Annotated in this window: 54 protein-coding genes and 1 riboswitch (2 of these 55 cut by a window edge); of the genes, 30 read left to right on the forward strand and 24 right to left on the reverse strand. The window is 38.7% G+C overall.

Features of this window, described 5'->3' with window-relative positions; translation table 11 throughout:
• Together aspS and AC1M9B_RS10535 are read right to left on the reverse strand one after the other, a co-directional pair.
• Positions 1-1,020, reverse strand: the 5' portion of a protein-coding gene (aspS, locus tag AC1M9B_RS10530) for an aspartate--tRNA ligase (protein WP_035265578.1). The gene continues 765 nt to the left of window position 1, outside the view; only the first 1,020 of its 1,785 coding nucleotides appear in the window; the start codon lies at positions 1,018-1,020; its stop codon lies beyond the left edge, outside the window.
• Positions 1,021-1,167: 147 nt separating this feature from the next.
• Positions 1,168-1,938 carry a DUF4184 family protein gene (locus tag AC1M9B_RS10535; RefSeq protein ID WP_481609067.1) on the reverse strand — a complete coding sequence of 257 codons (771 nt, stop codon included), beginning with the start codon at positions 1,936-1,938 and terminating at the stop codon, positions 1,168-1,170.
• A 180-nt stretch (positions 1,939-2,118) separates the two neighbouring features.
• Here AC1M9B_RS10535 and znuD point away from each other — a divergent pair, with 180 nt between their 5' ends.
• Together znuD and AC1M9B_RS10545 are read left to right on the forward strand one after the other, a co-directional pair.
• On the forward strand, positions 2,119-4,266 hold the full coding sequence (gene znuD, locus AC1M9B_RS10540; protein ID WP_481609068.1) for a zinc piracy TonB-dependent receptor ZnuD: 2,148 nt from the start codon (positions 2,119-2,121) through the stop codon (positions 4,264-4,266).
• Between the two features lie 87 nt (positions 4,267-4,353).
• The gene (locus tag AC1M9B_RS10545) at positions 4,354-5,817 is read left to right on the forward strand and encodes a phospholipase D family protein (protein ID WP_481609069.1); all 1,464 of its coding nucleotides are present in this window, start codon (positions 4,354-4,356) and stop codon (positions 5,815-5,817) included.
• A 31-nt stretch (positions 5,818-5,848) separates the two neighbouring features.
• On the opposite strand, the gene AC1M9B_RS10550 is transcribed toward AC1M9B_RS10545, so the two are convergent.
• On the reverse strand, positions 5,849-6,295 hold the full coding sequence (locus AC1M9B_RS10550; protein ID WP_092767573.1) for a hypothetical protein: 447 nt from the start codon (positions 6,293-6,295) through the stop codon (positions 5,849-5,851).
• Between the two features lie 199 nt (positions 6,296-6,494).
• Between AC1M9B_RS10550 and AC1M9B_RS10555 the strand changes: the two genes are divergently transcribed.
• Entirely contained in the window at positions 6,495-6,962 is a 468-nt protein-coding gene (locus tag AC1M9B_RS10555) for an RcnB family protein (RefSeq protein WP_481593538.1), read from the forward strand.
• 33 nt (positions 6,963-6,995) lie between these two features.
• On the opposite strand, the gene AC1M9B_RS10560 is transcribed toward AC1M9B_RS10555, so the two are convergent.
• The 4 genes from AC1M9B_RS10560 to AC1M9B_RS10575 all read right to left on the reverse strand — a co-directional run bounded on the left by AC1M9B_RS10560 (position 6,996) and on the right by AC1M9B_RS10575 (position 12,346).
• Positions 6,996-7,493, reverse strand: coding sequence for a phosphate-starvation-inducible protein PsiE (locus AC1M9B_RS10560; RefSeq protein ID WP_035265636.1), 498 nt, complete (start codon positions 7,491-7,493; stop codon positions 6,996-6,998).
• A gap of 161 nt (positions 7,494-7,654) precedes the next feature.
• On the reverse strand, positions 7,655-9,436 hold the full coding sequence (locus AC1M9B_RS10565) for an acyl-CoA dehydrogenase C-terminal domain-containing protein (protein ID WP_092767569.1): 1,782 nt from the start codon (positions 9,434-9,436) through the stop codon (positions 7,655-7,657).
• 170 nt (positions 9,437-9,606) lie between these two features.
• Positions 9,607-11,409, reverse strand: coding sequence for an acyl-CoA dehydrogenase C-terminal domain-containing protein (locus AC1M9B_RS10570; RefSeq protein WP_180028280.1), 1,803 nt, complete (start codon positions 11,407-11,409; stop codon positions 9,607-9,609).
• 310 nt (positions 11,410-11,719) lie between these two features.
• Positions 11,720-12,346 carry a hypothetical protein gene (locus tag AC1M9B_RS10575; protein WP_481609070.1) on the reverse strand — a complete coding sequence of 209 codons (627 nt, stop codon included), beginning with the start codon at positions 12,344-12,346 and terminating at the stop codon, positions 11,720-11,722.
• A gap of 133 nt (positions 12,347-12,479) precedes the next feature.
• Between AC1M9B_RS10575 and baeS the strand changes: the two genes are divergently transcribed.
• Complete coding sequence (gene baeS, locus AC1M9B_RS10580) at positions 12,480-14,141, forward strand: sensor histidine kinase efflux regulator BaeS (RefSeq protein WP_035265564.1); 1,662 nt, start codon at positions 12,480-12,482, stop codon at positions 14,139-14,141.
• A gap of 18 nt (positions 14,142-14,159) precedes the next feature.
• A complete protein-coding gene (locus tag AC1M9B_RS10585) occupies positions 14,160-14,846 on the forward strand; it encodes a response regulator (RefSeq protein ID WP_092767563.1) in 687 nt (228 codons plus the stop codon).
• A gap of 148 nt (positions 14,847-14,994) precedes the next feature.
• Here the strand turns inward: AC1M9B_RS10585 and AC1M9B_RS10590 are convergent, their stop codons facing one another.
• The 8 genes from AC1M9B_RS10590 to AC1M9B_RS10625 form a co-directional block, all read right to left on the reverse strand.
• The gene (locus AC1M9B_RS10590) at positions 14,995-15,258 is read right to left on the reverse strand and encodes a hypothetical protein (RefSeq protein WP_481587175.1); all 264 of its coding nucleotides are present in this window, start codon (positions 15,256-15,258) and stop codon (positions 14,995-14,997) included.
• Between the two features lie 16 nt (positions 15,259-15,274).
• Positions 15,275-15,643, reverse strand: a complete 369-nt coding sequence (locus AC1M9B_RS10595) for a DUF6988 family protein (protein WP_481609071.1) — start codon at positions 15,641-15,643, stop codon at positions 15,275-15,277.
• A gap of 157 nt (positions 15,644-15,800) precedes the next feature.
• Positions 15,801-16,169 carry an MmcQ/YjbR family DNA-binding protein gene (locus AC1M9B_RS10600; protein WP_481587177.1) on the reverse strand — a complete coding sequence of 123 codons (369 nt, stop codon included), beginning with the start codon at positions 16,167-16,169 and terminating at the stop codon, positions 15,801-15,803.
• A gap of 69 nt (positions 16,170-16,238) precedes the next feature.
• Complete coding sequence (locus tag AC1M9B_RS10605) at positions 16,239-17,684, reverse strand: protein adenylyltransferase SelO (protein ID WP_481609072.1); 1,446 nt, start codon at positions 17,682-17,684, stop codon at positions 16,239-16,241.
• Between the two features lie 148 nt (positions 17,685-17,832).
• Complete coding sequence (locus tag AC1M9B_RS10610; RefSeq protein WP_035265557.1) at positions 17,833-18,999, reverse strand: acyl-CoA desaturase; 1,167 nt, start codon at positions 18,997-18,999, stop codon at positions 17,833-17,835.
• A 230-nt stretch (positions 19,000-19,229) separates the two neighbouring features.
• Complete coding sequence (locus tag AC1M9B_RS10615; RefSeq protein ID WP_035265555.1) at positions 19,230-19,943, reverse strand: glycerophosphodiester phosphodiesterase; 714 nt, start codon at positions 19,941-19,943, stop codon at positions 19,230-19,232.
• A 138-nt stretch (positions 19,944-20,081) separates the two neighbouring features.
• Positions 20,082-20,666, reverse strand: a complete 585-nt coding sequence (locus AC1M9B_RS10620; protein WP_481609073.1) for a cob(I)yrinic acid a,c-diamide adenosyltransferase — start codon at positions 20,664-20,666, stop codon at positions 20,082-20,084.
• Positions 20,667-20,762: 96 nt separating this feature from the next.
• Entirely contained in the window at positions 20,763-22,601 is a 1,839-nt protein-coding gene (locus tag AC1M9B_RS10625) for a TonB-dependent receptor plug domain-containing protein (RefSeq protein ID WP_481609074.1), read from the reverse strand.
• 37 nt (positions 22,602-22,638) lie between these two features.
• Positions 22,639-22,854: riboswitch (cobalamin riboswitch) on the reverse strand.
• 142 nt (positions 22,855-22,996) lie between these two features.
• Here AC1M9B_RS10625 and AC1M9B_RS10630 point away from each other — a divergent pair.
• The 6 genes from AC1M9B_RS10630 (at position 22,997) to AC1M9B_RS10655 (ending at position 29,671) form a co-directional block, all read left to right on the forward strand.
• On the forward strand, positions 22,997-23,641 hold the full coding sequence (locus tag AC1M9B_RS10630; RefSeq protein WP_035265546.1) for a phosphoribosylanthranilate isomerase: 645 nt from the start codon (positions 22,997-22,999) through the stop codon (positions 23,639-23,641).
• Positions 23,622-24,866, forward strand: coding sequence for a tryptophan synthase subunit beta (gene trpB, locus AC1M9B_RS10635; RefSeq protein ID WP_035265544.1), 1,245 nt, complete (start codon positions 23,622-23,624; stop codon positions 24,864-24,866). Before AC1M9B_RS10630 ends, trpB begins: the two co-directional genes overlap by 20 nt.
• Before the next feature lie 552 nt (positions 24,867-25,418).
• Positions 25,419-25,931 (forward strand): DUF1543 domain-containing protein, encoded by a 513-nt coding sequence (locus AC1M9B_RS10640; RefSeq protein ID WP_035265543.1) that lies wholly within the window; start codon positions 25,419-25,421, stop codon positions 25,929-25,931.
• Between the two features lie 230 nt (positions 25,932-26,161).
• Entirely contained in the window at positions 26,162-27,805 is a 1,644-nt protein-coding gene (locus tag AC1M9B_RS10645; RefSeq protein WP_035265542.1) for a nitrite/sulfite reductase, read from the forward strand.
• Positions 27,798-28,283, forward strand: coding sequence for a DUF934 domain-containing protein (locus AC1M9B_RS10650; RefSeq protein ID WP_481587188.1), 486 nt, complete (start codon positions 27,798-27,800; stop codon positions 28,281-28,283). Before AC1M9B_RS10645 ends, AC1M9B_RS10650 begins: the two co-directional genes overlap by 8 nt.
• A 401-nt stretch (positions 28,284-28,684) precedes the next feature.
• Positions 28,685-29,671 (forward strand): diaminopimelate dehydrogenase, encoded by a 987-nt coding sequence (locus tag AC1M9B_RS10655; RefSeq protein ID WP_481596047.1) that lies wholly within the window; start codon positions 28,685-28,687, stop codon positions 29,669-29,671.
• A 164-nt stretch (positions 29,672-29,835) separates the two neighbouring features.
• Here AC1M9B_RS10655 and AC1M9B_RS10660 read toward each other — a convergent pair whose 3' ends face one another.
• Together AC1M9B_RS10660 and AC1M9B_RS10665 are read right to left on the reverse strand one after the other, a co-directional pair.
• Positions 29,836-31,011, reverse strand: a complete 1,176-nt coding sequence (locus AC1M9B_RS10660; RefSeq protein WP_481596048.1) for a thiolase family protein — start codon at positions 31,009-31,011, stop codon at positions 29,836-29,838.
• Positions 31,012-31,112: 101 nt separating this feature from the next.
• Complete coding sequence (locus tag AC1M9B_RS10665) at positions 31,113-31,643, reverse strand: GspH/FimT family pseudopilin (protein ID WP_481609075.1); 531 nt, start codon at positions 31,641-31,643, stop codon at positions 31,113-31,115.
• A gap of 372 nt (positions 31,644-32,015) precedes the next feature.
• Here AC1M9B_RS10665 and omp38 point away from each other — a divergent pair, with 372 nt between their 5' ends.
• Positions 32,016-33,065: an outer membrane protein Omp38 gene (gene omp38, locus AC1M9B_RS10670; protein WP_481596050.1), complete on the forward strand. Its 1,050-nt coding sequence runs from the start codon at positions 32,016-32,018 to the stop codon at positions 33,063-33,065.
• A 109-nt stretch (positions 33,066-33,174) separates the two neighbouring features.
• The gene (locus tag AC1M9B_RS10675; RefSeq protein WP_481593554.1) at positions 33,175-33,633 is read left to right on the forward strand and encodes an OmpA family protein; all 459 of its coding nucleotides are present in this window, start codon (positions 33,175-33,177) and stop codon (positions 33,631-33,633) included.
• A 54-nt stretch (positions 33,634-33,687) separates the two neighbouring features.
• Here AC1M9B_RS10675 and AC1M9B_RS10680 read toward each other — a convergent pair whose 3' ends face one another.
• The 3 genes from AC1M9B_RS10680 to AC1M9B_RS10690 all read right to left on the reverse strand — a co-directional run bounded on the left by AC1M9B_RS10680 (position 33,688) and on the right by AC1M9B_RS10690 (position 37,604).
• Entirely contained in the window at positions 33,688-35,142 is a 1,455-nt protein-coding gene (locus AC1M9B_RS10680; RefSeq protein ID WP_092767523.1) for an amino acid permease, read from the reverse strand.
• Between the two features lie 10 nt (positions 35,143-35,152).
• The gene (locus tag AC1M9B_RS10685) at positions 35,153-36,178 is read right to left on the reverse strand and encodes a methyltransferase (protein WP_481591721.1); all 1,026 of its coding nucleotides are present in this window, start codon (positions 36,176-36,178) and stop codon (positions 35,153-35,155) included.
• A 61-nt stretch (positions 36,179-36,239) separates the two neighbouring features.
• A complete protein-coding gene (locus tag AC1M9B_RS10690; RefSeq protein WP_035270592.1) occupies positions 36,240-37,604 on the reverse strand; it encodes a uracil-xanthine permease family protein in 1,365 nt (454 codons plus the stop codon).
• A 178-nt stretch (positions 37,605-37,782) separates the two neighbouring features.
• Here AC1M9B_RS10690 and typA point away from each other — a divergent pair, with 178 nt between their 5' ends.
• Complete coding sequence (gene typA, locus AC1M9B_RS10695; protein ID WP_035270590.1) at positions 37,783-39,615, forward strand: translational GTPase TypA; 1,833 nt, start codon at positions 37,783-37,785, stop codon at positions 39,613-39,615.
• A 233-nt stretch (positions 39,616-39,848) separates the two neighbouring features.
• A complete protein-coding gene (mscL, locus tag AC1M9B_RS10700; RefSeq protein WP_035270698.1) occupies positions 39,849-40,283 on the forward strand; it encodes a large conductance mechanosensitive channel protein MscL in 435 nt (144 codons plus the stop codon).
• Positions 40,284-40,455: 172 nt separating this feature from the next.
• Here the strand turns inward: mscL and AC1M9B_RS10705 are convergent, their stop codons facing one another.
• Positions 40,456-40,740, reverse strand: a complete 285-nt coding sequence (locus AC1M9B_RS10705; RefSeq protein ID WP_180028291.1) for a peptidylprolyl isomerase — start codon at positions 40,738-40,740, stop codon at positions 40,456-40,458.
• Complete coding sequence (gene mutM / locus AC1M9B_RS10710; protein WP_481609076.1) at positions 40,737-41,591, reverse strand: bifunctional DNA-formamidopyrimidine glycosylase/DNA-(apurinic or apyrimidinic site) lyase; 855 nt, start codon at positions 41,589-41,591, stop codon at positions 40,737-40,739. Before mutM ends, AC1M9B_RS10705 begins: the two co-directional genes overlap by 4 nt.
• 247 nt (positions 41,592-41,838) lie before the next feature.
• On the opposite strand from mutM, the gene AC1M9B_RS10715 reads away from it, so the two are divergent.
• Together AC1M9B_RS10715 and AC1M9B_RS10720 are read left to right on the forward strand one after the other, a co-directional pair.
• Positions 41,839-42,957, forward strand: coding sequence for an NADH:flavin oxidoreductase/NADH oxidase (locus AC1M9B_RS10715; protein WP_481609077.1), 1,119 nt, complete (start codon positions 41,839-41,841; stop codon positions 42,955-42,957).
• Between the two features lie 97 nt (positions 42,958-43,054).
• Positions 43,055-43,978: an AEC family transporter gene (locus tag AC1M9B_RS10720; RefSeq protein WP_481609078.1), complete on the forward strand. Its 924-nt coding sequence runs from the start codon at positions 43,055-43,057 to the stop codon at positions 43,976-43,978.
• Positions 43,979-44,086: 108 nt separating this feature from the next.
• Here AC1M9B_RS10720 and AC1M9B_RS10725 read toward each other — a convergent pair whose 3' ends face one another.
• The gene (locus AC1M9B_RS10725) at positions 44,087-44,887 is read right to left on the reverse strand and encodes a tetratricopeptide repeat protein (RefSeq protein WP_092767509.1); all 801 of its coding nucleotides are present in this window, start codon (positions 44,885-44,887) and stop codon (positions 44,087-44,089) included.
• A 290-nt stretch (positions 44,888-45,177) separates the two neighbouring features.
• Between AC1M9B_RS10725 and AC1M9B_RS10730 the strand changes: the two genes are divergently transcribed.
• The 3 genes from AC1M9B_RS10730 (at position 45,178) to AC1M9B_RS10740 (ending at position 47,366) form a co-directional block, all read left to right on the forward strand.
• Positions 45,178-45,423 carry a hypothetical protein gene (locus AC1M9B_RS10730; protein WP_092767507.1) on the forward strand — a complete coding sequence of 82 codons (246 nt, stop codon included), beginning with the start codon at positions 45,178-45,180 and terminating at the stop codon, positions 45,421-45,423.
• A gap of 170 nt (positions 45,424-45,593) precedes the next feature.
• Complete coding sequence (locus AC1M9B_RS10735) at positions 45,594-46,157, forward strand: TetR/AcrR family transcriptional regulator (RefSeq protein ID WP_481609079.1); 564 nt, start codon at positions 45,594-45,596, stop codon at positions 46,155-46,157.
• A 27-nt stretch (positions 46,158-46,184) separates the two neighbouring features.
• Entirely contained in the window at positions 46,185-47,366 is a 1,182-nt protein-coding gene (locus AC1M9B_RS10740; protein WP_481594975.1) for an MFS transporter, read from the forward strand.
• 39 nt (positions 47,367-47,405) lie between these two features.
• On the opposite strand, the gene ygfZ is transcribed toward AC1M9B_RS10740, so the two are convergent.
• Positions 47,406-48,128, reverse strand: coding sequence for a CAF17-like 4Fe-4S cluster assembly/insertion protein YgfZ (ygfZ, locus tag AC1M9B_RS10745; RefSeq protein WP_481609080.1), 723 nt, complete (start codon positions 48,126-48,128; stop codon positions 47,406-47,408).
• 272 nt (positions 48,129-48,400) lie between these two features.
• Here ygfZ and acnD point away from each other — a divergent pair, with 272 nt between their 5' ends.
• The 10 genes from acnD to AC1M9B_RS10795 form a co-directional block, all read left to right on the forward strand.
• Positions 48,401-51,019: a Fe/S-dependent 2-methylisocitrate dehydratase AcnD gene (gene acnD, locus AC1M9B_RS10750; RefSeq protein ID WP_481609081.1), complete on the forward strand. Its 2,619-nt coding sequence runs from the start codon at positions 48,401-48,403 to the stop codon at positions 51,017-51,019.
• 82 nt (positions 51,020-51,101) lie between these two features.
• Positions 51,102-52,649 carry a DUF4365 domain-containing protein gene (locus AC1M9B_RS10755; RefSeq protein ID WP_481609082.1) on the forward strand — a complete coding sequence of 516 codons (1,548 nt, stop codon included), beginning with the start codon at positions 51,102-51,104 and terminating at the stop codon, positions 52,647-52,649.
• An 84-nt stretch (positions 52,650-52,733) separates the two neighbouring features.
• Positions 52,734-52,940, forward strand: a complete 207-nt coding sequence (locus AC1M9B_RS10760) for a zinc ribbon-containing protein (protein ID WP_481609083.1) — start codon at positions 52,734-52,736, stop codon at positions 52,938-52,940.
• A 118-nt stretch (positions 52,941-53,058) separates the two neighbouring features.
• On the forward strand, positions 53,059-53,640 hold the full coding sequence (locus AC1M9B_RS10765; RefSeq protein ID WP_481609084.1) for a DUF4126 domain-containing protein: 582 nt from the start codon (positions 53,059-53,061) through the stop codon (positions 53,638-53,640).
• A 109-nt stretch (positions 53,641-53,749) separates the two neighbouring features.
• Positions 53,750-54,481, forward strand: coding sequence for a hypothetical protein (locus tag AC1M9B_RS10770; protein ID WP_481609085.1), 732 nt, complete (start codon positions 53,750-53,752; stop codon positions 54,479-54,481).
• A gap of 72 nt (positions 54,482-54,553) precedes the next feature.
• Positions 54,554-54,814, forward strand: coding sequence for a hypothetical protein (locus AC1M9B_RS10775; protein WP_481609086.1), 261 nt, complete (start codon positions 54,554-54,556; stop codon positions 54,812-54,814).
• Positions 54,815-55,368: 554 nt separating this feature from the next.
• A complete protein-coding gene (locus tag AC1M9B_RS10780) occupies positions 55,369-56,034 on the forward strand; it encodes an RluA family pseudouridine synthase (protein ID WP_481609087.1) in 666 nt (221 codons plus the stop codon).
• A gap of 166 nt (positions 56,035-56,200) precedes the next feature.
• Positions 56,201-56,581, forward strand: coding sequence for a ribonuclease E inhibitor RraB (locus AC1M9B_RS10785; RefSeq protein ID WP_481609088.1), 381 nt, complete (start codon positions 56,201-56,203; stop codon positions 56,579-56,581).
• Positions 56,582-56,722: 141 nt separating this feature from the next.
• Positions 56,723-57,061, forward strand: coding sequence for a zinc ribbon domain-containing protein YjdM (locus AC1M9B_RS10790; protein ID WP_035269853.1), 339 nt, complete (start codon positions 56,723-56,725; stop codon positions 57,059-57,061).
• A 233-nt stretch (positions 57,062-57,294) separates the two neighbouring features.
• Positions 57,295-57,671, forward strand: partial view of a YybH family protein gene (locus AC1M9B_RS10795; RefSeq protein WP_179998993.1) — the 5' portion only. The gene runs 88 nt beyond the window's last position; 377 of the gene's 465 nt are visible here — the first part of the coding sequence; the start codon lies at positions 57,295-57,297; the stop codon falls past the right edge of the window.

The following is a 57,671-nucleotide window of genomic DNA, read 5'->3' on the forward strand; positions in this document are numbered from 1 at the left end:
CTCGTCGATTTGGCTACGTGGAAGAGAGCCTGCACCTGGAACACGTAATGCAACAATACGACCTTTAGGATCTTTAGCAGGGCCAGCGAATACTTTGAACTCTACGTCTTGCATTAAATCTGCAACGTCAACGAGTTTAAGTGGAATACGTAAGTCAGGCTTGTCAGACGCATAGTCGCGCATTGCATCTGCATAGGTCATACGTGGGAACTTATCAAATTGAACATTAAGAAGTTCTTTAAACATCTTAACTGTTAAACGTTCCATTAAATCCATGATGTCATCGTCACTCATGAACGATGTTTCAACGTCGATTTGTGTAAATTCAGGCTGACGGTCAGCACGTAAGTCTTCGTCACGGAAACATTTAGCAATTTGGTAATAACGATCAATACCACCCACCATTAACAATTGTTTAAACAACTGTGGTGATTGCGGAAGAGCGTAGAAACTACCATTTGATACACGGCTTGGAACTAAATAGTCACGCGCACCCTCAGGAGTCGCACGTGTCAAAATAGGTGTTTCAACGTCTAAGAATCCATTTTCTTCGAAATAGTTACGAATAAGGTTTGTTAATTTAGAACGGAAACGTAAACGCTCTAACATTTCTGGACGACGAATGTCCAAGAAACGATATTTCAAACGAATTTCTTCTGAAATATTAGTATTATCATCATTTAATGGAAATGGTGGAGTTTCAGACGCTGCTAGAACTTCAATTTCTTTACCTAATACTTCGATTTGACCACTCACCATGTTGGCATTTTCAGTACCAGCATAACGACGGCGAACACGACCAGTAATTTTTAATACAAATTCAGAACGAGCTTTATCAGCTGTTTCGAAAGCTTCTGGTGTATCAGGATCAATAACCACTTGAACTAGACCATCACGGTCACGCATATCAAGGAAAATTACACCACCATGGTCACGGCGACGGTGTACCCATCCGCAAAGTGTAACGGTTTGATCAATTTGAGCTTCGGTTAATGAACCGCAGTAATGAGTTCGCATCATAGCGTTAAAAATCCAACTATATGGGTTAATGAAAGCGTATACGTAAACAGCGTAACGCCTTTATACAAAGGGTGAATTATGCCTCTTTGAGACTACAGTCACAAGGAGAAGATTATGAAAGCACTATTATTTAATGCAAATTTAAAATTAAGACGATCCTTCGAATAATTCCAATTGATCTAAGATTTGAAAAACAAGCGTACAAATCGCAAACGTCAATAGAAAGCCTCTAAAGAAATAATTAATTGAGAAGCCAATGTAACCATATAGGTCATTTAAAATGGCTGTATTGTAATTAGAGTAGAAATGAATAAATCCAAATAATCCACCTAATATTGAAATTAGCACGGATACCACAGCAAAAATAGTGATAGAACGGGTTACTCTGAATGATTGACGGTAAGTACAAAAATACTGTTTTGCAAACCATAAAATAAAGGGCAAAACAATAATAGAGGTACCGACCTGTAAAATTCGATGGAGGGGGTAGTGTTGTCCGAAAAGATTGATTTGTTTAGCTAATAGGTCATGAAAAGCAAAGGTTCTGTAATCAACATGAGTTAAACCATCCCAAAGGATATGACTGCTGATACCCAAGATTAATGAAATATTGATCAGCACCAAGAATTGAAAGACAGATCTAAAGTTCGAGAGTTTTAAGGGATTGTAAATACCAACCCATCTAAAAAAAGTAGGTCGTAATAGTGCATACCATAATAGACAGAATGCCATTCCCACCAATAAATTGGGATATAGCAATGCGCTCCATTGATGTGAGATTTGGATATGTTCGTCTGTAAAAAGACGAAATAAGTCAGGGACCATGCAACCAATTGCTAGAGCAGAAATAGGAAGTGTTCCTTTCGATGCTTTATGCAAAATTGGTGCGAGTACAGCATGTGAAATTGTAAAGGGCATTGCTGAAATATATCAAAAAAATGCTATCCGAATTTTATAGATTAACATTGATATGTAACCCATTGGTTTAATTATATGAAGGTAATTAATTTGGAGTAAATGAATGAAATATGATTGAAGTTTGGTTGAAATGTTATATTATAACAATAATTGTAAATTCTCGAATTTTGAGCTTGTCGTATGAACTTTCATAAAAATATCATTACTGCCTCCGTCTTGGCAGTGATAGCATCCGCAGCACATGCTGATCAAAAACAAAAAAATGTTCAATTAGATACAATTTCTTCTACCGCACATCCATTGGTTCAAACAGCTGCTGACTTCGCTGTAGCGGATCATGTAATTGATCAAAAAAAATTATCTGAAAGACCAACAACCATAGGTGATGCGTTAGCCGATGAGTTGGGTGTTTATTCTAATCAGTATGGAACAGGTGCAAGTCGTCCTGTGATTCGTGGCCAAGATGGACCGCGTGTAAAAGTTTTACAGCATGCTTCTGAAACTGCAGATGTATCAACACTTTCTCCTGACCATGCCGTAACGGTTGATCCTATTTTGGCGAAGCAAGTGGAAGTTATCCGAGGACCTTCAACATTACTGTACGCAGCTGGAACTGTGGGTGGTTTAGTCAACGTGACTGATCAAAAAATACCGACACAAATGCCAGCTAATGGTCTAGAGGGGCAAGTAGGCGTCCGCTATAACTCTGGGAGTGATGAAAAACTTGCAAGTGCAGGTGTAACGGCCGCTATAGGTGAAAATTTTGCACTTCGTGTTGAAGGCACGAAGCATAAAGCCAATGATTATATCCCTTTCAAAGGTTACTTCACTGAACATCATCATGAGGGTGAGACAGAGTCTCATCGTGAAAGTGCAAAACGTGTAGAAAATACCTTCTCAGAAGGTCAAACAGTTAATGTCGGCGGCTCATGGATCCATGATCGAGGTTTTGTGGGGCTGTCATATAGTAATCGACAAGATAAATATGGATTACCAGGTCATAGTCATGAATATCATGGATGTGAATTGCATGGAGATCATTTCCATTGTCCACCACCTAATTCAGCGCACGACCATGAACACGAAAATGCTGCAGGTCCATGGGTTGACTTAAAATCTGAGCGTTATGATCTACGAACTGAATTAAATGATCCATTAAAAGGGTTTGAAAAGCTGCGAGCTCATTTAAGTTTTACAGATTACGAGCATGATGAACTAGAAGAAAATGAAGTTATTAGTAACTTTAAAAGTAAGGGCTATGATGGTCGTTTAGAGTTGGTTCATATCCCGTTGTTAGGTTGGGAGGGTGTTGTAGGTGTACAAGCATCTCAGCAAAAAATAAAACTTAATGCACCTGAGGGACATGACCATGATGAAGTTGATCATGGTGACCATGATCATAGTGATCACGATCATGAACATCATGGTCATAGTCATGATGTTCTGATGGCGGATACAAAAACCAATAAGTACAGTTTATTTGCACTAGAACATAAACAGCTTGGTCCTGTGCATGTCGAATTGGGCGCTCGTGTAGACCATCAAAAAATTGATGTCGATTCCAATCAAAAGAACTACTCAGGGACTGCTGTTTCAGGATCAGCTGCAGCTAATTGGGAGTTCGCGCCAAATTATAAGTTGTCTCTAGTGGGGTCTCATCAACAACGTTTACCGCTAGCTCAAGAGTTATATGCAGATGGTCTTCATTTTGCAACAAACACATATGAGCTAGGTAATCCAGATATTGATAAGGAAACATCAAATAATCTAGAGTTAGGTGTCCATTATGAAGGTGATCAGCTCGATTATCATGTTCATGTTTATCACAATTGGTTTGATGACTATATTTATGGTGCAACTGTAGCTCAACAAGGCAATTTACGTGGACTTAAATATACGCAGGATAAGGCACGTTTTTATGGAACTGAGGCTCAGCTAGGCTATCAAATTAATGATACTTACAAGGTGAGTGTGTTTGGTGATTATGTAAGAGGCAAGATAGAGGGGGAAAATGCTCCACGTGTTCCTGCTGGACGACTTGGTACAAAGGTGGAAACCAATTTTGCTGATGGTTGGTCTGGTTTAGCTGAGTATTATCATGTATTCACGCAAGATAAATTTGCTGACTTTGAAAAAGAAACCCAAGGTTATAACATGGTCAATGTTGGTGTGTCTTATGCTGGGCAGTTAAACAATCGCAACGATTATCGGGTTTATTTAAAAGCAAATAACTTGTTGGATGATCAGGTTTATTCGCACAATTCATTTTTATCGAATATTCCACAAATTGGACGTAATTTTACCGTCGGCGTTGAATACGGGTTCTAATTTAATTCAACGTGTTAAAAACAGTTTAATGCTTGAAAAAACGTAAATTAAAACCTAGTCTGAAAGTATCGGACTAGGTTTTTTGTTATGCGTCTATTTAAACGAATTCACCAAAAATTAAATTGGTCAAACCGACGTTATGTTGGTCTGATTCTCGGTATGCTGACCATCGGCTATTTAGCCTCAGCGCTATATCATATTTATAAACCATTACCAGAAGGGCTTAATTATTCCGGTAAATTACGGCATGCAAATGTGAAATTCCTAGCAGACCAAACTTATATAGATACGGCGGGTCAGCGACAGCAGCATCAGATTTTTGATGAAATTCTCAATCTTATTGAGCAAGCGCAAACCACAATTGTGTTAGATATGTTTCTGTTCAATCCTGAAACTGGTCAGTCTCAAAATCAACATCGCGCCTTAACACAAGAACTGACCCAAGCACTCATTCAAAAAAAGCGTCTAACACCGAATATTGAAATTAAATTAATCACTGATCCTATAAATTCAGTTTATGGTGGAATAATCCCAGAGCACTATCGACAACTCAGACAAGCAGGAATTGATGTCATAGAAACAGATTTATCACCATTACGCGCATCGAATCCACTGTGGTCGGGCATTTGGTATTTTTGTTGTCAGAGTTTAGGTAATAATGCTGAGAAAGGTTGGTTAAATAATCCTTTCGGGGAAGAAAAAATTACCATTCGAAGCTATTTAAATCTTTTTAATTTTAAAGCGAACCATCGTAAAACCATCGTAGTAGATACATCCGAGGGATGGAAAACACTAGTGACTTCGATGAACCCACATGATGGAAGCTCACGCCATTCCAATGTAGCACTTGTGGTCGAAGGGCATACAGCTGTCGATATTTTAAAAACTGAACAATCAGTGGCTTTATTTTCTAAAGCAAATATTCCAATGGTTATTGTGGGAGATGTACCAGAAGATAAACTGTTGCCGAAAGTGCAAGTACTGACAGAAAAGGCAATATATGATGAACTGCTGAAACTGATTGAATCTGCTCAAGGTGCTGATGCAAAAATAGATTTGGCAATGTTCTATTTATCAGAGCGAAAAATTATTGAAGCCTTAATTGAAGCTCATCAACGCGGTGTTGAAATTCGTGTTTTACTAGACCCGAACAAAGATGCATTTGGACGTACTAAAAATGGTATTCCAAATCGTCCTGTCGCGACAGAGCTCTATAAAGCTGGAATAGACGTACGCTGGTGTAATACACAAGGTGAGCAGTGCCATTCAAAAATGATTATTAAGCGTAGTTCAGATCAGGTTGAACTGATTTTGGGGTCGGCTAATTTTACTGCTCGTAATTTGAAAAATTATAATTTAGAAACTGATTTACGTGTTATTGGCTCTTCAAATCAGCAAGTTTTTAAAGATGCAGTACAGTATTTTGATACTGCTTGGATGAATTTAGAGGGTAAGCAAATGAGTGTTGATTACTCAGAATATGCAGAAGATTCAAAAATGAAATATGCCATTTATCTATTCATGGAATGGAGTGGTCTCTCAACCTTCTAAAAAAAATCCCTCTAAAGAGGGATTTTTTCATTTATGGATTCGGTGGAACTAATTTATCGAGTTCCTTATCATCAATCTGATCGAGCTCTTTAATGTCGGTTTTAATTTTCCACTTAGACTCATCCTCAACAGGTTGAGGTAAACGTGCTTCTAACCAATCACAAACCACATCTGGCGTAAAATCAGGATGATTACACTGAATCACCCAAGATAAGAATTGTTTCGCCTCACCATTCATATAGGGTGGAGGAGACACTGGTAAAAACTGAGTGGGTAGGCGTTCATTTTTAGAAATGTAATTCAATACATGACCAAGTTCTTGAACCGTTTGCCAAGCTAAGGCATGGTCGATATTGATTTGAAATTTAAACCACCATGCATGTTCACCATCAGTGCCATAAGAATCGATATAGTTTTCTTGGACACTCGGAACTTTACAAAAAAATTGGTGCAGGCGATCAAAACTCATTTCAGGCACGGTGGATAATCTCGCAAAGTTAAAAATGGTTAGTCTAGCAGATTTACAAACAGACTCATGCAGATAAATAAAAGGTCTAAAGTATTAAATTTAAAATTTTAAATAATGTTCAAGATTTCTACATGATTGATCTATATTTAAGCTTTAGAATGAGTGTTGAAAACAAAAGTAATCTTACATTTGGAATGAGGTAATAGAGATGAACAATACATTATTGGTTAAGACTCTATTGGGTTCAGTGATTCTTTTAATAACGAGTCATACTTTTGCAGATAGTTGGGCTAATTACCAAGGTTCTAAGGTTCGACCTGTAAAACCAACACAGACTCCAATATATACTGGTAATGCAGATCGTCTAAGTAAGCCAGTCCCATTGCAACAACCACGTTTTGCTCAGAATAGACCTCAATTACAGCGACCATATCCTCCTTATCCAGCGTATCCGCAGCAGAATGGGATTACAGTGATCTATCAACAGTCTTTACCGACCACGACGACATATTCTAGCAAGCAGTCAAGTTTCGTAAATGGGCAGGGTGGTACTATTGAAATGAGTCAGTATATGCTGATTTCAGATTGGCGTCGTTATGGTCTTCCTGCACCACAAGTTGGAATGCATTGGATATACCAAAATGGTCGATATATCCAGATGCCAAATGATCGTTAGATGCTTAATCCAATTTGTCTAAGCCATCTTTATCTAAGCCAACTCATCATCTTCAGGGCGTGGTGTTTTTCCAAGTGGTAAAGGTTTATCTTGGTGTTTATCTCGGATCACTGATGGAAAATTCCAAGAAGCAAAACGCACGACCAATATAGCGAATGCTAGGATTAAAATTGATCCTGTAATAATGACTAAATCAATATCAGCTTTATGGTCATGTTGAATATCTGAAATTAACAGACGTGTCAGGGCAGTGATGGCGATATAGATCAGAAATCTGACGGGCATATGATTGGTCTTAAAATAAATACCTACCATCGCACCTAGCTCTAAATAGATAAATAACAACAGAATGTCATCAATCGTTGCATATTGTTTTACCGTAAGAATATCAATCACGGTATGTCCTGCAGACCAAATTACCATGCAGCCAATAATAAAGAGCGCAATATAGTGGAAGCTCTCAACTGCTAGATTTCCAAAACGATCTAATAAGGATTCGATTTTTTCTACGCTAATATCTTTTTTACTCATGACATCTCCTCCTTTGAAAAAACCTGATGGTTTCATTGGAGTGATGCAAAATTCATGCTCATCTTATGCCTAAGCAGGGAAGACTATTATGAGTTGCTTTGAAAATAAGCAAATTTCAGATAAAAAAAAGCCTGAAGAATCAGGCTTTTTTAAGATAAAACTTATGATTGATTTGTGAAGTAATCTTCGCTAAATCCCATCACGATTTCAGAGCTAGCTTTGATGCGAGCTAAACGTGTATTTAATTCAGGTAAAACGCGTTGGATGTAGTAGTTCACCAAAGATAATTTGTTCTCATAGAACTCACCTGATTTTTCACTCGCAGCTTTAGCAATTTTAGCAAACATATAGGTAAAGCTGAGTAAGCCTACCGCATGTAAATAATCCACCGCAGCAGCATTCGCATAATCAGGATTTTCCGCAGCACGTTCAAGAACAACTTGAGTAATCGATTCAAGTTCAGTTGCAGCATCAAGAGTGGCATCTTTGATGTAATTTAAGTCCGCATCTAATGCATTTGCAAAGTCACGAATTTCTTCGATATATTCTGCGATGAATTGTCCATTACATTTAATCGTTTTACGACCAATTAAATCTTGTGATTGAACGCCGTTCGTTCCTTCATAAATTTGTGAGATACGAAGATCACGGATACATTGTTCCATACCCCATTCACGAATATAGCCGTGACCACCAAAGACCATTTGGGCATCTAGTGTCGCATTGAAAGCAGTGTCTGTTAAATATGCTTTTGCGATTGGTGTGAGCAAAGCAACACGATTATTTGCTTTTGCAACTGCTTCTGGATCCGTCGAGAACTTTGTAATATCCAGTTGTTGACCTACATATACTGCAAATGCACGTGATGCTTCATTGTTCGCACGAGCATTTAAGAGCATACGACGTACATCACCGTGTACAAGAATACTATCAGCAGGTTTATTCGGAGATTTCACACCTGTTGCACTACGACCTTGTAAGCGATCAGTGGCGTATTGAGCAGCATTTTGATAAGCAAATTCTGAAGCGCCTAAACCTTGGATACCCATGGACAAACGTTCATAGTTCATCATCACGAACATTGCAGCAAGACCTTCGTTTTCTTTACCGACTAAATAGCCTTTTGCACCGTCAAAGTTCATCACACATGTTGCAGAGGCTTTGATCCCCATTTTGTGTTCAATAGAACCAGGGCCTACAGGGTTACGATCACCCAAGGTACCATCTTCATTCACTAAGAATTTAGGTACAATGAACAGAGAAATACCGCGTGAACCAGCAGGAGCATCAGGCGTTTTTGCTAATACAAGGTGAATAATATTTTCAGCTAAATCATGGTCACCACCGGTAATAAAAATTTTAGTACCTGTGATGTTGTAAGTACCATCTTCATTACGTTCAGCCTTAGTTTTAATAATGCCTAAATCAGTACCTGCGTGAGGCTCTGTGAGACACATCGTACCTGACCATTCACCTGAATAGATTTTAGGAAGATAGGTTTCTTTTTGTTCTTGAGAAGCATAGCTATTTAATGCCATACCCGCACCCACAGAAAGAAGTGGGTAAAGCATAAATGATGGGTTGGTTGCAAAAAGCATTTCATCTGCAAGCACAGTCAGCATTTTTGGCATGCCTTGACCGCCCCATTCTTCGTCAGCACCTAAGCCAATCCAACCACCTTCTGCATATTGTTGGAACGCTTCTTTAAAGCCCGCTGGTGTGGTAACAGATCCATTATTATAAGTTGCGCCTTCTTCATCACCTGTGCGATTTAGGGGAAGGGTTACGTTTTGAGCGAATTTAGCCATCTCTTCTAAAATAGCTTCAGCTGTCGCAGCATCAATATGAGCTAAATTCTCATTTGATTGCCAAAATTGTTCAGCTTGAAATACATCATTCAAAATGAACTTCATATCTGTAAGAGGCGCATTATAGATTGGCATTTTCGTTCACCTTTTTTTTGTTTAAATATCTTTAGTTCTTAGCAGTCTATCGAAGCATATTAGGACTTGTTAGACGACTAAAGGTTAATATCTCGAATTTATTTATAAAGAAAAAGGACGGCCAAATCTATGACTGTCCTTTTTCTTTTACACATATTTAATATGGATCATTAGAATGCAAAATGTTCAGCATCCAAAGTCATTAATGGTTCTAATCCACCTGCAATTACGTCAACATGTGAGCGAACGCGTGGAAGGATCTTCTTGAAGTAGAAGCGAGCTGTTGTGATTTTCGCATTGTAGAAGTCAACTTCAGTTGAACCTGCTGCAAGTTGTTGTTGAGCAACTTGAGCCATGCGAGCCCATAAGAATGCTAGCGTTACATAACCAGAGAAGTATAGGTAATCTACTGCAGCAGCACCTACTTCATCAGGGTTTTGCATCGCGCGCATACCAATCTGCATAGTTAAATCGCCCCATTCTTTGTTGAGTGCAGCCAAAGGTTCAACAAACTCTTTCAAGTCTGCATTATCTTTGTTTGCTTCAGCGAATTTGTGAATGATTTTGGTGAAATCTTTCAACATCGCACCTTGAGTTTGCAGTACTTTACGACCTAACAAATCAAGTGCCTGAATTTCAGTGGTACCTTCATATAAGCAAGCAATACGTGTATCACGAACAATTTGCTCCATACCATGCTCTGAAATGAAGCCGTGACCACCAAATACTTGTACGCCTTTGTTTGCAGCTTCATAACCAACTTCAGTTAAGAATGCTTTAGCAATTGGCGTTAATAATGACAGAATATTATCTGCAAATTTACGTTCTTCTTCAGTCGCGCCTTTCTCAACGATATCAGCATAGTGAGCGAGGTAATACACTAGAGCTCGACCACCTTCAGCAAATGCTTTTTGCGTTAAGATTAAGTTACGAACTGCTGGATGCACAATAATAGGATCTGCTTCTTTTTCAGGTGCTTTAGGACCAGAAAGTGAACGCATTGCTAAACGATCTTTCGCATATGCCAAAGCGCCTTGGAAAGATGATTCAGCAGCAGACAAACCTTGTACAGCTGTACCAATACGTGCAGTGTTCATGAAGGTGAACATAGCATTCAGACCACGGTTTTCAGGGCCAATCAAGTAACCTGTTGCACGATCAAAATTGATCACACATGTGGCGTTACCGTGGATACCCATTTTGTGTTCAATCGAACCACAACGAACAGCGTTGCGCTCGCCAACTTCACCATCAGCAGTTAAGTTAAACTTAGGTACGATGAATAATGAGATCCCTTTAGTTCCCTTCGGAGCACCTGGTAAACGCGCAAGAACGATGTGAACAATGTTGTCCGCCATGTCATGCTCACCAGCGGAAATAAAGATTTTCTCACCTGAAATCGCAAAACTACCATCTGCATTAGGTTCAGCTTTTGTGCGGATAATACCAAGGTCAGAACCCGCATGAGATTCTGTTAAACACATGGTACCTGTCCACTCACCTGAAATTAGTTTTGGTAAGTAAGTATTTTTTTGCTCTTCCGTACCATGGTGTTCAATTGTACGAACTGCACCATGAGATAGACCTGGGTACATACCCCATGCCCAGTTCGAAGAACCGATCATTTCAGAAATGATAATGCCTAAAGAGTTTGGTAAACCTTGACCACCATATTGTTCTTCAGCAGCTAAAGATGGGAATCCTAATTCTACATATTTTTTATATGCTTCTTTGAAGCCTGTTGGAGTAGTAACTACACCATCATTCCAAGTACAACCTTCACGGTCACCTACTTGGTTAAGTGGAGATAATTCGTTTTCACAGAAATCTGCAGCAGCTTCTAAATATTGATCAACCAACTCACGGCTTACGTTTTCTTGGAATGCAGGGAGTTTTGAAAAGTGTTCTTCAGCATTTAATAATTCATGCAAAACGAATTGCATATCACGTAAGGGCGCTTTGTATTGTGGCATATCGGGTTCCTCAATACTGGTTAAACCAGATTTATAATCCTAATAAAAAATGTCGTGTCATCTACGACACCTATTTTGTTCTATTACATCGTGCAATAAGTTATTGCTTGGTACAAGTTTTATAGCCATATTCTGTGTGACTGTAAAGTCAAAGAAAAAATATTAATTTTGGCTAAGTGTTTAGAGTATAAAGTTTTTTCGTGAATTATATGTGAACAGAATAGTCAAAAACGTAATAAGTTATGACATAAAAAAAGGCGCAACATGCGCCTTTTTAATATTCAATCACTTAGTAGTGAGTTGAATTGAATTATGCGGATTTTTTTAAGTCTGGTTTAACGAGTGGTTGATTTGGTTTGAAATAAACTTTACATACACCGTTGATAGTCTGTTCACCCACTTTGATTTGAACTTTTTTACCGTCAGTTTGTCCATTGCATGCTTGAAGTTTTGCATTTTGACTAACTTGCTGTTGCATCAAACGTTGATCAAATTTTTGAACAAGCTCAGCACGTTTGGCATCTGTGAGCGGTTCACCTTTTTGTGAACGGTTAGCTTGGGCCGAAGTTGGCTTTTCAGCTTTAAATTGGGCACGTGCTTGCTCATGCATTTTTTTCATATCAGCACGATCCGCTATGAAACGGATATGACAAGTACCATCAATATTTTGTTTATCAGTTTTGATTTGAACAGTTTGACCTACAACTTTGCCGTCGCATGCTTGACGAATTTGCTGCATCATCGCTTTACGGTCAGCACGCGCTTGTTTGAATTGCTCGCGTTGTTCAGGTGTTAAACGTTCTTTATGATGATGTTTTTTATCATAGTGACCCTTTTTAACTTCTTGAGGTGCTTGAGTTGTTGTTTGACATGCAGTAAGTGCGCCCATACTGATTAAACCAGTGGTCACCAATACAATTTTGTTCATCGCTTTCATTATGTTTATCCCCAAAGTTGTTTGGATTCGGTATAGGTAAAGATTAAATAATAAAGATGAAGAAACAATGGAGAGTTTTTTGAATCAGTGTTAGATACAATACTGAAAAACGAAGAAATAATGTGAGTTCAATTTGAATATACGTCGCGTACCAATCGCACTACGCTTATTTTTTACAGTACTGTTAACGACATTGCTCATTACGACGGTTAGCTTAAGTGTGCTGCATTGGACGATGCAAAAAAACTTCACCAAATATGTAGCTGATGTAGAAATGCAAAAGCTTGATCATCTAATCGATAATTTAGCGGGCGTATTCTCTGTTTATCAAGATTGGGGCAATGCCGTTCAAGCTCAGATTTTACAAATTGAAGGTGAAGCTGCACCCGATGATTATGATCGACTATCACGTTGGTGGTTACGTCGCCAATATGATATTGCATTGCAACAGCGTTATTTCAAAGAGCATACATTAATTAGCGAAATTGAGTCACAAAGAACGCAAACTATTAGTCCAGAAGAGCTGAAAGTCTTAGAAGAAAATTTACCTTCTGCATTTCAGCCATTTGAAGGATTGCGTTTCCCATTAAGTTCAAATCAGAATCAGACAAGAACCACGAACAGTTCTGATAAATCACATGAAAATAAGCTTTCTAGTTTGAGAACTTCTGAATACCAGCAGGGCAAGAAACTATTTATATCTATGTCTGATCACTTGGGTTTAAGTTCTAGACTTTCCTTATATGATGCAAAACAACAGTTTATCTTGGGTGAACCATCAGAGAATATGGTGTCGTATCGACCGATCACAGTTGATGGAAATATTGTGGGGTATCTCGGGCTAAGACCTGTTTTAGATCAAGATGATGCTTTAAGTATTAATTTCTTTAGCAATCAAAAGCGTTATTTATTTTTAATATATATTCTGACATTTATTTCGAGTTTGGTTGCTGCCTTATTATTAGCAACTTATTTTAGAAAGCCAATTCAACGCTTATTAAATGCAACACGAGAATTAACCAAAGGGAATTTTCAGCATCAGGTGAAAGTAAATCGTAACGATGAGCTTGGCGATCTTTCGACTGAAATTAATCAGTTAGCTGTGATTCTAGATCAGCATGAAAATTCTAGAAAGCAGTGGGTTGCAGACACTTCGCATGAGTTAAAAACGCCGCTGGCTGTTTTGCAAGCACAAATTGAAGCAATGCAAGATGGAATACGTAAACCAACGCCTGAACATTTTGCTTCAATGTTGGCACAAGTTTCGAGTCTGAAAAAATTAACACAAGATTTGGCTGCGTTAGCACAAGCTGAAGCACAACAACTCAATTTTGATTTCAATGAAATTGACCCTTGGAGTGTCGTGTTAAATGAGATTGAAAATTTCAAACCTAAATTTGAACAAGCCGATCTCACGATTAGCGCAGAGGGGCATGGAACGAAATTACAATTAGATGTAGATCGTTTTAAACAAATTATGGTCAACTTACTCGGTAATACTATTCGCTATACGGAAGCCGGTGGAAGAATTCATGTGCATACGATCGAAAACGATAAGACTTGGTCGGTGATTGTTGACGATAGCCCATTAGGTCTTACTGATGAGCAATTGGCTCATTTAGGTGAGCGTTTCTATCGAGCGGATGATTCTAGAACACGTAGTACTGGCGGAACTGGATTAGGTCTAGCATTATCGTGCAAAATTGCACAAGGCATGAAGGGCTCCTTGAAGTTTGACCACTCACCATTGGGTGGATTGCGCTGCATCCTCACATTTCCAAAGAAATCGTTTTAAATTGAAGAAGGGTGACATATGAAACATGTGATGCTGGTTGAAGATGAAGTAGAACTTGCTCAATTGGTGCGAGATTATCTTGAAGCAGCTGGCTTTGAAGTCAGTATGTTTCACGATGGTCAAGAGGCTTATGATAGCTTTTTACAACGTAAACCAAGTCTAATGGTTTTAGATTTGATGGTACCTCGTATGGATGGTCTCACGATCACCCGTAAAGTCCGTGAGCAGTCTGATTTGCCTATTATCATGGTGACAGCACGAACGGAAGAGATTGATCGTGTACTTGGTTTGAATATGGGGGCGGATGATTATGTTTGTAAACCATTTAGCCCTAAAGAGTTAGTTGCTCGTGTTCAAGCAGTGTTGCGACGTTTAGATCGTAAAGCAGAACCTGAAGAAAATAATTTATTCCGTATGGACAAAGGTCAACAACGAATTTGGTATCAAAACAAATCTTTAAATTTGACACCTACAGAATTTCGACTTCTTGAATTATTCTTAGAACACGTAGGTCAGGTGTACTCTCGTGCGCAATTATTGGATCATATCAACCCAGACAGTTTTGAAGTGGCAGATCGTGTGATTGATAGCCATATCAAAAACTTGCGCCGTAAAATCTCGGATGCCGCGGAAACAGGTAATCGTCATGAATGGGTTCAAGCTGTTTATGGGGTGGGATATCGTTTCGAATATCCTGAAGATTGATTCTTTGTGATAAAAAAAAGCGAATCTAGAAGTTCGCTTTTTTTTGGTGCGTTGGTTTTGGTTAGGGTCTCTACAATTGGCCATTTCATATGCAACTTTCATGTAACTTTGTTAGGATATGAGCTTATTAAAGGTGGCTATCGTATTTTTATTTAAAGTAAGCTTCGACTCTAGCTTTTACTATAGGATCAACATCATCAACCATATAAAAACAATATCTATATTTTTCGATCAAAACACTAATATATTTTTGTTTATCAGGAACTGTGTGCTTTAAGATTATCTGTGCAGCTACGGTTATTAAGTTATTTGATTGGCGCATCAAGGTGATCAGCATCTCATCTTTATATCCCATAACATCTCTAGTAAATGACTGTTTTACAGTATGTACTATGGAGTTAAGTTGCTTCAAATGATATTTTTTGAAATCACAAAGGGTGAATAGCCACCAAAATTATTGGCTGAGCAGTTAAGTTTGCAGCACCAAGCTTATCAAGCATTTCAGAAATCATTGGACATGTGTCGGATTCAAATTGCTCTTCAAATGTGTAACTAAATTGCAATTTTGATATTTGATGATTACTTGCAAGAAATAATAACCAATATGCTCTGACTACAGCTTCAAATTGTGATCTAAGTAAAATCATAGCTTGTGTTGGTAGATTTGAAGATAATAAACCACTTACTCCAAGCCCATGCTCAAATGAGATGTAAATACATTGTTCAACTAAGTCCAAACGCGGCCCACAATCGATAATGTCACTATTAATAATTTCTTGTTTTAGCTCTAAGATCATCTGAGTTGATAATCCAAAAAGTTGTTCTATATCTATAATGAATATCGTACTCATAGAGTTGTAATGATATAACCCAAATATAGAATGAGTTTTTCGTATTACTACTATTTATTAATTTAGCGTAATTATTGTTATAGAAAGCAATTTTTAACTTTATTCAAATGACTCTGAGTAAAGCGATATGCTTTTGTTCGGCTTTTTTAAGCTTCGATACCACAAGATTATAGGAATTGGAGATCAAATCTTTGATAAGCTCTTCATCCAATTCAGATTCATCATAGATGGAAACCCAGTGTCGTTTATTCATGTGCCATCCAGATCGAATATAAGGATAAATATCTTTTAACATATGTCCATGATCTGGTTCGACTTTTAAATTAATCGCAGCTTTGCCTTTTAAATGAAATGCGAGCAAAAAGACTTTATCCATAATTTTATAAACATCACATCCCTCACCAAACGGTTGACTGACAGTGACTTCAGGAAATTTTAAAGCTTGTGATGCTGCCAATTGATGTAAATGCATAGTCAAAACGAATGGTTATTGTGGATAATGATTAAATTATCCACAGAATGAGAGAGGTTTGTGAATAACTTATGATGAACAGCTGACTTGAATTTCAGGGACGTCGCTAGCTAAAGGGCCTAAGTCTTCTGGTTGTTCAAGATGTTCTTGTTTGGTGTATGGTGTTTGAAGAAGTTTGAACAAGCGATCAACTTCAGAGAAATCATCACGTTCAGCAAGTTCAATTGCTTTCTGTGCCATATGGTTTCGTAGAACGTAGTGTGGATTGGCTGTTAACATCGCTTGATCGAGATCGTCAGTGTCTTGATTTTCCCGTATTGAGAGATATTGGTGAAGAAACCGCTCAAATGCGATACGATCAAGGCAATCATCTTTGATTTGTTCATACGCTTTATTCTGTAAACGAATAAAACTTTGGGTGTAATCAAGTTGTTCTGTTTGTAAAATATGTAGAAAAGCCATACCACAATCAAAGCTATCTTTATGAAAACTTGGTAATCCCATTTTTTGACTTAAACCAAGTTTATAGTGTTCCAGGAACGTTGGTTCATAGTGTTCTAAACAGTAAGACAAGTCTTGTTTCCATTGCTCTCGATCATAATTTTCTGGACAGAGAAGAATGAGGCTATTTAACCAAGTCCATAAATTCCAGTGCCCGATACTCGGCTGGTTCTGATACGTATAGCGTCCTTGGTAATCAGAATGATTGTTGATCCAATTAGGACGGAAACGCTCCATAAAACCATAAGGTCCGAAATCTAAAGTTGTACCGGTAATATTCAGGTTATCAGTGTTCATAACCCCATGGGCAAAACCTATCAGTTGCCACCTCGCGATCATGATCGCAGTACGTTGAATGACTTGAGTTGCAAAAGAAAGAACAGGTTGTTCTGTCTCCAAACATTCAGGGTAGTGCCATTCAATGCACTTTTGTGTAAATTCTTGCAGTAGATCTGGCTGAAATTGATTAATCCACTCAAAGTGACCTAAGCGAATATGTGTATCACACGTACGCAACATCATCGCGCCACGTTCAAGTTTTTCTCGTTGTACACCTTGATCTGATGATACAAAACCAATCGCATTACTGGATTGAACACCTAGGGCATTGAGGGCGTGTCCAGCCAAATATTCACGAATAACGGAACGTAACACTGCACGACCATCGCCTCTCCGAGAATAGGGGGTAGAGCCAGCACCTTTAAGATGTAAATCGACCGTGTTGTTATTTTGATCCAGGATTTGAGCAATGAGTAAACCGCGACCGTCACCAAGCTGTCCAGCCCATTGTCCAAATTGGTGACCCGCGTATACCATCGCCAAAGGTTCAAACTCAGCAAAAGTTTTTTGCCCGCTACAGATTTCTACCCAGTTCATCTTATCTTCTTGAGTCCACAGTAACTCATCTGCAAGTGCTACATTAAAATGACCAGGTTTAGCCCCTTTTAGAGGAAGAGGTTGTTGATGATGATACAGTCGAGCAGGTAGTGTGTTATAGCGAGAATTGAACTGCATATAATTTTTCAAAATGTGATGAACAACTTTGACTATAGCAAAATTCGATACATAAAACTGTGACTGCTACATTGGAAATGGTATCGAAAAAATAAAAAAAGCCCCGATCAACGGAGCTTTGGAGTAACTGAAGAGTCTCTTGAATGAGTTATTCAGATACTGGTGATTTCTTTAAATTACGAACCAATAAGTTCAATGTCTCTCTATGATGAGATAAACGTTGTTCAACCAATTGGAATTCAACTTTCAGTTTGCTATCCATTAAGTGAATTTTTTCAGCAACAGCTGCTTTTTTGGCATTAATTTCTTGCTCTTTAAGCTTCGCCCAATCATTTAAAGTTTGCGTAAATGCTTCATATTCTTGAGCAATTTTTGTTTTAACTGTCACGATATCATCATTCACGTTATGGCCGTAAACAGCGAGATCTTGTTGCGCATATTTAAACTTCATTGCAAGCTCAGCTTTTTTAATATTAAAGCTTGGAATACGTCGTAAGTTTTTTGCTAGCCCTAGTTTTGAACACGTCCAGATCAACCATTTAGTTGGGTCGTATTGCCACCATTTTACGCCATTGCGATAGTCGTATTGGAAGATATGATGGTAGTTATGATAACCCTCACCCCAAGTCGCAATAGCAAGAACAAAGTTGTCACGTGCAGTATTTTCATCTGTGTACGGACGTTTGCCCCACATATGGCATAGCGAGTTGATAAAGAAAGTCACATGATGGCTTAAAATTAAGCGCATTAAACCACCCAACAATAACACTCCCCAGACATCACCAACTGCCCATCCAATAGGAAGAAGAATAGCGGCATGAACGACAATCACGAGAGGGATGTAATATTTATCTTGGAACATGACAATTTTGTCAGCCAATAAATCAGGGGCGTTTTTGTAATTTGCTTCAGCTGCTGGATAGTTGCGTAGCATCCAACCGATGTGCGCGTACCAGAAGCCATTGTTAATTGAGTAGGGATCTTTTTCTACATCATCAACATGACGATGATGGGTACGGTGACCTGAGGCCCAATATAAAATGCTGTTTTGTACAGCAAAGGTTCCCATAATCATTAAAATGATTTTGAGTGGTACAGTCGCTTCATAAGCACGATGTGCCCATAAGCGGTGATAACCTGCGGTAATGCCAAGACTGCTCAGACCCAATAGCGCAAACATGCTGATCCACGCAGCAAGCGAGAAATCATGATGATAAGCATAAAGTGGAATCGCAATAACGGCGACAATAGGTAAAAACACCAATGCAAATACTGCAATCCAGTTGATTGGGGCTTTGGGTAGGGGAGCATTCATCTCCAACAGCACTCCTAGAACCTTTAATAGGTTAAAACTAAATCCACTCACAAATTTGTGAGGATAGACTCGTTAATACTAACATGGGCGAACATGTGTTCACTAGCATTATTGTACAGTTGTATTGTTTAAACCGTAACAGAATACATCATTGTATAAATTCGACTTTGGACGAATTCCAAAAAATAAATTAGAAAAAATAATCAAATAAGTTTTTGAATTTGAAAATATTATAGGTGAGACATCATTAACTTGGGATAATCAGTAATTAAGCCTTGAACTCCTAAATCCTTAAGCTGTTTAGCACGATCTATATGATTGACTGTCCAAATACTAATATTTAAATTTGCGGAAAGTGTGGAGGCAATGATCTCATTTGTAGCAAGTTCGTTCATCCAACCAATTTGACAACATTCAAATTTCAAAGCTTGATCAATGGCTGCATGCTTTATATCGGTTTCAACCAGTAATCCACGCTTAAACCTTGATTTTTGCTGTTGAAGGGCTTGATGAATTTTAGGATCGAAACTGGTGATAATGGCGGAATCTTCAAAGCCTATTAATTGTTGATCTAAGGCTTCGACAATCTTTTCTGCGGCCTTCATCGATTCAACAGCTTTGACCTCAACTTCAATATGATTAAAATTATGAATAATTTTGAGGGTTTGATCGAGTAGCGGTGTAGCTTCGACTTTATTCCATTCAGACCACGTTACGGCATGATTATACTGCGCTAAATCTTGCTCATCACATTCGTATAAATGTTTAGCTTGGCCCGTAGTACGAACAAAGTCATCATCATGCATCACGATCAGCGCATTATCTTTGAGTTGACGGACGTCAAATTCTACAGCGCGTATACCAATATCTTGAATATATTGAAATCCACCGAGGGTGTTTTCAGGTGCTTCCCCACGCGCACCACGATGACCAATTATTTTCATAAAACACCCTGAAATTTCAGGGTGATTTTAGTGCTAAATCATGAATGAAATATGACGATTTTAAATCAAAATTTTGATCAAAAAAGCATTTTAAGTGGATGGGGCAATCAACATGAAGACCTTTTTACACTTTTAAGGTCAGGGCTCAATCGTCTCATTGATATTCTTTTGCCAAAGCACTTCTGAGCCACCTTCAGCACGTTGTAAGGTACGAGATGCGACGAATAACCAATCAGATAAGCGGTTCAAAAGTTGTAATGATGTGGCTTGGATATTTTGATCACGTGCGTGAACTGACATCACACTACGTTCTGCACGACGGCAAATTGCGCGCGCTTGATGAGCAAAACTGCAGACTAATGTACCAGCTGGCAAAATAAAGTCTTTTAGCATGGGTAATGCTTCGTTCATACGATCAATATCATTTTCTAAAAATTCAATACATACTGGTTGAACCAAGTTAAATCCAGGAATGCAGACTTCGCCGCCTAAATCAAATAACCAATGTTGAATCAGACTGAGTGATTTATCCCATTGAGCTTTGTCTTCAATGCTACTTAAAGCAATGTGCGAACGTAATACACCAATGGTCGCATTGAGTTCATCGACATCACCTAACGCATCGATACGTAAATCATCTTTAGGTACACGTGAACCATCGCCTAGTCCGGTAGTGCCCGTATCTCCCGTGCGGGTATAAATTTTACTTAAACGGTGACCCATGAGGTTTCCTTTAAATTTTTTTAAGTGCTAGATATGAAAAGAATCATGCCATAGGCATGACATGATTCTCAAAAGTATTTATGAGTCAAAGAATGCTTAGTATCTGAATGTCACACCAGCAGAAGCTAAACGTCCACCATTGACATAATATTGCTCACCAGCACTGTGAACAGTTTTATAGTTCACATCACCAACGTTTTCAATATTGGTAAACAGTTTTACATGCGGGTTAAGGTTCCAGAATGCATTTAAGTCTACTCGAGCATATCCTGGAATATCTTGGCTAAAATCCTTTGCTTTTGATTTGGCAACGAGCGAAGCACTTAAACCATAATTTGCATTTTGTAAACCTGCTGAAACAGTAACTGATTGACGAGGACGACGTAATAACTCAGTATTTTTTTCAGTATCTTCTGTTTTGATATATGTATAGCCTGCATTGATAAAGTACTGATCATTTGTCCACTGTGCTGTCAATTCACCGCCTGTCATTTGTGCTTTATCAACGTTTTGGTTTTGGTAAGTTGGGAACGTATTCACCCAATCGCCATCACAAGTACTGACGCAGATTGAATTAATTAGATTATCAACTTTGGTATAGAAAGCAGAAGCACCCAATGAAATATTAAGTGGGAGTTTTTGATCAATACCAATTTCATAAGAAATGCTTTCTTCTGGCTTAAGTTGTTCATTACCACCATAGGCATATAGATCATTTAATGTAGGTGCTTTAAATGCAGTGCCAACATTGGTGTAAATACTTGTTGTAGGAAGCAATTGGTATCTGAGTGCACCCTGCATGACTGTGTGTGAACCAAACTTTTCATTGTCTTCTAAGCGGATGCCAGCTTGCGTACTCAAGCCATCGGCTTGATATTGATGCTGAATATAGTAACCTGTTGAATTAATATCTTCGTTTAATGCATCGGTTTTAGCTTCAGTATTACGTTGGGTCACACCAACTAGAATATTTTGGGCTGGTACAAAATTCCATTTGCTATAAAGCTCAGCCTCTTGAGTTGTACTGTGTACAAAACTATTAGAAGTTACTTGCTCCAAATCATCTTTAAATTGGGATAAACGTGCATGAACTTCAAGCTGATCAGTTGGGTTAATGCGTCCCTTTGCATTTATGATTTCATTTTCAAAATCTTGACTTGAGAATGTACCCCAGTTGTTGTATTCCCCATTTCCTGAGTTCTGACTGAAATCTAAAGATGCAGCATAACGTTTTTGATCTATACCAAACTTGGCACTATAACCTTTTTGATCAAAGCTATAGTTACGTTTATCATTCATATTAAATACTGGCGTACCGTCAGTTTCTAATATTTGACCTCGAACTTGTGCATAGATGCCATTTTCAGCTAAATCTGCGCCAACAATCGATTTATAGGTGTTATTTTCACCAATTTCACCTGTAATAAAAGCTGTAGTTTTTTCTGGTGTGCGCGTGACAAATTGAACCACCCCTCCAATTGCATCAGTTCCATAAAGTACAGATGCTGGACCTTTTAGAACTTCAATTTGTTTAAGATCAGTGGTGTCTAAAAATGGAATAGAGGCAGCACCAGTTGTCGCTGTATTTAAGCGGACGCCGTCACGTAGCACTAGAGTTTGATTTGAATTCGTGCCTCGTAAAAAAATTGAAGTTTGTTGACCGTAACCGCCAGATTGAACCACGTTAATGCTAGGATCTGTTTTAAGTAGGTCTGGCAGAGCTTTAATTGGTGACTGTTCGAGAATCTGTGGCTGGATAATTGAAATACGTGCAGGTACGTTTTCAAGCTTTTCTTCTGAGCGAGTAGCTGTGATTACAATAGTTTCTAAAGTTGCATTAGAAGTTGTTTGTTCTTGAGCAAAAACTGATGTAGTAAAACCCATCGCAATAGCGATTGCACCAACCAAAGCTGTTGGTTGACATTGAATAGACATAACGTGCTCCATACATTCACTTCCCCGTGAATGATTGAGTGGAAGAACACAACAAGCAGGTATCCGGACTCAAATGTAGTAACTGGATTACTTACATTTCCACCTTCCCACATATGACATGCAGTGGTGTAAATCTCTAAAAATCAGAAATCTATTGAGAAATGTTTTTCATTTTTTACCGTTGCGGGGGCAGTGTTGGATTTTCACCAACTTCCCTAAAGCGATTGCTTTGACTTGTTGCAATTTGAGCGCAGTATAAAGAGCGCTTCTCATTTAAACAATCTTCACACCGAATATTCTGAGTGAACTTTACGCAAGATGAAAAAATTGCTTTACAATGAAGCGCCCAAAAATGATAGATCGGCTATGATGAGGGTGGATTAGAGCTAGAATAGATGCGAACTCGTGCAAAAATATGCGGAATTACCCGATTAGAAGATGTCCAAGCTGTTGTGCAAGCTGGTGCGGATGCTATAGGATTTGTGTTTTTTCCACCAAGTCCAAGACACGTAGATGTTGAGCAAGCATCACTGTTGGTTCAAGCGATTCCTGCTTATGTGCAATCAGTTGGATTATTTGTTAATAGTTCAGCCGAAGAGATCCAAAACATACTTAAAAAAGTCCCTTTAGATATTTTGCAGTTTCATGGCGATGAAAGTCCAGAACAGTGCAAACAAATTGCTCAGGCAGTGGGTCGCCGCTGGTATAAAGCAATTCAAGTAAAACCAGAACTAGATATCGTTGAAGAAATCAATAAATATCAAAAGTTTGGTGCGAGTGCTGTGTTGTTGGATGCATGGCATCCAGATTTAAAGGGCGGAACAGGCCACAGCTTTGATTGGACAACATTTCCAAAATTAAATATTCCATTGATCTTGGCAGGAGGACTAAACCCTGACAATATCGAGCAAGCAATTCTTACAACACAAGCATATGCTGTGGATGTGAGCGGCGGTGTAGAGTCCGCAAAAGGTATAAAAGACCAACAACTCGTAGAACGCTTTATGCAAGGAGTCCATCGTGGATCAGCAAACCGTTAATCAACAAGATCAAGTGATTGACTATACCCAATACCCTGATGCAAAAGGGCATTTCGGTATCCATGGCGGACGTTTTGTGTCAGAAACTCTAATGGCTGCACTAGAAGATCTAGAGCAACTGTATTTCCGAATGAAAAATGACGAACAGTTTTTGGCAGAATTCGACCGTGACCTCGCTTTTTATGTAGGTCGTCCAAGTCCGCTTTATTATGCTGAGCGATGGTCAAAGGAGTTGGGTGGTGCACAAATCTATCTAAAACGAGAAGACTTGAACCATACTGGCTCCCATAAAGTAAATAACACGATTGGTCAGGCTTTGCTGGCAAAGTTATCAGGCAAAAAACGTATTATTGCTGAGACTGGTGCAGGTCAACATGGTGTGGCAACAGCGACCATCGCAGCGCGTTTAGGGCTTGAATGTGTTGTATACATGGGTGCAGATGATGTGAAACGCCAAGCGATGAATGTATATCGTATGCGTTTATTGGGCGCGACTGTTGTTCCTGTCGAAAGTGGTTCTAAAACATTAAAAGATGCCATGAATGAAGCCATGCGTGATTGGGTAACAAATGTCGATTCTACCTATTACGTGATTGGTACAGTTGCAGGTCCACATCCATATCCTCAATTGGTACGTGATTTCCAATCGATCATTGGTCGTGAAGCACGCCGTCAAATTCAAGAGCAAGCAGGTCGTCTACCAGATGCACTGGTTGCTTGTGTCGGCGGTGGTTCAAATGCGATGGGCTTGTTCTATCCATTCCTGAATGATCAAGATGTGAAAATGTACGGTGTCGAAGCTGCTGGTTACGGTATTGAAACTGGTAAACACTCTGCTCCATTAAATGCTGGTCATGTTGGTGTGCTGCATGGTAACCGCACTTATCTTATGTCGGATGCACAAGGTCAGATTATTGAAACACACTCAATTTCAGCAGGTTTGGATTATCCTGGTGTAGGCCCAGAGCATAGCTTCTTAAAAGATATGAAGCGTGTTGAGTATGTTCCAATTAATGACAATGAAGCATTACAAGGCTTCCGCGACTTAACTAAGATTGAAGGTATTATTCCTGCACTTGAAAGTTCGCATGCGATGGCATATGTGACTAAGTTGGCTCCAACGATGTCTAAAGATCAAATTATTATTGCAACGGTTTCAGGTCGTGGTGATAAAGACTTAATGACAGTTGCACGCATTGATGGCGTGGAAATGGTAGAAATGTAATTCATCCTTTAAGCCTCTCCCTTTGGAATGAGAAGCACTGCTTCGTAAGGGGAGAGGTGCTATTTAGAAAATCGCATTTAAGCCATTGGATGCGATTTTTTTATGCGCTCTAGAAAAGCTAAAATATTTTCCTAAAATTTGATTTTTGGATCGGTGACATGGATGTCGTCTGTATTTCTGTGATACAGGCAAGTATCATCAGAAATACAAAATGATTTTGTTACTTTTACCGAAAAAAAGTAAGGCAGTTTGGAGTGTGAATCTATTTGAGATTCAGATTTGAAGAGCTATTTCATGGACTTACTTTTACGTTACTTTGGAAAAGCCCAAAGTAACCGAAGGCTTTCTGTTGAGCAGATATTACATTCTTGTAATACTGCTCAACGGGGGACATCCATGTCGCCACCACGTATCCATTATCGTTGAATTGGTCAGGTTAATCTTTAAACCCTGTATAAAAATCAGTAACACAGCCAATCCATTCTTTTCAGTAGTGGCAAATCCAAATTCAGGTATGATTAATGGTCTTGTCAAAGCCAAAGGAAATCAACCATGCCAAGCCTATTTCTTGTAATGCTCGGTGGTCGTCATGCACGTGCCAATACTGAAGTGCATGATGTGGTTTTGGCTGTTGGGGATTCACTAGAAGAAGTCTATCCTCAACTCAAAAATGCTTGGTTTGGTGAGCAGAAAGGCTTACATATTGATGCTTGGGCGAAGGTAAATGGAGTGGAATATAATGAGCAGCAATTCCAAATCCATTTTACAGATGCAGCTCCTAATGAAAACGAAATGAAACTCTGGTTGATTAATTTAGGTGGGTACCACGTTAAAGAGTTCGGAGAGCTACATCGTTATGTATTAGTACCCGCTTTAAATAGTGCATCGGCTAAAGAACGTGGTAAATCATTCTTTGGAAAAGATTGGCAAAAACAGCACACAGATCGAGTTTTGGATGTAGATGATTGTATTGCCATTGATCAAGTTCATGGTCGTTATGTGCAATTGATTGAGGGTCAATTTAAAGAAGGGTACTGGGAAAATACATACATCACGATCGGATAATTTTTAATAAAGAACAAATTTACAATCTATATGAATTTATGTGCTAAGAATAGTTAAATAAAATCTTTATGTGGAATAAGTACTGGAATCCAGAGTTTGTCTATATATCAGTGATTCGAGTGATTACATATCAATAAAACCGCTATTAAATATGTAAAAAACGCATTTTATTGATAGATGAATAAAAGCTATGCTGTGCTTCGTTAAAATTAAACTACTAGCTGTACGCCATGTATTTATATACTGATTTCGATCAGCAACTGATCAATGAACGTGTTGCACAATTCCGTGATCAAACGGAACGTTATTTAGCTGGAAAGCTTACTGAAGATGAATATCGTCCATTACGTTTACAAAATGGATTATATGTTCAGCGTTATGCGCCGATGCTTCGCGTCGCTGTACCTTATGGTTTGATGAACTCTAAACAGCTTCGTAAAATTGCTGAACTCGCTAAAGCGTATGACCGTGGTTATGCACACGTTTCTACTCGTCAAAACTTTCAATTTAACTGGCCAGCATTAGAAAATGTGCCAGACATGTTGCAAGAGTTGGCATCAGTTCAAATGCATGCGATTCAAACATCTGGTAACTGTATTCGTAATACAACAACAGACCAATATGCAGGTGTCGTTGCTGGTGAAATTGAAGATCCAAGACCGACATGCGAATTGATTCGTCAGTGGTCAACTTTCCATCCAGAATTTGCATTCTTGCCACGTAAGTTCAAGATCGCAGTTTCTGCACTTGCTGAAATCGACCGTGCTGCAACAGCATTTCATGATATCGGAGTGTATATCGTTCGCAATGAAGCGGGTGAAATGGGCTATAAAATCATGGTTGGCGGTGGTTTAGGTCGTACACCGATCATTGGTGCTGTGATCAAAGAGTGGTTACCACGTGAAGACCTTATTGCTTACTTAGAAGCAGTACTTCGTGTGTATAACTTACATGGTCGTCGTGATAACAAATATAAAGCTCGTATCAAAATCTTGGTAAAAGCTTTAACACCTGAAGTTTTTGCTGAAAAAGTTGAAGCTGAATTTGCGCATACAATTAAAACTTTAAAAGTTGATGTAGATACTCTGGCGAAAATGGACCAGAACTTTACACCATTTGCGTACCAAGATTATGCAGATGAAGACTTCTCAGAACTGTTTGCTACACATCCGAAATTCAAACAATGGTTTAACATCAATACCAATGCACACAAAGTGAAAGGTTACCGCATCGTAACAATTTCATTGAAACGTGCAGGCGTTGCACCGGGTGACGTGACCACTGAAGAAATGAACTTGATTGCTGATCTTGCAGATAAGTACACTTTTGGTGAATTGCGTACCACGCATGAGCAAAATATTGCCCTTGTTGATGTACCGCAAAAAGACTTATTTGAGCTTTGGACGATTCTTGAAAAGAATAACTTAGCTCGCGCGCACATTGGTTTCTTAACTGACATTATCTGCTGTCCAGGTGGTGATTTCTGTTCGTTGGCAAATGCGAAATCTATTCCGATTTCTGAAGCTATTTCACGCCGTTTTGATGATCTAGATACAATTTACAACTTAGGTAAATTGGACTTGAACATCTCAGGTTGTATGAATGCCTGTGGTCATCACCATGTGGGTAATATTGGTATTTTAGGTGTCGACAAGAAAGGCGCAGAATTCTACCAAATTACATTGGGTGGTAATGCAGACCATGATGCCTCAATCGGTGACATCTTAGGACCATCATTTGCTGCTGAAAAAGTACCAGATGTGGTGGAAGAAATTTTGAACACTTATCTTGATTTACGTCAAGAAGGTGAAGAGTTCATTGATACTTACCGTCGTGTAGGAATTCAACCATTTAAGGAGCGTGCATATGCTTAATACCGCACTACAAGTGCTCTCTAAGGATGGCACGATTGCAGACAATACTTATCAACTGATTGGTGAAGATGGCGTATTGCCACAAGGTGATGTGGTTTTAACGGTGGAGCAGTTAGACCAGCTTGCCAATGTTTCAGGTAAAAAAGCACTTTACCTAACCGTAGATGCCTCACCTGAAAACAATGAATTCCCACTTGATCAGCTTGATGCAATTTTTATTGAGTTTGCAGGTTTTAATGATGGTCGTGGGTATTCATTTGCCGCATTGTTACGTCGCCAAGGCTTCCAAGGCGAACTTCGTGCAACAGGTGATGTATTCAAAGACGTGTTGAACTACATGAAGCGTGCTGGTTTCGATACTTTCGTGATTAAAGAAGGTAAAGACATTGCAGAAGCAGCGGCAGGTTTAAACGACTTTACTCAACCTTATCAAGCGTCGACTGCTGTACCAAAACCAAATTATCAAACGGGTGCTTAATTTTATTAAGTGATAAAAAAGCTGAACTTAGGTTCAGCTTTTTTTATTTAATGGAAACAAGATTTAGGTATTCATAGTTCAGCCTAAGCGCTATTCAAAATGACACATAGAAGGTCAAAGTTTAATCATATGTCTATTTAGAGCAGATTTTTTTAATTCATTCAGAAATATATAGCGACAAAGCCTTTAGTGCAGCGGTTTTTTATATGATTCAATTGATCGATTAACACTGATTTAAATGATAAATTTGCTCCAAAAAAGTGCAGTTTATTGTAGTATGTTAGTATTCATTTGATCATTTTTGGTGCGGGTTTTTCTCCATTCAATCAGACTGTTTTGCGGTATATGTTTAGTACTCAGTCTAGTGATCTTGCCATCATTTAAATAGTGAAGCAGTTGTTATGCAAAATTTGATTCGTATTGGTATTGTCGGTTATGGCAACCTCGGTCGTGGCGTTGAAACGTCAATTCAAAAGAACCCAGATTTAGAGCTTGTGGGAATTTTTACACGCCGTGCACCTGAATCAGTGTCTCCTTGCTTTAGTGACACGAAAGTTTTTCATATGGATGACTTAAATGACCTTCAAGACAAAATTGATGTGTTGATCTTATGTGGTGGATCTAAAGATGATCTTCCAAAACAAACACCAGAATTGGCAAGTAAATTCAACACAGTAGATAGTTTTGATACGCATGCACGTATTCCTGAGTTTTTTGAAGCAGTGAATGAGCCTGCACTTGCTAACAAAAAAACGGCAATGATTTCGATTGGATGGGATCCAGGCATGTTCTCAATTAATCGTTTATTTGGTGAGGCATTATTACCAGATGGTGAAACCTATACTTTCTGGGGTAAGGGTTTGAGTCAAGGTCACTCAGATGCGATTCGCCGTGTGGCGGGTGTTAAAGCAGGTATTCAATATACTATTCCATCACAAGATGCGATTGATAAAGTTCGTAGTGGTTCACGTCCTATATTAACCACTAAAGAAAAACATACTCGTGAATGTTATGTTGTGCTTGAAAATGGTGCTGACGCTGAAGCTGTAAAGCAGGCGATTGTGACCATGCCAGACTATTTTGCAGAGTACAACACGACTGTGAACTTCATTGATGAAGAAACGCTTCGTAACGAGCATAATCGTATGCCCCACGGTGGATTTGTCATTCGCAGTGGTAATAGTAGTGCAGAGCAGACTCAAGTAATGGAGTTTTCGTTGAAATTAGATAGCAATCCTGAGTTTACTGCAAGTGTACTTGTGGCTTATGCACGTGCATGCTACCGCATGAATCAAATGGGTCAATATGGCGCGAAAACTGCATTTGACGTTGCACCAGGCTTATTGTCAATGAAATCTCCAGAGCAACTACGTAAAGAAATTCTTTAAGTCTAATAATTCAAAGCTATGCTTTGAATTGAGATTATAAAAAAGCCTCTAGCTAAGTAGAGGCTTTTTTATTTACCCTCCTTTAGTCAAGAAGGGTTTAGGGGAGGATTGATCATTTAAATCTCCCTCAAGCCCCTCTTTGAAAAATAGGGGCTTTAGACGCTTTAGATTAACTCAATCGCCACTGCAGTTGCTTCGCCACCACCGATACAAAGCGCAGCAATACCACGTTGACCACCTGTGCGTTTAAGTGCATGGATTAACGTTAAAATAATCCGTGAACCTGTAGATCCTACTGGATGTCCTAAAGCACATGCTCCGCCGTTGATATTTACTTTTTCAGGGTCGAGTTTGAACTCATCAATAGGACACATTGTGACCATTGCAAAAGCTTCGTTGATTTCCCAAAGGTCGACTTCTGCGACATTCCAACCTGTTTTATCGAGAACCTTTTGGATTGCACCGACTGGTGCAATCGTAAACTCAGAGGGATGTTGTGAATTAGAGGCATATGCCACAATTTTGGCTAAAGGATTTAAACCCTTTGTATGTGCTTGTTCAGATGAACTGATAACCAAGGCTGAAGCACCATCAGAGATCGAGCTGGCATTGGCAGCAGTGATCGTACCATCTTTAGCAAAAGCTGGGCGAAGTGTTGGTATTTTATCGATGTTTGCGTTAAAAGGTTGCTCATCTTTATCTACAACGACATCTCCTTTACGAGTTGACACAGTAACAGGGACGATTTCATCGTTGAAGTAGCCTTCAGTAATCGCAGTTTGAGCACGCTTTAATGAACGTATTGCAAAGTCATCCATTTGCTCACGGGTATAGCCTTTAGTGTTGGCCATATCTTGAGCAAATGAGCCCATCAAACGACCAGTTTCAGCATCTTCTAAACCATCGAAGAACATATGATCTTTGATTTCACCATGACCCATGCGGTAACCACCACGTGCTTTAGGTAAGACGTAAGGAGCGTTGGTCATAGACTCCATACCGCCTGCAACCACAAAATTTGCTGAACCAGCTTTAATCATATCAGCTGCTTGCATCACAGCTTTCATGCCTGACCCACATAATTTATTGATTGTCACTGCACCTGTCGAGTCAGGTAGTCCAGCTTTGCGCATGGCTTGGCGAGCAGGGCCTTGTTTTAAACCTGCAGGCAAAACGCAACCCATAATGACTTCTTCAATGTCTGCTGGCTGCAAACCCGAGCGTGAGATAGCCTCTTTAATGGTCACTGCACCCAGTTCTGGTGCAGTCACACTTGATAAACTTCCCTGAAAGCCGCCCATTGCCGTACGTGCACCATTAAGGATGACGATATCAGTCATTATTCTCTCCAATTTATTTAGCTTTGTTTTACAGCTTGAGTATATGTAATATCAGGCCAATTAATATTGGCTATAGTGTGTAAAATGTGACTGATAAGTTGTCATTCACATGTCTTAGTTTCTTCAAGACGAGTCTGTCCCATCATTGAAAGTCTAACGATTAGATTTGATTTATTTGAATGTGCACAGTATTTAAAATGTCCTATTGATCCACGTGGTAAACCAGAGTCTGGTTGGAAGGTGATCGTATTCTTGCTGGTAACACCACCTTTCCAACTGAAATCACCATATTGGTAATCTGTCGAAGTTGCTTGAATAAGCTTTTCGTGAGGATCGAATTGTTGATTGTGATTCTGATCTAGAAAGATGATAAACCCTTTATGCCATTGACTGTTCTTACACGATTTTAAATCTTGAGAAGCACAGATAATCACAGGGCTTCGGTAACTTACAGCATTGGCTTTAGCTTGGCTGATGGCTTGCCGTACCGTGCTAAGAATTTGCGCCCTTTCTTGATTTTCACGAAATTCATGATAATGAGGGAGTGCTATCATCACAAGAATACTAATAATGACGATCGTGAAAATGAGTTCTAAAAGGGTAAAAGCAAGAGATTTACAATAGGAATACATTTTAAAGCTTCTAGTATTTGTTAATTATTTGAATTTATAGATAATCTTGGTGAAGTTATATTATAAGCTGAAGTGATAAAAAATGATTACTATCACCTTTGAATGCTGTTAATATACCAAAAATGAAAAGATAAGTTATTCATGCGGATAAATTGAGTAAAAAATTACCGAATTACAACGGAAATTGTAAGTAATTTTGTCAATAATTTACTTGATTAAAGTAATCAAACACTTGGAATTCACTTTAAGTGTTTGTATGATTCAACATGAGTAGCTTAAAAAAAATACTGGGGTATAAAAAAGCCTATCTCAGGAAGCCATAATTATTTTAGGCTGAGCTTGAAAAACAATTGTTATCTCTGGAGGATATCCATGAAATTGAGTCGTATCGCACTTGCTATGCTTGTTGCTGCTCCATTCGCTGCTGCTAATGCTGGTGTAACTGTTACTCCACTATTAGTGGGTTACACATTCCAAGACACTCAACACAACAACGGTGCTGCTGATCACTTATCTGACAGCATTATCGAATTACAAGACGATTTATTCGTTGGTGCTGCGTTAGGTATTGAACTTACTCCATGGTTGGGTTTTGAAGCTGAATATAACCAAGTAAAAGGTGATATCGAAGGCACAATTACTGGTAATGATGTTGGCGAGTACAAGCAAACTCAAATCAATGGTAACTTCTATGTTACTTCTGATTTAATCACTAAGAACTATGACAGCAAAATTAAGCCATACGTTCTTTTGGGTGCTGGTCACTACAAATATGAATACGATGGTGTAAATCTTAAAGATGACGAAGGTACTTTAGGTAATGCAGGTGTAGGTGCTTTCTGGCGCTTAAATGATGCTCTATCTCTTCGTACAGAAGCTCGTGCAACTTATAACATCGACGAAGATTTCTGGAACTACACAGCACTTGCTGGTCTTAACGTAGTTTTAGGCGGTCACTTGAAGCCTGCTGCTGAAGTAGTAGAAGTTGCTCCAGTTCAACCAGCTCCAGCTCCAGTTCAACCAGCTCCACAAGAGTTGACTGAAGATCTTAACATGGAACTTCGCGTATTCTTCGATACGAACAAGTCTAACATCAAAGATCAGTACAAGCCTGAAATTGCTAAAGTAGCTGAAAAATTAAACGAATATCCAAATGCAACTGCTCGTATTGAAGGTCACACTGATAATACTGGTCCACGTGCGTTGAACGAACGTTTATCTTTAGCTCGTGCTAACTCTGTGAAATCTGCTCTTGTAAGCGAATACAACATTGACGCTTCTCGTTTAGCGACTCAAGGTTTTGCTTGGGATCAACCAATTGCTGACAACGCAACTAAAGAAGGTCGTGCGATGAACCGTCGTGTATTCGCTACGATTTCTGGTAGCCGTACAGTAGTTGCTCAACCTCAAGCAGCACAATAATCTTTAATTGATTATTAAGAACAGCTCTTCGGAGCTGTTTTTTTTAACTCTTTTTTAAATAATGTGATATATTTCACAAAATATAATGAACAACACAATGAGAATAAAGATGAAATATAGTTTAATAGCAAGCTTATGCATTGCTTTAACTTTGACGGCTTGCACAACGACAAAGATGCAATCAACTACTGGTGTACAAGACTTGGATCAAAAGATATTAAATGAATTAAAACAAGGTTTACCGCTCTACTTTAATCACAATTCCCGTCAAATTGATGTTCGGTATCAACCTTATTTAACAGTAGCTTCAAAAGTTTTGGCGCAGAATAAAAGTTTTATACTTCAAGTGGATGGACATACAGATAATCGAGGGTCAGTATCAGCGAATCAAAAAGTATCTCTTGAGCGAGCAAATGCTGTGCGTAATGAATTGGTGATGCAATATAATGTTGATCCTAAACAGATTTCGACACAAGGCTATGGCCCAAATCAGCCAATTGCGGATAACACGACAGAAGAGGGTCGAGCATTGAATCGTCGAGTGAATTTAACCTTAAAAATACAATAAGATCATAATCTAACAATAAAAAAACAGCTCAATTTGAGCTGTTTTTTTATTTTATTAGTCTTGATCGACTTGAATTGGTTTTACATCCATATCTTGATATTGAATCAACTTGGTTTTGTACTTGAACTTATACACTAGCCATATTGCTAAGAATAAGAAGATCCCAATATATGTGGAGACTACTGCGATCCACTCCCCATCAAGTACGGCTTGATAATTTTGACCTAACACCACGATTGCACACAAAATAAAAGCGAACCACGGTGCAAAAGGGAAAAATTTTGCACGATATGCTAAATCTTCTAACTTATATCCTTGAGCCAAATAGCCTTTCCTGAATCGGTAATGAGAGATTGCGATACCGAGCCATACGATAAAGCCACACATACCAGACATATTCAGAAGCCAATTAAATACTTCCTCTTCACCAATAAATGTCGTCAAGAAGCATAGTGCTGCGATTGCTGTCGTGGCATAAAGTGCATTCATTGGTACACCGCGGCCATCAAGTTTGGAGAAAACTTTGGGTGCACTTCCATTTTTTGCCATATCAAACAGCATTCGTGTGGAAGAGTACATTCCTGAATTTCCGGCAGAAAGGATAGCCGTAAGAATGACTGCATTCATGACACTTGCAGCGAAAGCAAAGCCTGCTTGTTCATAGAGTAAAGTAAAAGGTGATAATGCAATATTCTCATCTGAAGCAGCTTGCATTAGACGAGGATCATCATACGCAATCAATGTACCGATAATAAAAATACAAACGATATAGAATAAGAGAATCCGCCAGAAGATCTGTTTAATCGCAATAGGAATGGTTTTCTTCGGATCTTTCGACTCACCAGCGGCAACACCAACCATTTCAGTACCTTGAAATGAGAATCCTGCGATCATCGCGACACCAATTAATGCTGACAAACCACCTACAAATGGCGCTTCACCCTTTGACCAATTTGCGAAAGTTGCAACATTGGGTGTCATCATGATTTTGGCAATCATGAAAATACCAATGATGATAAATGCAATGATGGCAAGAACTTTAATGAGTGAGAAAAAGAACTCAGACTCACCAAAACCTTTGACTGTTAAGGCGTTAATACCAAAAACGATAGCAAGGAAAATGGCACTCCAATAGAAACCTGGGATATCAGGAAACCAAAATTTCATGATGAATTGAACTGCAACAAGTTCAAATGCGACGGTTATCGCCCAGTTGTACCAATAGTTCCAGCCTAGTGCGAATCCAAACCCACCTTCGACATATTTGGTGCCATAGGTGAAGAAAGCACCTGATGTTGGATTGTGTGTTGCGAGTTCGCCTAAGCTGGTCATGAGGAAGTAAATCATTACGCCAATTAAACAATAGGCAAGTAATGCACCACCAGGGCCCGCATTGGCAATTGTTGCACCCGAAGCTAGGAATAGTCCTGTACCGATAGAACCACCAATGGCGATCATATTAAGATGGCGTGCTCCAAGCTTTCGCTTAAGTTGACCGGTTTCGCTCATCGAAAGTTCCTTATGATTTCTTTTGAGTACTTGCAAACAGTACTTTAAAGCCTTGTTGATCAGTCAAAGTTTCACATTGACCAAAATTTTGCTCAATGAGAGTTGGGTAGTTTAAAAAACGATTTGCCACGATCCAAAGTTCACCACCAGATTTTAGATGGCGACGTGATGTCTTACAAAGATTCTCACTCGCATTGTAATCAGTGTATATACCCTGGTGGAAAGGAGGGTTACTGACGATGGCATGTAAAAATAGTGGCGCATCTTCAATGCCAGTCACAGCTTTGATTTCGAGCTGTTCTGGTGACAAATTATTTTTTTCAAATGTTAGGCGGGTGGAGGCGAGCGCAAAAGCATCCACATCAAGCGCAAAAATACGATTTTTGGGATTCAATTTGGCTAAATATGCACTGATAATGCCAGCACCACAACCGAAGTCAGCGATTTTACCTGAACTCACTCGATTGAGGTAGGGGAGAAATACAGCTGTACCAATATCAAGTTTATTTTGACTAAATACACCAGGTAAAGCATAAATCTGTAATTCGCCATTCGGTGTTGGAATTGTATATTGTTGAGCCCAATTTTCTAAAGTTCGAGGCGTAGGAGTCTGATCGATAATTAATTGCCACATTTGACAATGACGAGCGCTATCAAGTTTGACACATTTGCCAAATGGAACGAGTTGTTTTGCTGCTCGTTCAACGCCACCTTTCTTTTCACCGACAAGAAAAATTGATGCACCAAGACCGAGTTTTAATACCACACTGTGTAGTAAGTAATTCAAAAGCTCTTTGGCTTTAGGCACAAAAACAATAACTTGATCATATTCTGCTTCAGGGATATCCGTCCCAAAATGAACAGGAATATTTTGATTTTGGAAAAATAGAAAGTCGTTATAATTCCATGTCCATACTGAAGCCTGAATGTTTTTATCGAGCTGAGTGCTTAAGTCATCAGTTGGTGCATTGACTAATAATATTCGACCTTTCAGAAAGTTATGTTGACGAATAACAACTTCACTTTGAGGAACCATATATTTCTCCACAGAATAAAAGAGCCCAGACAATGCTGGGCAGTCTTTTATTCAATCTAAATTATTTCTTTGCTTCAGGTAGAACGAAGTTCAAGATCAAGGCTGCAATGCCGCCAGTTGCTACACCAGAGCTAAATATATTACGAATGAGTTCAGGCATATGTTCAAGAATCTGTGGAACTTGAGCAACACCTAAACCAAGAGCAAGTGAAATTGCAATAATAAGCAATGCACGGCGGTCAAGCTGAATACCAGAAAGGATATTAATCCCTGATGCTGCAACAGCCCCAAACATCACCATGACAGCGCCCCCCAGTACAGCTTGAGGAACAGCTTGGATGATGGCAGCCACTGCTGGTAGTAAACCCAAAATAACTAATAGAGCGGCGATCCATATACCCACGTGGCGACTAGCTACACCAGTTAATTGGATTACTCCGTTGTTTTGAGCAAAAACAGAACTCGGGAAAGTATTAAATAAACCAGCGAGTAAGGAGTTTGCACCGTTGACGAGTACACCACCTTTAATGCGCTCCATCCATTTCGGACCATCAACAGGTTGATTAGATAACTTAGAAGTCGCGGTGATATCACCAATCGCTTCTAATGAAGTAACCAGATAAATAAATGCCATTGGTATAAATAAACTCCAAGAGAAGTCTAAGCCAAAGTGCATTGGTGTAGGGATTTGAACCAAAGGTGCATTTTCTAAGCCAGAAAAATCTAAATGGCCCATGAAGCCTGCTAGCGCATAACCTACGATCAGTGCAATTAATATCGCACTACTCTTAACCCATGTAACATTTAAGCGGTTTAAGAGAATGATTAATGCCAAAACAGTACAAGACATAATGAGATTGTCTGTATTGGCAAAAGTGTTATTCCCCATCGCTTGGTAACCACCACCCATTGAGATTAAACCTTCTTTAATCAAGGTTAAGCCAATGAGAAGTACAACAATACCAGTCACAAGTGGAGTAATGAGTTTTTTCACCCATGGTAATATGCGTGAAACTCCCATTTCAATGAATGAGCCTGCAATCACGACACCAAAAATTGAACCCATAACAGTTTCAACTGGAGTTCCCGCGGCAACCATTGCTGAGCCAATCCCAATAATAGGACCGATAAAGTTAAAACTTGTACCTTGAACAATCAGTAAGCCTGCACCGAAAGGACCAACCTTTTTACTTTGTAAGAATGTCGCAATACCTGAAATCACCAATGACATGGAGAGGATCATGTTTGTATCTTCTTTAGAAACACCTAAAGCCAAACAGATCAATAGACCAGGAGTAACAATCGGAACAATAATGGCAAGTAAATGCTGAATGGCAGCGAGAAAAGCGATGAACGGTTTTGGTTTATCGTCTAAACCATAAACAAGATCGAGTTTCGGTTCTTGAGATTGGTCGGGAGCAGACATGGTCTATACCATCTAGATTAAGCGAAAGTGCCGACATTCTAATCGAGTTACATGGGTTTACAAAACCGAAACATAACCATTCGTCAAAAAAAAATGAAATTGTAAAGAAACAGTCACTATAAAAGTTTAGGATTTTTCTGTATAATTTGCCCTCAAATTTAAAGCGTATCGAATTTACATGTCAGATATTAAAACTCTCCGTAATATTGCCATCATCGCACACGTCGACCATGGTAAAACGACTCTTGTCGACAAACTTTTACAACAATCAGGTGCTTTGGGTGAACGCGCGGGTGAGATCGAGCGTGTCATGGATTCAGGCGCTATTGAAAGTGAACGTGGTATTACCATTCTTGCAAAAAATACTGCAATCAAATGGTTAGATAAACGTACTGATACTGAATACCGTATCAACATCGTGGATACCCCGGGACACGCCGACTTCGGTGGTGAAGTTGAACGTGTAATGTCGATGGTTGACTGTGTACTTCTTTTGGTAGACTCACAAGAAGGTCCAATGCCACAAACTCGTTTCGTAACGCAAAAAGCGTTCGCACGTGGTTTGAAACCAATCGTAATTATCAACAAAGTTGACAAGCCTAATGCGCGTCCTGACTGGGTAATCGATCAAGTATTCGATTTATTTGATAACCTTGGTGGTACTGACGAACAGTTAGACTTCCCTGTGGTTTATGCTTCTGGTCTTCGTGGTGTAGCAGGTCCTTCACCAGAAGAATTGGCTGAAGACATGACTCCGTTGTTCCAAACAATCGTAGACATCGTTGAGCCGCCAGCAGTGGATGTTGATGGTCCATTCCAAATGCAAGTGTCTTCACTTGACTATAACAGCTTCGTTGGTGTTATTGGTGTTGGTCGTATCCAACGTGGTTCAGTGAAATTGAACACACCTGTAACGGTAATCGACAAAGATGGTAAAACACGTAACGGTCGTATCTTAAAAATCATGGGTTACCATGGTTTGGAGCGTATTGACGTTGAATCTGCTTCTGCAGGTGACATCGTATGTGTAACAGGTATGGACGAACTTCATATCTCTGACACGATTTGTGATCCTAAACATGTTGAAGCATTGCCACCGCTTTCTGTAGATGAGCCTACAGTATCGATGACATTCCAAGTTAACAACTCACCATTCGCCGGTAAAGAAGGTAAGTTTGTGACCTCACGTAACATCCGTGAACGTCTTGATCGCGAATTAATTCACAACGTAGCACTTCGTGTAGAAGATACTGACAGTCCTGACCGTTTTAAAGTGTCGGGCCGTGGTGAACTTCACCTTTCGGTATTGATCGAAAACATGCGTCGTGAAGGCTTCGAGATGGGTGTATCTCGTCCGCAAGTAATCTTGAAAGAGATTGACGGCGAAATGCAAGAGCCATACGAAAACGTAACATTTGACGTAGAAGAACAGCATCAAGGTGCTGTAATGGAACAAATGGGTAACCGTAAAGGTGAAATGACCAATATGGAAGTCGACGGTAAAGGTCGTATTCGTATTGAAGCAACTGTACCTTCACGTGGCTTGATTGGTTTCCGTTCAGAATTCATGACCATGACTTCAGGTACTGGTATCATGACCTCAAGTTTCTCGCACTATGGACCAATGAAACAAGGTTCTGTTGCAAAACGTCAAAACGGTGTGTTGATTTCTATGGTTCAAGGTACATGCTTGGGCTATGCATTGTTCAGTTTACAAGACCGTGGTCGTCTATTTGCTAAACCTCAGTTAGAAGTTTACGAAGGTATGATTATTGGTATTAACTCTCGTTCTGACGATATGGTTGTAAACCCAACTAAAGCGAAACAATTAACAAACGTTCGTGCATCAGGTACTGATGATGCATTAACACTTGTTCCTGCGATTGAATATACGTTAGAACAAGCACTTGAATTTATTCAAGATGATGAGCTTGTTGAAGTTACACCTAAATCAATTCGTATTCGTAAGCGTTGGTTGACTGAAAACGAACGTAAACGTAATAAATCTTAATTGATTTAAATAAAAAAACCGCTCAAAAGAGCGGTTTTTTTATATCTTGACTACATCATTTAAGATATGAAATAAAAGTTGTTGAATTGTTGTAGTTGATTTGGACAAGATCTTGTTTATTTAAACAGAGATACTTATGATTTTGGTGGAAAACCAACGAGTTTAGACGGAAATATCATTAAGAATAATGTATATTATGTCACATTAATGCATAGAAAAATTTTGGAGAAAAAATGAGCATTATTAAAGAGTTTAAAGAATTTGCCGTGAAAGGCAATGTAATGGATCTGGCGGTCGGTGTGATCATTGGTGGGGCGTTTGGTAAAATCATCGATTCAATGGTGAAAGATGTCATCATGCCAATTATCAGTTGGATCTTAGGCGGTGATGTTGATTATTCAAACTGGTTTGTTGTATTAGGAGATAATCCAAATAACCTTACAACGCTTGCTGCCGCTCAAGAAGCGGGTTTAAATGTTTTGGCTTACGGTAATTTCTTGACGATTCTCATCAACTTCATCCTGCTTGCATGGGTGGTATTCTGGTTAGTGAAATTGATGAATAAAATGCGTCGTAAGCAAGAGGAGGAAGCTCCAGCACCTGAAGCTACTCCAGAAGATATCGAATTACTTCGTGAAATTCGTGACGAATTAAAACGTAAAGGTTAATGCTTATACAATGAAAACGGCGCTAAATGCGCCGTTTTTTATATCTCATCATTTTTTTAAAATCGCCCGAAATCCCCCTTTGTCAAAGGGAGGCTGGGAGGTATTGATTCTTAGCTCTCCCTTGCGAAGCGATGCTTCTCATCTCCTAAAAGGAGAGGGGAATCCAGGAAGTTTAAAAATCCATACGAAATTTAATTTCGAGTAAATGCCAGCCGAATTGACTCTTAATTGGTCCATGTAATTCACGTTCAGCCAAACTAAAAACTGCCTTATCGATAGGACCAACCAATTGTCCTTTCTTTACCTCACCTAATTCCCCTCCTTTTTTTCCTGAGGGACAAGTTGAGTGTTGCTTAGCAATTTTAGCAAAATCAGCACCGTCTTTAAGCTTTTGTTTAAGTTGGATACACAGGTCTTTATCTTTGACTAAAATATGCCGAACAATTGCTGATTTCATTTGGATTTTACCTTTGATACAGGATTATTTGAGGCTTGAGGTCGCTTAAGCGGTTGACACTCAGGGCAAAAAACAGAAGCACGTTGCCCGAGCTTAATATTTTCTAAAGTTGTTTCACAGTTGATGCACATTTCACCAGCGCGCCCATAAGCCAATAGCGTTTGTTGAAAGTAGCCATTTTCGCCCATGGCATTGGTGTAATCACGTAAAGTAGATCCGCCTAAATCAATTGCTTGTTTAAGGATTCGTTTGATTTCAATGACAAATTTTTCAATTTGTGACCGTGTAAGACTAGAGGCGGGTTGTGCAGGATGAATGCCCAAATTAAACAGACTTTCAGTTGCGTAAATATTTCCAACACCCACAACAATGTGGTTATCCATAATTGCAACTTTGACTGCAACACTCTTATTTTTAAATTTCTGCTCTAGATAGTCAGCATTGAAAGATTCACTTAAAGGTTCAGGTCCAAGCGTATCTAAAAGTTTGGATTGAGCATGATCATCTAGCCATAAAATGCAACCAAAACGACGAGGATCGTGGTAGCGTAATTGGATATCATCGAATTGTATGATGAAATGATCATGCTTTCTCAATGCATCACGTGAATCACTCAAACGAAAGCTGCCTGACATTCCCAAGTGCCATAACATGGTCGCATTTTCAAATTGTGCCAAAATATATTTGGATCGACGTGTTAGCCCTATCAGTCGTTGACCGACCAATTGATTTACATCATTTGGTATAGGCCATCTCAGACTTGAATTATTGACTTGAACAGAAAGTACTTTTTGATTCAGCAAAGGGAGCAAGCTGGTTTTCGTGGTTTCAACTTCAGGTAATTCAGGCATGGAAACTCTGTTAAATGGGCGAGTAGAAAAATATTGGGTTAAATGAGGATATTGCAAGCAGCATCGAGTGAACTACAAGATATTACGCTTGAACAGAATATGATACACAATCCATCTAGTGCCTTCATGGTTAAGTTTTAAAATGTTTTTTAAAGCATTCAATGATGAAATGAACTTAGATGATTTATCGCGTAAATGCGTTGTACACTGCTACAAATAAATCAATTTAAAATCAGGGAGATTCAGTGTGGCAAAATTATTTGAGCCAATTCAATTCGGAAATTTATCACTCAAAAATAGAATTATTATTGCTCCCATGTGTCAGTATTCTGCGAATGAAGCAGGGGAGCATAGTTTTTGGCATGAACAACAATGGGCGAGTTATGCATTGTCGGGTGCTGGATTATATATTATTGAAGCAACTGCGGTACAAGCTGTAGGTCGTATCAGTTTTGCAGATTTAGGGTTATGGAATGATTTACAACGTGCACAATTAAAAGCATTGATTGATAAGGTAAAATCGATTGCTCCAACGCCAATCGCCATTCAGTTAGCGCACGCGGGACGTAAAGCTTCAACTGATAAACCATGGTTGGGACGTGGTCAATTCTCATCGAATCATGAACATGGCTGGCAAACGGTATCTGCAAGTGATTTACCATTTAATCCAGATGATCAGGCTCCTCATGAATTAAGTATCGAGGAAATCAAAAAAATTATCGATGACTTTGCAACTGCAGCAGTCAGATCTGTAGATGCAGGTTTTGATCTCATCGAAGTCCACGCGGCTCATGGTTATCTATTACATCAATTTATGTCCCCTTTATCTAATCGAAGAACAGATGAATATGGTGGAAGTTTTGAGAATCGCATTCGTCTAACTTTAGAGGTTTTTCAGGCGATCAAAAATGCTGTTCCAGACAACTATCCAATCGGTGTTCGTTTGTCTGCAACAGACTGGATGGAGCAAGAAAAGGCATGGAATATTGATGACTCAATTGGGTTATCAAAGGCATTAGAAAAACTTGGTGCAGTTTATATCCATGCATCATCAGGGGGATTACATATCGATCAAAATATTCAGATTGGTCCTAATTACCAAGTTCCATTTGCGGAAGCAATCAAGAAACACGTAGACATTCCAGTGATTGCTGTTGGGCTGATCACTGAACCTCAACAGGCGGAAGATGTCTTACAACAAGGCAAAGCTGATGCAATCGGGCTCGCAAGGGCAATACTATTTAATCCAAGATGGCCATGGCATGCTGCTGCAGAATTAAAAGCAGAAGTCGAAATCAGTCCACAATACTTACGATGCCAACCGCATGATGTGAAATCATTATTTAAGCCATATGCTGATAGATAAAATAGGCATAAAGGTATACTTAAAAAGTCATCCTGGGTAATGACGGCTGTTGTATGATAATTTGACTAACTCATACAATAGCTAGGGATGCTAAGTCATGGTTTTATCGGTCATTATTCCGATTTTTTTACTGCTTTTTTCGGGATATGCTTCGGTTAAACTGAATTTACTTAGCAAAGAGCAAGTCTCCATTGTCGGTACATTCGTCATTCGAGTCGCTTTACCTGCTCTATTTTTACAAGCGCTTTCATCAAAAGATCTTGATGCGATATGGCAACCTGAACTTTTTTACAGTTATATTGTGGTGACCGCCTTTGTATTTGCAATCGCTTTAGGGATTTTGGTAAAGCATTTTAAAAACAATTTAAGTGATGCTGCCATCCTCTCGATTGGAGCGTCAATGTCTAATACTGGACTACTTGGTACGGCCATTTTAAGTCTATTGATTGGTCATATTGCGCTTGCTTTTACTTCTTTAATTGTAATTATCGAAAGTGTTTTTCTTGTTCCAGCAGCTTTATTTATTGCGGGGTTGCAAGCTCAAAATCAGCAAGCAGTACTCAATACATTAAAAAATAACTTTATAAACTTATGTAAAAATCCATTGTTTATTGGTGTGGTAATCGGAATTGTGTGCGCGGTTTTTCAGGTTAAACTGCCGCATTATATAGATCAAGTTTTCTTAATGATTGGTCAGACGGCATCTCCTTTGGCGTTATTTGTGATTGGCGGAAGCATCGCAGGTTTAACCCTAAAATATGTCAATCAGCAGAGTCTTTATATTGTTCTATCGTCCAACTTTATTTTTCCAATACTCATGTATTTGACTCTACGATTTATTGCTCAAGCACCAATGGATATCGTGTATGTAGGGACATTGATTGCAGCTTTACCTACACCTGCATTATTTGGAATGTTGGGACAAGCATATGGGCTCAATGATCGTGCAATTACACCTTTATTGATGAGTACAGTCATTGGATTTATTGTGACTGCTGGATTAATTATTTTATGGTGGTAATTGAGTAAAACCTAAAATGTAATCATAAATATCCTTTTCATATAAGAAAACCCTATCTCGTGATAGGGTTTTTGTATTTGAGCAGCGGTTTAAAATTTAAATTAATGCTTATGATTTAGCTTTCGTATTTGCTGCAGGTTTTTTTGCATTCTCAGCAATCAGTTTGTTCACGATCGCTAGATTTTCTTTGGCTTGAGGAATATTTTCATCTGCTAAAGCACTAAATATTTTTTTTGCTTCAGGTAGGTTTTGCGGAACGATATTCCCGTTTACAAACATATTACCAATGGCCATAAGCGCAGGGATGTATCCTTTTTTACCTAAATCTTGAATGCTCGCTAAACCTTTTTTCACAGGCGCTTCAGTTTTGGTCTTAAAGCCTAATGAAATATCGTATAAAGCACGAGCATGAATGGCTGGATAACTTCCTTTCTTAATTAAAGGATCAAGTTTTTGCAACGCGAGCTTATCAGATTGTTCTTTGCCTTCAGAAAACAGTAGAACAGCAGATTCAACAATCGCATCCTCAAAACCTTGAGCTGCAGCTTTATCTAAGTATTCACGAGATTTTTTTTCATTTTTGGTCAGACCCAAGCCGCCAGTGGCATAGTTTTGCGCCAATACATAATTGGCTAAAGGATAGCCTGCAGTGCCAGCTTGTTCATAAAGTTGTACTGCTTTTTTGTTGTCTTGTTTGGTTCCTTGACCAGCTTGAGTGAGATATGCCAAGTTATAAGTCGCTTGAGGATTCCCTGCTTTTGATAAGCGTTCAAGTTCTTGGTAGGCCGCATTGTAATTCTTTGCTTGAATCAGTTCCTGTACTTTGCTGAATGCAGGATCGACTGGTGCGGCAGCGAAGCTAAATGAGGTGGCAACAGCGAGTAAAGCACCACATAATATTTTTTTCATAATTGTTTTATACCTATCTTAAAAGCAACCCTATTTATTTGATGTAAATAGAGTTTTACACCATTTCATCATAGTCCGAATTATGTGAATGTAAATATAGAATATGTATACATCCTTCAAATTTAGCTTCGCTTTGTGAATAAAGTGTGTGTATTGCAGTATAAGCATATAAACGACACTGGATTTATGTTGTTCAGCCTTGAATATATGGATTTAACCAAAATTTTAATCCACTAGTAGTTCTTCGATGGTTTTGCTTAAATACGCATTGTGCAATGAGGTGTTCAACGATGTTTATAAAAGGCATTAAACGTAATTACGATAAAGTTTTTCAAGATGATTCAATCCCAGATGAACAAAAGATAGATGCGCTCTTATTGAAACTTGGCGAGCAGTATTTGGTGAGTCAGGAGAATCGAGTGTATGTATTCCAAAAAGGTGATTTAACCGTAAAGTTTGATGCTAAACACGCGAGAGCATTTCATTTTAAAGATTATGTGGTGAAGGATATGAATAAATTATTTCATGGCTTTTAGAAAAAAACCTCCTAGCGATATAGGAGGTTTTTTTTATGAGTCATCTCTCAATCGATTGAGAGTTAAAATCTATTCTATCTAATGCCTTGGTCTTATTTTCATATCTTTATCAATAAAAACTCTTTATTATAAAACGATACGAAACGTATCGTTTTATTTGGGGGGATTTCATGGCAAGCGAAGACAAAAGTGCACGACGCCGATCATGTATTTTAGCTTCAGTCAAACAGGCTTTGACTGAAGTGGAATATCACCAACTGACAGTAGAAGACATAGCTTCACGTGCTGGGGTGGGAAAGTCGACTATTTATCGATGGTGGTCACATAAATCTGAATTGGTTCTGGACACCTTTAAAGAGCTCACACTCTCAATTTTTGAGTTTGAGCCAGAGCTCGACCTTGAACAAAATCTTAATCAACAATTGCTTCGTTTGGCTAAGGCTTTAGATCATCCAGTGGGACGAGCGATGTTGGTGGTTATGGCGAATCATCGTGAATTGGCTGCAACATTCTTCAAGCAATATTTATTACCTAAACGAGTTCAACTGCACCAACTGATCCAACAGGCGATTGAGGCGGGGGAGCTGATTGAACATGATCACTATGATTTGGTACTTGATCGACTGTATGGTCCTATTCATTACCAAATTATTTTTTTTAATCATTTGCCTGATGAGCACTATATCCGTCAATTGGTCAAACTGAGTTTAGATCCATTACGTCCTCACGCCTAAACATTAATGCGACAAGAGTAGATTTTCATGAGTGTAACCACCGAACGACTTTGGAATCGTTCATTTATCTTGTGTGTATTAAATAATTTATTTGTTTTTATTTACTACTTTGCCATGTTGGCTGTCCTTCCGATTTACATTGTGAAGGATTTAGCGGGATCAGTTGAAGAAGCAGGATTAGCGTTAACGCTTTTTCTCGCCTCATCAATAGCAGTACGACCATTTTCAGGCATGATCATTCAAAAAATGGGTAAGCGACTCACTATGCGTGGATCGAGCACGTTTTTTGCGGTCTTTGCATTTGCTTATTTATTCATTGATAACATGTGGTCATTGTTGCTTATACGATTTTTACATGGGATATGGTTTAGTGTGTTGACCACTGTGGCTGTTCCAGTCGCGAATGACTTTATTCCTGAGCATCGTAAAGGTGAAGGCATGGGTTATTATGTGATGTCCACTAACCTAGGTGTGGTATTTGGACCATTAATTGCGCTTACCATGATTCAATTTTATAGCTTCCAAATTTTATTCGGTGCTCTCGCGGTGCTCATCAGTTTAGGTCTAATTTTTAGCTGGCTATTAAATATTCCAGCGAATCAGATACCTCAGCAAAATAAAATGAATAAAAAAGGTTTTAAGCTAGATGATTTTCTTGAGCCTAAAGTTTTTGCTGTAAGTGGTGTTGCTTTACTTACAGCTTTTGCCTACTCGAGTATTACCAGTTTTATTACGGTTTACAGTGAGAGCAAACAGCTGCTGGCGTATACCAGTGTATTTTTTATATTGTTTGCGGTTTCGATGTTAATTGTAAGACCTTGGGTTGGTAAAATTTATGATCGTCAAGGTCCGCGTGCTGTTATCGTTCCTTCTTTTATATTTTTTGCGATTGGACTTGTGGTCGTAACACTAGTCAATAATCAGTGGATGTTGTGGTTATCTGCAATTTTTATTGGAATTGGATATGGTTCAGTATTTCCTTGTTTGCAAACGCTCACCATTCAAACCGTAGATAAACATCGGATGGGGCATGCAATATCAACATTCTTTATTTGTTTTGATATTGGTCTGGCAGTTGGTTCAGTTGTAATGGGATTGGTTATTGCACAATGGAGCTTTGAATTTATGTACTGGTGTTGTGCGGTATTGGTCATATTAAACCTGATCATTTACCGGAAATATGTTCCAAATCCTCAGCCTATTAGTTAATAAAAAAACCTCCTAAATGGAGGTTTTTTTTAGATTATTTTACTGTGGTCTAGCCACATCACCATTTAAATACTCAGGCAAATCTAAAACAGTCACGTCTAACTCTGCTAATGCTTCAGGGCGTGCCACCACCAAAGCGATATAACCATTTTCAAATGCAGCACTATTGACCACTTGTACGCTTTTATCGAGTTGTTCCGCTTCTGCAGGCACAGCACCTGTACCTTGAATCAGATGTAACCACGCTTTCGGTTTGGCTTTAAACCATAAGCGTGCAATGACTTCCTGACCCAAGTAACAACCCTTGTCATAGTGAACGCCTTCACGTTGATGTAAACGGAGTTCTTGGGGTTGGAACACGTGTTCTATGGCTTGATCAATGTAAGCTTGACCCTGTTGAATGGCCTGAACTTGCCAAGCGGCAATATCTGTTACTTCTGCTGAGAACGTTGTGGTGTCACCTTGAAGCGTAGGATAGACCTGACTAGCTTCTTCAAGTTTCATTTTGGAAAAAGCACCGAATTTTTTAATGTGTTTGGAAAATTCTTCAGCTTGATCTTGAGTGGTTACAATGACAAAGCTTTCAGGATTCAGCTTTGTTAACCATAAACCAAAGTGAATTCGACCTTTTAAATCACAAATTGCTGTGTAGCGCGTGATATTTTCCTCAAGGCGTTCAACATGCAACGTCACTTGACCTTGTAAAAATTTTTGAGCATCCACGCCATTAAGCGTAAATGAGGAGAAAGATAAATTGTTCATTTTCTATGCTCGAATCTGAATCTAATACTAAAGAATTATCCCAATTTTCCACTATTTTTCAAAAAAAAGCACATAACTGCTAATTTAACTGCATTATTTGAAACAAAATATTTCAAAAACCCTATTTTTTGTACCTAAGTGCATGAAATATATAAGATTTGGGAAATGGACTTTCAGCAGTGTACTATGCCATCACAAATGATGAAGTCTCATCAACAACAAAATGTTTAGAAAGTTTAGAAAAAAGATGCTCAAGGCAAGGCAGGAACGCGATGAATAACAACTACCGTAAACCACTGCAAGGTACCCAGCTCGAATATTATGATGTGCGTCAAGCCGTTGAGGATATTCAGCCAGGCGCATACGCAAAACTCCCATATACTTCTAAAGTGCTTGCAGAGCAATTGGTACGCCGTTGCGACCCTGCAATTTTAGAGCAGTCTCTTAAAGAGTTAATCTTTAACAAACAAGACCATGATTTCCCTTGGTATCCAGCACGTGTGGTCTGCCACGATATTTTGGGTCAAACAGCATTGGTGGACCTTGCAGGTTTGCGTGATGCGATTGCCGATCAAGGTGGAGACCCATCTAAAGTCAATCCCGTGGTACCAACTCAGCTGATTGTCGATCACTCACTCGCAGTCGAGTACGGTGGTTTTGATCCTGATGCATTTGAGAAAAACCGTGCAGTAGAAGATCGCCGTAATGAAGACCGTTTCCATTTTATTGAATGGACCAAAACTGCCTTTGAAAATGTCGATGTAATCCCTGCGGGTAACGGCATCATGCACCAAATCAACTTGGAGAAAATGTCTCCAGTGATTCAAAACCGTGGTGGCGTGGCTTTCCCTGATACGTGTGTAGGAACAGACTCTCATACACCGCATACCGATGCTTTGGGTGTGATTTCAATTGGTGTCGGTGGCTTAGAAGCTGAAAACGTGATGCTTGGTCGTGCATCTTGGATGCGTTTACCTGACATTATTGGTGTAGAGCTTGTTGGTCAGCGTAAGCCGGGTATTACTGCAACTGATATCGTATTGGCTTTAACAGAGTTCTTGCGTAAAGAGCGAGTCGTCGGTGCCTATTTAGAGTTCTTTGGTGAAGGTGCAGACACCATGTCGATTGGTGACCGTGCAACGATCTCGAATATGACCCCTGAATATGGTGCAACGGCTGCGATGTTCTATATCGACCAAAACACCGTTGATTATTTAACGCTTACAGGTCGTGAGCCTGAGCAAGTGAAGCTTGTAGAAACCTACGCCAAAGAAATTGGTCTGTGGGCAAGTGATATGACTAAAGCCGAGTACCCACGTGTACTCCGTTTTGATTTATCTACAGTCACTCGTAACATTGCAGGGCCATCTAATCCACATGCGCGTGTATCAACAAGTGATTTAAAAGCCAAAGGTATTGCAGGCAATTTAGAAGCAGCGCGTGCGCAAGAAGCAGAAGGCTTAATGCCTGATGGTGCAATCATCATCGCTGCGATTACCTCTTGTACCAATACCTCTAACCCACGTAATACGGTTGCAGCTGGCTTGCTTGCTCGTAAAGCAAACGAGTTAGGCTTAGTGCGTAAACCGTGGGTGAAATCATCTTTTGCACCAGGGTCTAAAGCAGCAGCATTGTATTTAGAAGAAGCAGGTGTACTCGGTGATTTAGAAAAACTCGGTTTTGGTATCGTGGCGTATGCATGTACCACATGTAACGGGATGTCAGGTGCGTTAGATCCAAAAATCCAGCAAGAAATTATCGACCGTGACCTCTACGCAACGGCTGTTTTATCAGGTAACCGTAACTTCGATGGTCGTATCCACCCTTATGCAAAACAAGCGTTCTTGGCATCACCACCTTTAGTTGTGGCGTATGCGATTGCAGGGACGATTCGGTTTGACATCGAAACTGATGCGCTAGGGCACGATAAAGACGGTAACCCAATTTACTTAAAAGACATTTGGCCATCTGATGAAGAAATTGATGCACTGGTAAAAGTTGCGGTAAAACCTGAGCAATTTAAGAAAGTGTATATCCCTATGTTTGATTTGGGTGAGAAGGTTCAAGCGGCAAGCCCATTGTATGATTGGCGTCCGCAAAGTACTTATATCCGCCGTCCGCCATATTGGGAAGGCGCACTTGCAGCACCACGTACTTTAGCCAATATGCGTCCGCTTGCGATTTTAGGCGATAACATCACCACAGACCATTTATCACCATCGAATGCGATTATGATGGATTCGGCAGCAGGTGAATATCTACATAAAATGGGCGTTCCTGAGGAAGACTTTAACTCATACGCAACGCACCGTGGTGACCATTTAACGGCACAACGTGCGACCTTCGCGAATCCGAAATTGTATAACGAAATGGTGGTACGTTCGGACGGTACAATTAAGCAAGGGTCTAAAGCGCGTGTTGAGCCTGAAGGCGAAGTGATGCGTATGTGGGAAGCAATTGAAACCTACATGAACCGTAAACAGCCTTTGATCATTGTTGCAGGTAAAGACTATGGTCAAGGTTCTAGCCGTGACTGGGCAGCTAAAGGTGTGCGCCTTGCAGGTGTAGAAGCCATTGTAGCTGAAGGTTTTGAACGTATTCACCGTACCAACTTGGTCGGTATGGGTGTGTTACCTCTTGAGTTTAAGGCAGGAACTGACCGTAAAACTTTAGGTTTGGATGGTACAGAGCTGTATAGCGTGATTGGGAATATTGCACCTCGTTCGACTTTGACGCTTGTGATTGAGCGTGCAACGGCGGATGGTAAAAATCAAACGATTGAAGTGCCTGTAACGTGTCGTTTGGATACCGAAGAAGAAGTGTCTGTGTATGAAGCGGGCGGGGTGTTACAACGTTTTGCACAGGATTTCTTGGAAGGGAATGTGGCTTAGAATTTAAGCTAAATTAATTGATTTTGCTTAAAAATAACCCTACTGTGAAGTAGGGTTTTTAATGAAAAATATATGAGATATCATGCGAGATTTAGGGCTTCTAGGTGAAAATATTTTTTCAATTTGGTGTCATCAAGTAGGACTTATTCCAAATCCCTCAATAATTGATAAAACAGGTTGGGATTTTTTCGTCCAATTTCCTATAAGCAGTAACTTATCGGCTAAAAAATTACATCAATCTGCTTTTGAATGTAGAGTGCAAGTAAAAGCAACAGACAAGCGAGATAGAAAATTAGCAATAACGATTTCTAATCTTAGGCAAATGGTGACGGCACAAATGCCTACATTTTATGTATTTTTAGAATTTGATGGGAAAAATGAAGTACAGAGAGCATTTGTCTTACATGTAGATAATAAAATTATTTATTCAACGCTTAAAAAAATTCATGAAATTGAACAAAGTGATAAAGACAATAACCTGAATAAAAGGACTATCACTTTGAAATATGATGAAACTCATGAGCTAAAATTTTTGAATGGTGAAAGCTTAAAAGAAAAATTATTGGGCTATATTGGCGAAAATTACTCAGATTATTTAAAGGATAAATCCAAATTTTTAGAGAATTGTGGCTTTGAAGATGGATATGGAATTTTACAATTTTCGCTAAATGGTGAGGATTCAATAAAGAAAATTATTGATGTTTCATTAGGATTAGAAGAAGAATTAGATATTGAAAATTTTGTTAGTATTAACCAAAGATTTGGAATTCCTTCAAAAGAACCTGAATTGCAATCGAGAAATGCTAAGTTAAAGTTAGGTATGTCTTTTCCTAAAAAAGGAAAAATTAAATTTAAAGAAGATAAATTATCGACTGGTTTAACTTTTGATATAAATTTCTATACAAGTCCATTCAGTTTTCGAGAGTTTAGAAAGTTTTCGAAATTTAGAGTAATTGGAGAATTCTTCGATTTAAGCTGTGAACCTTATCAGAATAAAGCAAATTATAGTTTTTCTTTAGGGGATGATTCTAGGTGGGAACTAAATCAGCTTCAAAAAGCTATCAAATTAATTACATTGTTAAGTAAGGATAAATATAAAACGTTCTTTGAAATTGAATTAGAAAATTTTGAAACATTTTCATTTACATTGAATAGTAAACATATCAAACGTAATTTAGATGTATTTGATGAATTATTGATTAAAATATTTCAAATTTGTCATCAGTTAAAAGTGCATGATGAAATTCATATGTCTTTGAAAGAATTGTATTATTATAAAGATCAAATTGAAAGTTTTCACACAATAATTACAAATTTTAATAAGTGTGATTGTGGAGTGGAATTTTTATTAAATGGCGATAATAGCTTTAACAAGAATCAGGTTGCTCATATTTCTGTAATAGCTTGTCATCTAGGTGATCTTAAAATCGGAGTAATCTTAACTGTAATTGGTGATATCCAAGTAATTTTAGATAACAAGTTTAGAGTAGCATCTTCGAAAATACATATAGAGAAAGTTTTTACAGTTACTCAAAAAGATAAATTGATAAATAAAAATATCAGAGAATTCATTGATATACTTATTTTAAAGTATGAAGAAAATTATAATGTTATTTATGCTTGGGAGTGAATTTTATTATCACCAATATTTATTCTAAAGCAGAATTAATTTTAAAAATACTGTCTTGCCCAACTGCCATCATCATCTGTCGAAATGGACAATAAAAAGCCATTCATTCTCCGTTATAGTGATTTCACCATTTCTAAAATTATACGGAGAACAAAAATGGTTACAGCTGGCTCTAAACCGGGAACAGGTTTCTATTTTTGCGTTCAATGTGGGCATCGTGCTTACTTAGAAATTGGTACTGATCGTTTACCACCGTGTACCAAATGCTTAAGCAATCAATTTAAAAAATAATTCGCTCAAGCAAACACACTAAAACAGACACCACTGTTTTAAACAAAAGCCCTATTACACCATAGGGCTTTTTTGTTACCTTAATAAAATTAAAAACATATAAATAAAAAGGTTTGCTATGGAAACAATACTCGGTTTATGTCTTGGTATAGGATTGAGTGCTGCATGTGGCTTCCGCGTATTTGTTCCCTTATTGGTGATGAGTATTGCCGCTATTATGGGCATTTTTGAACCCATAAAAGGTTTTGAATGGTTGGCGATGCCAGCGGTCTGTATTGCACTCGGTTTTGCCACACTGTGTGAAATAGGCGCTTATTACATCCCATGGGTAGACAACTTACTCGATACCATTGCAACACCTGCCGCGATGGTGGCTGGAACATTGACAACCATGGCGGTAAGCTCTGGTGAAATGTCGCAATTTGCAAGTTGGGCTGCCGCAATCATCGTCGGTGGTGGAACAGCAGGAGCAGTGCAACTTGGGACAGTGGCAGCACGGGGTGTATCGACCGCAACCACGGGTGGCGTGGCAAATCCTGTGGTTTCTACAGGTGAGTGGGTCAGCGCATTGGTGATTTCCGTATTGTCATTCTTTATACCAGGATTGGTAGTGATCGTTTTAATAATCGGTGTGGTTTGGGCAGTACGCTGGATTCGTCAGAAAAGACGCATGGTAAAGAATGCCGAAACTCCCCTTTAAAATCTCAATGGAACATCATAAAAATATGTTGAATCACGATTACGATTCCAATTCATCTAAAAATTATATTGGCTAAAAATATTATAAAAATTATAAAGGAGCTCAGCAGATGCCTGTGCTAAAAATATTAAAGCGTCATGGTATATCAGTTGCAATGCTTATGGCATGTTCTATTGCTTCAGTACCGTTATGGGCGAACACTCCACAGCAGAAACCACTAAGTCCGGAAGAAATCAAACTTCAACAGCAAGCCAAAAAATTTAAGGACTTTATTCCAGACCAATATTTTCTGTTCGATGCTGTAGAAGGTGATTTGAATCAGGATGGCCAAAAGGATGCCGTACTGATTGTAAAAAAAATTGATCCCAAAGGGTGGGTGAACCATCCTGATCAGGGCAAGCTGGATCGTAACCGACGTGGCATTCTGGTGCTATTACAGAACCAATTCACATATCAAAAACTGATGCAGAATCTGACTGCTTTTTCATCGGAAAATGAAGAGGGTGGTGTTTATTTTCCGCCAGAACTCAGTGTTGATATCCGCAAGAATATTCTGGGGATCCATTATGGACACGGTCGTTATGGCTATTGGAGTTACAAGTTTCGTTTAGAGCAGCAGGATATGCGTTTGATTGGTTATGATCTTTCTAGTAATCATGGCCCGTATACTGATTATAGAGTAAGTATTAATTTTCTCAGTCATCAAAAAAAGCATTCACAAAATATCAATTCGGCAGATCGGGATCTTCAGGAAAAATTTAAGCATACCTGGTCCAAAGTGAATTATTCACCAATCTATCTGTCCAAAATCAAGGACTTTGATGAGCTGAATTTTGAATAGTTTTTTTAATGAGGTTGGTGCGAACTTTGCATGATCATTTGAAGTAAAAATGATTGCAAGAGGAAGAATTACATGGAAATGAGCAGCATAGCTGAAAATGATAAAACGTCTTTAGGTGTTAAAGTTCATTTGATGGCAGGCTGGCCAATTTTACTGTTACTCATTGGTGGCGCAGTAGGAGCGGTACTGGGCATCGTTGCGTATGTGATTAACCTCAAAATTTACAAATCTGAATTATCTCAACTACAGAAAGTACTCGCTAATCTTATGTGTGGCATGTTTGCCATGATGTTGTGGTGGAGCATTGCATCTTGGATTCAAGCCAGTCTCTAAAATGAAAGGTCAACTTGAATTCAAGCCAGTCTCTAAAATGAAAGGTCAACTTGAATTTTAATTGCAATATTTAGCTAAAAAACGCTAAAAAAAGTGTATCAACGAACCTATTTGGGAAAAAATATTATATTTATAAGGTGATATGAAATATTTTTTTATTCGATGCTAAAATTCGTTAATCTTAGGAAATTAATCCCGACGCAGTCTCGCTATTATATATCTCAAGGGTGTGACGGGATCGAAAAGAGTAGATTGCTACCAGTTGCGTACAACGTGCGTGTAGTACTTACCCAAAAGGTCTTGATTCGGCTTAGGACGCTATAAATCAGAAGTTTATAGGCAATAGGGTTATAACTAACAAAGTTATAATAGTTGAAGTAAACAACATGTTTTCCCTGACACCCTCAAAATTCTCTTAAAAAAATTATAATTCTCAATTCTCAATTCTCAATTCTCAATTCTCAATTCTCAATTCTCAAATCGCTCATCTTATAAATTGACACTGAGTTGATCAGTTGCTATTTTTCCGCATCCCAAAGAAATGCTCTGTTCACATGCCTTTAGACGATAATTTTGTATATATGCCACCTCAAGGTCCGCTTAACATCGTCTATGAAGATGATGATTTGGTGGTCATTGATAAACCAGCAGGATTATTGTCTGTGCCAGGACGCTTGCCTGAACATCATGACAGTGCGTATTTAAGAGTGATTGCTCAATATCCAAATGCAAAAATTACTCATCGTCTAGATATGGCAACCTCTGGAATTTTGATGTTTGCAAAACATCGCGATGCTGAAGTGGCTGTGAGCAAAATGTTCCAAGCGCGCACCGTGAAAAAAAATTATGTGGCACTGGTGCAAGGTAAAATTGTACAACAGGGACAAGTAGACTTGCCTTTAATTACGGACTGGGAAAACAGACCGAGACAAATCGTTCATTTTGAACTTGGAAAATCAGCCTTAACACTGTTTGAATTGGTCGCTTATGATGCGCATTTAGATGTTAGTCGTGTCTTGTTGACGCCAATTACGGGGCGTTCACATCAATTACGCGTACATATGCAAGCCATAGGTCATCCGATCACAGGTGATAAACTCTATCATCCAAACCCTAAACTCAGTGATTTAGGGCGTATGGCTTTGCATGCGAGTTATTTAGAGTTTCAACAACCGTTGAGTGGTATTGAAATTAAAATTGTGAGTGAAGTTCCATTTTGAATGAAACGCTTCAAGCAAAATACGTATTGTGAGTGCCTAACTAAAATTTAACAATTACGATCATATAAAGTTAAGAACAATTTCTAATGAATTCTTCTCCAAAATGAAATAAATATAGGCTACTCTAGGATATTGTATACGCAATAACCACAATAAGGATGAACGTATGAGCCGTGATTTAGAACAATTTCCAAATGATGATAATGGCGATGTACTGTGGCAAATGTTCCAGGATGGAGATGATTTAAGCGAGCCGCATGAGATTGAGTACTCAATTGCTTTTAGCTCTAAAGACAAAGCTGAAAAATGTGCCTTGTTCTTGCTTCAGGAAGAACAAAAGATCAGTTTATTTATTGATGAAGAGTCTGAATCCGCAGAATGGATTATCACGATTTATGTGTACATGGAGCCAGAATACTCAGATATTGTGGATTTAGAAGACTGGTTTACCAAAATAGCCAATGACTATGATGGTGAGTACGATGGATGGGGATGTATGGCATATGTATATGATGATGAAGATATAGAAGATGAGTTTCAAAGCTAAACAAGGCTAGAGCCAATAAAAGAACCTAAGTGATTGAACTTAGGTTTTTTATTTAAACCTTATAAAATTTAAGGTTTTTTTCTATTCGCTAGATGAAAGTGGTATATTGAGCAAAATTTTTTTAATTTTTTGGATTTTTTTATGTCTTTGCCAAATTGCCCAAAATGTTCCTCTGAATATACTTATGAAGATGGGGACCTCTTGATCTGCCCAGAATGTTCACATGAATGGAAAGAAGGAGAGACACTCGAAGAAGTGGTTCAGATCAAAGATGCAAATGGCAATCTTCTTGCAGATGGTGATACCGTAACGGTTATCAAAGATTTAAAAATTAAAGGTTCATCATCCGTAATCAAAGTCGGTACTAAAGCAAAAAGTATTCGTTTGTTGCCAGATGCAACGGATGGTCATGATATTGATTGTAAAGTAGATGGTTTTGGCGCAATGAAACTTAAGTCCGAATATGTAAAGAAAGCATAAGCTTTTATAATGGCTTCAGTGAAACTGGGGCCAATTTTTTATGCGAAAATAACACGTCATTGGTTTTCTGATCATAATGATAAGTTTTAATAAATAATGGTTGTTTTTTATCAATTTAAATTGAATTTTAGATACAAATTAGAATAAAAATTTCTTTGCTTGGCACAAAATAACATTACACTTTTTCTTTAAAAGTGTTAACTTCATCACACTAATAACAATAAGGTCACATCATGTCTATTCAGATTGAGGGTAATGTTGTTGCTGCTCATGAAGTATTAGCGCAATTAAAAGAATGGGATTCAGCATTAGTGGGTAATAATGTTGATGCGTTAATCGAAAAATGTGCACAAAATGTAAGTATGTTTGATGTCAGCACTCAACTTGAAGGGGCTGAAGCTTATCGAAAAGAATGGCAAAAATTTAGCCCATATTTCTTTGATGGGATGCAAATCACTCGCCGTGATGTAAAAGTGCATGCGAGTGATCATTTGGTTGTATTACACTGTCACTCTAAAGTGGAACATAAAGCCTTAAAAGGTCAGCTGCAAATGCCTTGGTGTCGTACAACATTATGTCTACAAAAAACCAATGAACAATGGGTGATGGT

The organism is Acinetobacter sp. ANC_7513, assembly GCF_056779915.1.

Coding starts and splice junctions, on each gene's coding strand:
- AC1M9B_RS10665 (WP_481609075.1), bottom strand. CDS start 31,643: ATGTATTCCTATTGTAAATCTCTTGCTTTTACCCTTTTAGAACTCATT.
- AC1M9B_RS10585 (WP_092767563.1), top strand. CDS start 14,160: ATGAAACATGTGATGCTGGTTGAAGATGAAGTAGAACTTGCTCAATTG.
- omp38 (WP_481596050.1), top strand. CDS start 32,016: ATGAAATTGAGTCGTATCGCACTTGCTATGCTTGTTGCTGCTCCATTC.
- AC1M9B_RS10650 (WP_481587188.1), top strand. CDS start 27,798: ATGCTTAATACCGCACTACAAGTGCTCTCTAAGGATGGCACGATTGCA.
- AC1M9B_RS10625 (WP_481609074.1), bottom strand. CDS start 22,601: ATGTCTATTCAATGTCAACCAACAGCTTTGGTTGGTGCAATCGCTATT.
- typA (WP_035270590.1), top strand. CDS start 37,783: ATGTCAGATATTAAAACTCTCCGTAATATTGCCATCATCGCACACGTC.
- AC1M9B_RS10620 (WP_481609073.1), bottom strand. CDS start 20,666: ATGGGTCACCGTTTAAGTAAAATTTATACCCGCACGGGAGATACGGGC.
- AC1M9B_RS10645 (WP_035265542.1), top strand. CDS start 26,162: ATGTATTTATATACTGATTTCGATCAGCAACTGATCAATGAACGTGTT.
- mscL (WP_035270698.1), top strand. CDS start 39,849: ATGAGCATTATTAAAGAGTTTAAAGAATTTGCCGTGAAAGGCAATGTA.
- AC1M9B_RS10675 (WP_481593554.1), top strand. CDS start 33,175: ATGAAATATAGTTTAATAGCAAGCTTATGCATTGCTTTAACTTTGACG.
- AC1M9B_RS10760 (WP_481609083.1), top strand. CDS start 52,734: ATGGACAATAAAAAGCCATTCATTCTCCGTTATAGTGATTTCACCATT.
- AC1M9B_RS10570 (WP_180028280.1), bottom strand. CDS start 11,409: ATGCCACAATACAAAGCGCCCTTACGTGATATGCAATTCGTTTTGCAT.
- AC1M9B_RS10775 (WP_481609086.1), top strand. CDS start 54,554: ATGGAAATGAGCAGCATAGCTGAAAATGATAAAACGTCTTTAGGTGTT.
- AC1M9B_RS10660 (WP_481596048.1), bottom strand. CDS start 31,011: ATGACTGATATCGTCATCCTTAATGGTGCACGTACGGCAATGGGCGGC.
- AC1M9B_RS10705 (WP_180028291.1), bottom strand. CDS start 40,740: ATGAAATCAGCAATTGTTCGGCATATTTTAGTCAAAGATAAAGACCTG.
- AC1M9B_RS10640 (WP_035265543.1), top strand. CDS start 25,419: ATGCCAAGCCTATTTCTTGTAATGCTCGGTGGTCGTCATGCACGTGCC.
- AC1M9B_RS10600 (WP_481587177.1), bottom strand. CDS start 16,169: ATGCATTTACATCAATTGGCAGCATCACAAGCTTTAAAATTTCCTGAA.
- AC1M9B_RS10615 (WP_035265555.1), bottom strand. CDS start 19,943: ATGAAAATAATTGGTCATCGTGGTGCGCGTGGGGAAGCACCTGAAAAC.
- AC1M9B_RS10560 (WP_035265636.1), bottom strand. CDS start 7,493: ATGAGTAAAAAAGATATTAGCGTAGAAAAAATCGAATCCTTATTAGAT.
- AC1M9B_RS10575 (WP_481609070.1), bottom strand. CDS start 12,346: ATGAAAGCGATGAACAAAATTGTATTGGTGACCACTGGTTTAATCAGT.
- ygfZ (WP_481609080.1), bottom strand. CDS start 48,128: ATGAACAATTTATCTTTCTCCTCATTTACGCTTAATGGCGTGGATGCT.
- AC1M9B_RS10685 (WP_481591721.1), bottom strand. CDS start 36,178: ATGGTTCCTCAAAGTGAAGTTGTTATTCGTCAACATAACTTTCTGAAA.
- AC1M9B_RS10605 (WP_481609072.1), bottom strand. CDS start 17,684: ATGCAGTTCAATTCTCGCTATAACACACTACCTGCTCGACTGTATCAT.
- AC1M9B_RS10770 (WP_481609085.1), top strand. CDS start 53,750: ATGCCTGTGCTAAAAATATTAAAGCGTCATGGTATATCAGTTGCAATG.
- AC1M9B_RS10790 (WP_035269853.1), top strand. CDS start 56,723: ATGTCTTTGCCAAATTGCCCAAAATGTTCCTCTGAATATACTTATGAA.
- AC1M9B_RS10595 (WP_481609071.1), bottom strand. CDS start 15,643: ATGATCTTAGAGCTAAAACAAGAAATTATTAATAGTGACATTATCGAT.
- AC1M9B_RS10735 (WP_481609079.1), top strand. CDS start 45,594: ATGGCAAGCGAAGACAAAAGTGCACGACGCCGATCATGTATTTTAGCT.
- AC1M9B_RS10720 (WP_481609078.1), top strand. CDS start 43,055: ATGGTTTTATCGGTCATTATTCCGATTTTTTTACTGCTTTTTTCGGGA.
- AC1M9B_RS10785 (WP_481609088.1), top strand. CDS start 56,201: ATGAGCCGTGATTTAGAACAATTTCCAAATGATGATAATGGCGATGTA.
- AC1M9B_RS10555 (WP_481593538.1), top strand. CDS start 6,495: ATGAACAATACATTATTGGTTAAGACTCTATTGGGTTCAGTGATTCTT.
- AC1M9B_RS10630 (WP_035265546.1), top strand. CDS start 22,997: ATGCGAACTCGTGCAAAAATATGCGGAATTACCCGATTAGAAGATGTC.
- mutM (WP_481609076.1), bottom strand. CDS start 41,591: ATGCCTGAATTACCTGAAGTTGAAACCACGAAAACCAGCTTGCTCCCT.
- AC1M9B_RS10655 (WP_481596047.1), top strand. CDS start 28,685: ATGCAAAATTTGATTCGTATTGGTATTGTCGGTTATGGCAACCTCGGT.
- AC1M9B_RS10680 (WP_092767523.1), bottom strand. CDS start 35,142: ATGAGCGAAACCGGTCAACTTAAGCGAAAGCTTGGAGCACGCCATCTT.
- AC1M9B_RS10545 (WP_481609069.1), top strand. CDS start 4,354: ATGCGTCTATTTAAACGAATTCACCAAAAATTAAATTGGTCAAACCGA.
- AC1M9B_RS10740 (WP_481594975.1), top strand. CDS start 46,185: ATGAGTGTAACCACCGAACGACTTTGGAATCGTTCATTTATCTTGTGT.
- AC1M9B_RS10765 (WP_481609084.1), top strand. CDS start 53,059: ATGGAAACAATACTCGGTTTATGTCTTGGTATAGGATTGAGTGCTGCA.
- AC1M9B_RS10730 (WP_092767507.1), top strand. CDS start 45,178: ATGTTTATAAAAGGCATTAAACGTAATTACGATAAAGTTTTTCAAGAT.
- AC1M9B_RS10610 (WP_035265557.1), bottom strand. CDS start 18,999: ATGAATGCTCCCCTACCCAAAGCCCCAATCAACTGGATTGCAGTATTT.
- acnD (WP_481609081.1), top strand. CDS start 48,401: ATGAATAACAACTACCGTAAACCACTGCAAGGTACCCAGCTCGAATAT.
- AC1M9B_RS10780 (WP_481609087.1), top strand. CDS start 55,369: ATGCCTTTAGACGATAATTTTGTATATATGCCACCTCAAGGTCCGCTT.
- AC1M9B_RS10755 (WP_481609082.1), top strand. CDS start 51,102: ATGCGAGATTTAGGGCTTCTAGGTGAAAATATTTTTTCAATTTGGTGT.
- znuD (WP_481609068.1), top strand. CDS start 2,119: ATGAACTTTCATAAAAATATCATTACTGCCTCCGTCTTGGCAGTGATA.
- AC1M9B_RS10690 (WP_035270592.1), bottom strand. CDS start 37,604: ATGTCTGCTCCCGACCAATCTCAAGAACCGAAACTCGATCTTGTTTAT.
- AC1M9B_RS10725 (WP_092767509.1), bottom strand. CDS start 44,887: ATGAAAAAAATATTATGTGGTGCTTTACTCGCTGTTGCCACCTCATTT.
- AC1M9B_RS10535 (WP_481609067.1), bottom strand. CDS start 1,938: ATGCCCTTTACAATTTCACATGCTGTACTCGCACCAATTTTGCATAAA.
- AC1M9B_RS10565 (WP_092767569.1), bottom strand. CDS start 9,436: ATGCCAATCTATAATGCGCCTCTTACAGATATGAAGTTCATTTTGAAT.